This window comes from Metabacillus sp. KH_069, assembly GCF_057838075.1.
This window is the reverse complement of record NZ_CM174460.1, coordinates 4,180,468-4,238,138: the sequence shown is the minus strand read 5'-3', so window position 1 is coordinate 4,238,138 and position 57,671 is coordinate 4,180,468. Positions and strand designations below refer to the sequence as shown.

The following is a 57,671-nucleotide window of genomic DNA, read 5'->3' as shown; positions in this document are numbered from 1 at the left end:
AAAGCCATAAATGAGTTTGAAGCAATCGGCACAAAGGTATTAGTAAATAGAGATGCCAATCTATTAGAAACAATTGAAAACAAAGATGAATTTTATGATAGATGCAAAGAAAAAGGCATCTTTGAGATTCCTTCTTTTTATACGGCAAGCACAGCTGATGAATTTAAAGAAACCTATGAAAAATTGAAAAACGAAGGTCTTGGCGTTTGCTATAAGCCGGTAGTAGGAGAAGGAGGCTACGGTTTCCGGATTATTGATGATGAGCTTGATCCCCTGAAAGAAGTGATGGCGCCAAGCTACCGGATTCCATTTCAGAGAGCATATGATGGCCTGAGTGCTGTCCCGGAATTTCCTGAGCTTATGGTGATGGAGTTTTTGGAAGGAGAAGAATACAGCATTGACTGCCTCGCTTTTGACGGGGAATTGCTGGCTGCGGTACCGCGGAAAAAAGGCGGGGGCAGAATCCGGATCCTTGAGAATAACAAAGAGCTTATCCGTCTTGCGGAGGAGTTCACTAAGGAATTTAAATTGGACTATATCTTTAACATACAAGTGAAATTCAATCAAGGCCTGCCTAAGTTGCTTGAGATCAACCCGAGAATGTCAGGCGGACTCTATTTCAGCTGTTTATCAGGGGTGAACTTCCCTTATCTTGCCGTTAAATTGCTGCTTGGGGAAAAAGTAGAGAAGCAGGAAATGAAACTTGATATCAAAGCGACTTTCCTCGAAAAAGAAATCATTTTGTAAGCATTTATTTGAAACTTTTTTTCCTGCGAATCGTATGAAAGATTAACACCTTCTAAAAAGGTTTTTAGTTTAAATTTTGTTAAAATATTGGTAGTATTAAACTTGTGGTCACGTTATCGTGATGTCAGGCCAAAAGATCTATTTTTTTTAAAAAAAAATAATTCTGGCCGCGGTTTCAGACTTGCAAGTTTCCACATTACCCAAGAGGGAGAGTGAAGAAATGGCAATTACATTACAAAAGGGTCAGAAGATTGATTTGACTAAAGGCAATGCAGGCCTGAAGAATTTGATGGTCGGCCTTGGCTGGGACCCTGTTCAGCAAAAAAGCGGCGGGCTGCTTGGCAGTTTATTCGGCGGCGGAGGCGGAAGCAATGTAGATTGTGACGCATCTGTCATGATGCTTGATGAAAACGGCCGTCTGCTTGATAAGAAAAGTGTGATTTATTTCGGTAACCTTACAAGCAAATGCGGTTCTGTCAAACATACAGGCGACAACTTAACAGGTGAGGGCGATGGAGACGATGAGCAGGTTTTAATCGACTTGAGCAAAGTGCCGTCAAACGTCCATAAGCTTGTATTTGTTGTAAACATCTATCAAGCAGTTCAAAGAAAACAGCATTTCGGCATGATTCAGAATGCATTTATCCGTGTAGTTGATTCAGCAACGAAAACAGAGCTTGTTCATTATAACCTGTCTGATGACTATTCCGGCTTAACGTCTCTTATTCCGGGAGAAATTTACCGTCACGGCGGCGAGTGGAAATTCGCAGCAGTCGGATCAGGTACAACAGATGCATCAATTACTGAAATAGCAAATCGTCACGCGTAAATTTTAAAAATAAAACTTATACATAAAAGGAGTCGAATCGAAATGGCAATCAGTTTATCTAAAGGTCAAAAAATCGATTTAACAAAATCAAATCCTGGTTTATCTAAAGTATTAGTAGGTCTTGGCTGGGACACAAACAAATATGACGGCGGAAATGACTTTGACTTAGACACGTCTGTTTTCTTATTAGATGCTAATGGAAAAGCTTCAAGCGAAGCAGATTTCATTTTCTACAACAATCTTGTAGGCGGCAACGGTTCTGTTGAGCACACTGGCGACAACCGTACAGGCGAAGGCTCAGGCGATGATGAAGTCATCAAAGTAAACCTATCTCAAGTTCCATCAACAATCGATAAAATTGCGTTCACAATCACAATCCATGATGCTGAATCACGCAGCCAAAACTTCGGACAAGTTTCAAATGCATATGTACGCATTTTAAACGAAGAGAGCAACCAGGAATTAATCCGCTACGACTTAGGAGAAGATTTCTCTATCGAAACAGCGGTTGTAGTTGGAGAATTATACCGTCACGGCGCTGAATGGAAATTTAATGCAATCGGAAGCGGCTACCAAGGCGGCTTAGGTTCCCTAGTTAAAGACTACGGTTTAGACGTTTAAGAACCGGACTGAAAAATAAGGATGAGAGGTGCGTTGTTTTTTATAAACAACGCGCCTTTTTAAAAAATAAAAAGTGTGAAGGGACTGCCTGGGTTTTCCCGGGCGGTTCCGCTTTTCTAATGTCTAGCTGCGGCGCCTAGCTCCTCGGCCAGAACGGCTCCGAAAGTATTGGCAAAAAGCACCTTTTCTGCCCCTTATCTGTCTGTCGAAGCTGACCAAGGCGCCTCCGCTTTTCTATTTTTCTAGTAAGAAATTTACCATCTAGTACATCACGAAGAGGGTCTGAATGGAGGAACAAGCTTGAAGCATTTTCAATATTTATCTAAAGAAAAGCGCAATGAAATCTTTTTATACGAACCAATCCATTTTTCAAAAGAAACAGAACGGGAAACCCTGGCCTATACGTTAGGCGCGACTCTCTACATGCCTGGTAATCGGACAGTTATTTCAAACGATGTACTATCTGGTAAATTTCTTAATGGAAAACACGAAGGATTAACTTCAATGGTGATTTGTCTTGAAGATTCAATCGGTGATACAGAAGTAGAATCAGCAGAAGAGAATACAGTCAGACAAATCGAAGCCATCTCAAACAGCATTTTAAAAGGCAAGTTTGATCAGAGAAATCTGCCGCTTATTTTTGTGCGGATCCGAAATGAAGATCAAATGAAACGCCTTGCTTCAAAGCTAAAGCATCATATCCAGCTGTTAAGCGGGTTTGTCTTCCCTAAATTCACATCTGAAAATGGAAGAGGCTATTATGCAGCCTTGCAGGAAATCGCCGTTCTTTACTCTGTCACACTGTATGGAATGCCTATTTTAGAGACGAAAGAAATTATTTACAAAGAATCCAGGATGGCTGAATTGCTTGGCATTAAAGAGATTCTTGATGATTACTATGAACTCGTCCTCAATGTCCGCCTTGGAGGAACAGATTTATCAGGGCTGTTCGGTATCAGAAGAAGCAGGGATACAACGATTTATGATATTTCCGTTATTCGCGACTGCATTACAGACATCATTAATGTGTTCGGCAGATGTGAAAAAGAATACGTCATTTCAGGGCCGGTCTGGGAGTATTTTGGCGGCGGCCAGCGGATTTTAAAGCCTCAAATCAGACAAACGCCTTTTCAGCAGGCATATGGCACCGAGGGTCTTGAATTCAGAGCGAACCTGATTGACCGTTATGACGACGGCTTAATCCATGAAATCGTCCTTGATAATACAAATGGCCTTGTAGGCAAGACCATTATACATCCGTTGCATATTAAAATTGTAAATGCACTGAATGCGGTGACAAAAGAAGAATATTTAGATGCGTCGGCCATTCTTGATCAGGCGCAATCTTACAATGGCGTCATTCGAAGTGAGTTTTCAAATAAAATGAACGAAATCAAACCCCATTACAATTGGGCGCGGAAAATCATCTTGAAATCAAAAATATACGGGGTGTTCCATGAGCAGCAATCATTTATTGACCTTATCAGCGAAACAACAAACGAGCAATTATACATTTGATTTATTAGGGAAGCTTTCTGTAGAAATTGAACTGACAAGCAATCCGTATCTTCTTCCTTTGGAAAACCTGTTTTCTATGGCAGCGCGGATTAATAAAAAACGCGGCTTCTTATTTGTGAGCAAAGTCCTCGGCAAACATATTCCTGTTAATCCAACGCTTGCTCTTCTTACTGGACAAGCTCTTGCAGCAAGATATATGGAAGTTGTGCACGGTGAAACACATCCTGAAAGAGATCAGATTTTAGCTTGCTTAAACGGGGAACCGATTCAAAAGAGCGAGTACCGCCATGCTTTGAGCGAACCGGCTCTTTTCATAGGGTTTGCTGAAACGGCAACTGCCCTTGGACATGCAGTCTTTGAAAACTTTGAACATGCCTCTTTTTTTCATACAACAAGGGAAATGGTATCTGGAATGGATTCCATCATCAATTTTGAAGAAGAGCATTCTCATGCGACCTCTCACCGCTGTTATGTGAACGAGAGTCTATTTGATAATGCCAGCCCGATTGTTTTAGTAGATGACGAAGTAACCACAGGAAAAACAGCGCTGAATATCATAGAATCGATCCAGGCGAAATATCCGCGCCGGGAATATACAGTCGTGTCGATACTGGATTGGCGCTCTGAAGAAGACCAGCAGAGATTCAGAGAAACAGAAGAAAGACTTGGTGTTAAAATCCATACCGTTTCTTTAATAACAGGTCTTATTACAACAACAGGGAACCCGGTAGCAGAGAATCAGGGTGGAAAAGAAAGATCATCCGTGTCTGAATCAGAGATTAATGAAATCTATTTATCTAGTGAAAATGGCGTAACTCCGTATTCTTCTGAACTTCTATCTGCACCTTATTTATTACACACTGGCAGATTCGGTCTTTCAGATCAGGAACAGCTTAGTGTGGATGAGTATTGTCAACATGCAGCAGCCAGTCTCCTTAAATATCGCAAGGGAAAGAAAACTCTATGCCTTGGTACAGGAGAATTTATGTATGTGCCGATGAAGACGGCGTCCTTTATGGGAGAGGGAATTTTCTATCAATCAACAACCAGAAGTCCGATTCATCCGGTTGACCGTGAAGATTACGCGGTGAAAAGCGCATATCCCTTTATAAACCCGGAAGACGGAGAGACGGCTAATTACTTTTATAATGCAGAGCAGGATCAATACGACGAAGTTTTCGTCTTTTTTGAACGGTCTGTTTTAGGTGACCATATGCAATCTATGATGAAACAGCTGAAAAGCGTTTTTCCGATTATCAATCTCGTTTTTTTCAGTACAAACAAAAAAGGAAGTGCAGCAGATGAATAAGGTGAAGCAGCAATTGCCAAAGCCGGCAGCGATGGGAAGCTATTCGGAGCAGGACGTTATTTTCTTATTAAAGGACCTGAGTGACGTTACCCTTGAAAAATCAACATTAGAAAGAGAGCAGGCTGTACAAAGCGGAACTCATTATTCAGAAATGCTTCCGATTGAATACAAGCCGACAGATGAATATTTACAGCTTTTTCATCATTCTTTAGATATGTACAAACAAAAACTGGCGATTGCAGTAGGAACAGTGGCTGAGCGCATCCTGCAAGTGAAAGGACGCAGCATCGTTCTTGTATCCCTTGCAAGAGCAGGTACGCCAATTGGCATTTTAATGAAAAGATATCTTATGCAAACTTATCATCTCAATGTTCCTCATTACAGTGTTTCGATCGTCAGAGGACGCGGCATCGATGAAAATGCAATGAGGTATATTGCTCAAAATCATCCAGATGACCATGTTCAATTTGTGGACGGGTGGACTGGAAAAGGAGCCATTACAAGAGAATTGACAGAGGCGATGGCCGACTTCAACAGCAAATACGAAATGCACATGGATGATTCACTTGCTGTCTTGGCGGATCCAGGCTATTGCACTGAGATTTACGGAACTCGTGAAGACTTCTTAATTCCAAGTGCCTGCTTGAATTCCACCGTTTCAGGATTGGTGAGCAGAACCGTATTAAATGACCAGTTCATTGGGCCTGATGATTTTCATGGAGCAAAATATTATTCGGAACTGATTCCTGAAGATGTGTCGAACCATTTTATTGATGTTGTCGTCTCAGAATTTGCGCATGTTGCTGAAGAAATCAGCGAACAGCTGGTAAAGCTTGAGGCAGAAGACAAAGAGCCGACGTGGAAAGGCATCCAGGATATTAAACAAATTCAGGATGATTTCAGCATAGAAAATATTCACCATGTAAAACCGGGAGTAGGCGAAACAACGCGCGTTCTTTTACGCAGAATCCCTTGGAAAATTCTTGTTAAGGATTTAAACAATAAAGATCTCGAACACATTTTCCTGCTGGCAAAAGAACGAAATGTACCGGTGATTGAATACAAGAACATGTCATATTCATGCTGCGGCATAATAAAGCCCCTAAACTAGGAGGAACAATCTGTGATTTTTGCAAGTGATCTGGATCAAACACTCATTTATTCAAGAAGGTCCTTCCGTGAGCCGGTAAGCGAATCTGATATTCGCCTGATCGAAATGCTGGATGGTCAGGAAATCTCATTTATGACGAAAAAAGCGATTTCCATGCTGAAGGAAATTGCAGAGCAAATGACCTTTGTTCCTGTTACGACAAGAACACCCTCACAATACGGGCGCATCACTGTTTTCCAGGAGGAAATTATTCCTGGCTACGCTGTCACAAGCAATGGGGGACATGTGTTCAAGAACGGTAAGCTCGACGAAGAATGGAAACAGCATTTAGAAAACCTGATGAAAAATGAGTGCACAAGTTTAGAGGAAGTTTCCCGCAAGTTTCAGGAGATTGCAGCAGAAGATTGGGTGTTAAAACAAAAAAATGCTGAAAATCTCTTTCTCTATAATATTATCGACCGCGCTCTCATTCCTGAAGCGCGTCTGCAGGAATTTATCCTATGGCTCGACCGCCATGGCTGGAAGCACTCTCTGCAGGGCAGAAAGCTATACTTTGTACCGAAGCCAATCAACAAATGGGATGCCGTTGCTTATGTCAAAGAAGCGATTGGCGCAAAAACCGTGATTACTGCGGGAGATTCATTGCTTGATTTATGCATGCTTGAAGGGGCAGATCATGCTTTTTCACCGCTGCACGGAGAATTGGGCGAATCAAATACTCGACTAGCAGAAACGATTAAAAGAACGAACAAAAACGGGATTTTTGCATCCGAAGAAATTTTGGAGAACGTATTGGCAAAAGTAAGCCCGGCACCAGCTGAGTTATAAAATAGAAATATTTACCTTGTGCTGGTACAATAATAATAAGGTGTTTCTGATGTCAAATGGCTGAACGATTTGATTTTCTTTAGATATTATTGGAGTGAACGTATTGGTTACATTAGAAAAGAACCATACAAATTTATTGGATAAAAATATTATGAGTTCCTCACAGGCCTGCCGGGTATGGGGAATTGACGATTCAACCCTGCGGAAACGAATCGATCAGTTCCCTAGCGGCACCATTCGGAAATTCGGGAAAACATGGGTTGTAACGAGTGAAGGAATGCAGCACGTATTTGGCGAAAAGAGAACAGGCAGATAGCTCTCTTTTCAGGACTTAGTTCAATTTCTGTTCAAACGAATCATAAAAATAGATTGCTGGATGTGACTTTTTGGGGGAGGGAAGAGAGATGATTCGAACATATCAGCCAGTAGCAGCGGCTAATCTTGAAACGGATTGGCAAGCGCTTCTTTTTCAGCCGTTATCTGAGCGCTCGGGATTTGTGAATACTCCCTCTGAAATGAAAATCCCTCAAATAGCCATTCGCATGCTCGGAACACCTTTAGTGGAAGATGAGTATTTTCAAACGCTTTACGATCTCGTTCACAATGACGAGCTTGAGATTCACTTTATCAGTGAAAATCTCGACAAAACCATTCCTCAGGAGAAATTCCAGGCGGTTCAGAACTTATTGATTCTGCATGGAAAAGAAAAGCTGTCAGTGAACCGGTTTGTTGCTTTTATGGACCGTGACCAGCTGCTTCCAATGCTTAAAAATCCTGAATTGAACCGCCATTTGAGAGCTTGTTTCATCAAGGTGCTGACTCCCTTTTTCGAAGATCGCAAGGATGAAACAGGAGATTTCAGAAGAGTCATTGTGGATCTTGTTAAATGGACGTGGAATCACTTATATAAAGAACTTGAAAAAACAGCCAATCAAGAAGATAGAATACCGGCATTTTTCTGGTATGGAAATGCGACGCCAAGCGAGCAGCACTTCCTTAAGTTCCTCATCCTATTCGGCTGCGATGTCATCGTTGCGCATCCGGAAGGGACGGATATACTGGCGGATGCAGATCCGTTTGAAGCGATCAGCAAGATCGTTCGCTATCCGGGGACTCATCAACTGACAGCGTTTCCAAAAACAAGGCCGGAGCGGACTTCTACAATTGCCTATAAAGCATCGAAAGAAATCGACCAGGTTCTTCATTCCGATGATTCCATGCTTTATAAGCCGTGGCAATTCAGAAATTATTCTCCTAATGCCATTACGCTGAAAACAACCTATGATGAACTTTTTATTCTTATAAAAGAAAGAGCCTTTTTAAGGCCGAATTTTGAAGTCCGAAACAATACAGTAAATATCCCGGCCATCTTTTCAAAAATTTTCGGCATGACCAAAAACCGCCGGGCATACTGGGGCAAAATTCAGTACTTGACCGATTATGAATATGCAGAGGTTATTAAACAATTTCCTTTTACGTGGGAAGCGAAAGGAAACCCTCACTTTCATTATCAGAATGCGCTCGGGGAAAAGCAGGAGCTGCAGGCTGATAAAATGATGAACAGCCACTGGTGGAGATACAGTAACCTGCCGACTGGCCTGCAGAAGGGAATCGCTGAAGCGATCTCGAGGTATTGCGCGCATCCTAAATTAAAAAAACAAGATCAGGAAAGCTTATATGATCTCCAGCTGTATTTGTTTAATCAAGCTATGAATATTCCAAACAGCATGATCAAGCTGATGCAGAATTTTGATTACTCTCAATATGTGCCGCGGATTGTGCTTTACAATAATGAGAATAACGGCTTCATGACCCGTGCTGATGCAGCTATCCTGCTGTTAATGAATGAATTTGGACTGGATATCGTCCTATACAATCCGCCGGGCCATAACGACATTGAAAACTTTGTTGATGAACGATATTTTGACAGTCATTGGCTGGATGAGATGAGCTTTGGCGAAGAGTTCCAGGAGCCTTCGCGCCTGAAAAAATTCATCCGGAAAATGTTCTGATTTAATGATCAAGGGAGGATACCAATATGTCTCAAGTACCAGGACTCAGTAAAGTGGATCAAATGGAAGAGGTTCTGCAGGAAGGGCCGAACAGCATGAAGGTACAGCTGCAAAAAGAACCTGAAGTTCAAAAGCTTGCGCAAATGATTGACCACCGCAATCAAGTCGGAATGCTTGAATATGGAAAAGCGCCGGCGGATGAAATTTCCGCTTTTTCAGGAAAAATATTAAATACAATGCAATCAAGCAGCATGGAAGAGTCGAGCGCGCTTCTTAAACACCTCGGTAAAATCATGGACCGCTTTGATCCAAAGGATTTTGCCGAGCAAAAAGGGATTATGAAAAAAATCTTTAACCGCGGCCAGAAGATGGTAGAGAAAATTATGTCCAAGTATCAGACAATGGGCGGGGAAATTGATAAAGTGTACATGGAAATCGTTAAATATGAAGATGAAATGAAACGCTCAACCAATACACTTGAACAGCTATATGAACAAAATTTCCAATACTACATGGAGCTTGAAAAATATATAGTGGCCGGAGATATGAAAGCGGCTGAGCTGAAACAGCAGCTTCCTGCTTTAGAAGCAAAAGCGGCATCAGGAGATCAGCTTGCACAAATGGAGCTTGATACGATGCGTAATGCGGTAGAAGTGCTCGAACAAAGAGTGTATGACCTTGAGCTTGCTAAACAAGTGGCTTATCAGTCAGCGCCGCAAATTCGTCTCCTGCAGAGAGGAAATACAAAGCTGATTGGAAAAATCAACTCAGCTTTCGTCACAACCATTCCGATCTTTAAAACAGGTCTGATCAACGCCATCGCTGCAAAAAGACAGAAGCTTGTGGCAGATTCTATGAACGAGCTTGAAAAACGCACAAATGAAATGCTTGTCCGCAACGCTCAAAATATATCAAAGCAAAGTGTTGATATTGCGAGACTTTCAGGAAGTCCAAGCATTAAAATGGAAACAATCGAAGAAACCTGGAGCATTATCCTAAAAGGGATGCAGGAAACAAAAGCCATTGAAGATGAGAACAAACAGCTTCGTGAACAAGGCCGTGTCCGGCTTCAGGAGCTTCAAAATAATTTTAAACAAATCAAAAACAGCCGCTGAAACTCGGAATTTCTTCCGGGTTTTTCTATGAAGTTCTAATTATTAATAGAAATGTTAAAAATTATTCTGATTTATTACAAGGAAGAAGATTAAGGTAGCATAAAGTGTTAGAATTTGTTTATAATGAATGGTATGACTTGAATACATAGGATTCGGACGGTGCTATCAATCTCACTTCCGAATTTCTTATAGGGTGAAAAATCACCTTCAATAGATGAACGATTAGAAAGGGAGTGCCTCACTTTGAGTATTTCACAATATTCCAAGGACCAGCTTAAAGAATTATCAATGGTTGAAGTTGCATACGACCTGATGACAGACAAGAAACAGCCATATCTTTTCAAAGATTTAGTAAAAGAGATCAGCCAAATTATCGGCCTGACACAAAGCCAGGTTGAAGATAAAATTTCTCAATTCTACACAGATCTGAATATCGACGGACGTTATATTTGTGTTGGGGAAAATACTTGGGGACTCCGCAGCTGGTACCCATACGAGCAAATCGAAGAAGAGGTAGTGCCGGTCGCTAAGCCTAAGAAGAAAAAAGCGAAAAAAGCGGTTGCTGAAGACCTTGAACTTGAAGACTTCGATGAGGTTGATGAAGAAGAATTAGAATATGATGACATCGAAGAGTATGAAGACGATACAGACGATGATCTTGATGATGACGATGATGATCTGGAAGACGATGCAGAAGAAATCGATGAAGTCATTGAAGATGAAGAGTTCGATCTCGAAGAAGAAGAGTTAGAAGAAGACCTGGATGAGGACCTTGAAGAAGACGAGGAAGAAGATTTATAATCATCTTGACTTTCAGGTACCAACTAGGTAGAATCTTATTTGGGCTCTTTAAAAGCAATACCTATGGATTCTATATACCATGCTCCCTTTCGTAAAGCGGAAAGGGAGCTTTCTTATTTTTACGAAGCGCGGATGATTTAAGGCTGGCCTTAAATAGGCAGCAGGGAGCGGGCATTACTTGCGCTTTATTGATTTACAGGCGAGAGAAAGTTTGAGCATTTATGTCTAGCTCCAGCGCCTAGCTCCTCGGTCAGAACGGCTCAGTCAGTAAAGGCAAAAAGCGCCTTTTCTGCCGGATCCTTATCTGCCTGTCGGAGCTGAACAAGGCGCTTCCGCTTTTCTATATAACCCCCCGGACAAATCTTATAAAGTAAAACCGTTCCCATTGATTGGGAATGTTTTCTTTTGTGCACATTAATCTTATACATCACTTGAAGGGAGAAGAACACATGACAAAGTATATTTTTGTTACAGGAGGAGTTGTATCCTCATTAGGAAAAGGGATTACAGCTGCATCTCTTGGACGTTTGCTAAAAAACCGCGGATTAAAGGTGACAATCCAAAAGTTTGATCCATACATCAACGTGGACCCGGGAACGATGAGTCCTTATCAGCATGGAGAGGTCTTCGTAACGGACGATGGTGCTGAAACAGACTTGGACTTAGGACACTATGAGCGTTTCATTGACATCAATTTAAATAAATACAGCAACGTAACGACTGGTAAAATTTACTCTTCTGTATTAAAGAAAGAGCGCCGCGGCGACTATCTTGGCGGAACAGTACAGGTTATCCCTCACATTACAAATGAGATCAAAGACCGTGTATTCCGTGCAGGAAAAGAAACAAATGCGGATGTTGTTATTACAGAAATCGGAGGAACAGTAGGGGATATCGAATCTCTTCCATTCCTTGAGGCAATCCGTCAAATGAAGAGCGACATTGGCCGCGACAACGTGATGTACATTCACTGTACACTTGTTCCTTACATCAAAGCTGCAGGTGAAATGAAAACAAAGCCGACACAGCATAGTGTAAAAGAATTGAGAAGCTTGGGCATTCAGCCAAACGTAATCGTTCTTCGTACAGAAATGCCGATTTCACAGGACATGAAGGACAAAATTGCCTTATTCTGTGACATCGATACAAACGCAGTTATTGAATGCCGTGATGCAGATACTCTTTACTCGATCCCATTGGCACTTCAAGAACAGCATCTTGATCAGATCACTTGCGATCACTTAAAACTTGATTCACGCGAACCTGAAATGTCTGAGTGGATTGAGCTTGTTCAAAAAGTGACAAACCTTTCTAAATCTGTCCGCATCGGAATCGTCGGCAAATACGTAGAGCTTCAGGATGCTTACATCTCTGTTGTTGAAGCATTGCGTCATGCAGGCTATGCATTTGATGCAGACATCAGCATCAAATGGATCAACTCTGAAGAGGTAACAGCATTAAACACGGGAGAACTCCTTTCAGACGTGGATGGAATCCTCGTTCCAGGCGGATTCGGAGATCGCGGCGTAGAAGGCAAAATCCTTGCAACTCAATATGCTCGCGAAAACAAAGTTCCATTCTTCGGAATCTGTCTTGGCATGCAAGTAGCTTCAATTGAATATGCACGCAATGTGGTTGGACTGCAGGGTGCACATTCATCTGAGCTTGATTTTGCAACACCATACCCGGTTATCGACCTGCTTCCTGAGCAAAAAGATATCGAAGACCTTGGCGGCACACTTCGTCTTGGCCTTTACCCGGCTAAGCTTGATCCTGCGTCTCGTGCATTTGAAGCATATCAGGATGAAGTAATCTATGAACGTCACCGTCATCGCTATGAGTTCAACAATGAATACCGTCAAGCAATGGAAGACGCAGGATTTATCTTCTCAGGTACAAGCCCTGACGGCAGACTTGTTGAAATCATCGAACTTAAAGATCATCCTTGGTTTGTGGCTTCCCAGTTCCACCCGGAATTCACATCAAGACCAACAAGACCGCAGCCATTATTCCGAGAATTCGTGAATGCATCATTGATGGCTTCTGAAAAATAAACATGAGAAAACCCTGACAGCTTGAGTTGTCAGGGTTTTTTGTCTTAGCACAAGGTGGAATCCGCTTATTGTACCTGCAGGGTTTGGCTAGTACTTTTCTGCCGGATCCTTATCTGTCTGCCTGCGCTAAACAGTCGGCTCCGCTTTTCTATTCATACTCACTAATGATTTCTTTTAATGTAAAACTCAGAGCATAATAAACAAACAGTGATGTCATCAAAGCAGGGTAGCCGTAGCGGCTGCCATCTTCATCCGGAATCAGGCCCTTTTTAAGCTTTGAATCAATATGAACGTCAACAAATTCATCAAGTCCAGCTTCATCCTTCATAAAGCATGATACGCCAACTGTGCCTGCACCGATTTCACACAGCACCTCAGCAAGCTCGATCGCCTTCGGATCATTCGACCGATGGGTAAAGAGCAGCACACGGTCTGCATCTGTCAGCTTATTCATTGAGCCATCAGCCAGAAACAAAGGTTTTGCACTTGGCAGAGGCTCAGAACTTAAAACGGCTTCTCCAATCATGCCGCCAAGCTCATCAAACCCATGTATATAAATGGTGCCGCTTCCGACTGCAGCCTGAGCGAGCAGTCTTGCGCCGTCTTCAATGGCAGGCTCTTCCTGCTCGTGAATCCGGTTGAAGTGGCTATTCAATTGTGTCATGAAAATTTTCATCATAGTAAAAATACACTCCTTTACAACCATCATTATAACGAAAAATAAGGAGATCTCCTAACAGCACCGTTCAGAATTTGTCGATAAAGTTCTTCTGATTCAGGCAGGAATAAGAATGCGCCGAACCGAATAAATATCGTATGTTTCAGCGGACTGCCTTATACTAGAGAGGAAGCTTTCCGCGGCTTTCAGTAAACATAGCTTTTTTCGCACCGGTTGTTGTTTCGCAGTAAGATTGCCTTCCGTATATAATGGGTTTTCGTGTTCTAAAGCTATAGACCAGGGCACTTACTTGTCATTTAAAGCAGCATCGTTCCAGAAAAGAGCTTCAATAAAAATGATCGGCAGTTTTTGCTATATAATCCTAATATGAAGAGGTGCAGGCACATGAATGAAAAAATATTAATCGTGGACGATCAGTACGGAATCCGAATTTTGCTGAATGAGGTTTTTCAAAAAGCGGGATATCAGACGTTCCAGGCGGCAAATGGCTTTCAGGCGCTGGAGATTGTAGACAAGCATAAACCGGATTTAGTGCTTTTAGATATGAAAATTCCTGGAATGGATGGAATTGAAATCCTAAAACGCATGAGAGTCGTTGAGCCTGACATTCGCGTTATTATTATGACTGCATATGGCGAGCTGGATATGATTCAGGAAGCGAAAGACCTTGGCGCGCTTACGCATTTCGCAAAACCGTTTGATATAGATGAGATTCGCGACGCTGTAAGAAAGTATCTTCCAATCCGATCAAATTAAATAATAACAGAAAATTCAGATTTATGTCGAAAAGTTGCCGTTTTTCTCATAAGTTGGTATGCTAGTGAGTGAGAAAAGCCCGTATATCATTTCATCAGATTACATACATTGCAATCGTTCTGGTCATGCTAGATGTTACGTAAGCTTTTCGGTTTAGCAAATTAGCTGCATAGGGAGGATATTTCGACATGCCTTTAGTATCAATGACAGAAATGTTGAATAAAGCAAAAAGCGAAGGTTACGCTGTAGGTCAATTTAACCTGAACAACCTTGAGTTCACTCAAGCAATTCTTCAAGCTGCTGAAGAAGAAAAATCACCAGTAATCCTTGGTGTATCTGAGGGCGCTGCACGTTACATGAGCGGCTTCAAAACTGTTGTGAAAATGGTAGAAGGACTTATGGAAGACTTGAAAGTGACTGTTCCAGTTGCGATTCACCTTGACCATGGTTCAAGCTTTGAAAAATGTAAAGAAGCAATCGATGCTGGATTCACTTCAGTTATGATTGACGCTTCTCACCACCCGTTTGAAGAGAACATCGAAACAACTGCTAAAGTTGTGGACTATGCTCATTCAAAAGGCGTTTCTGTTGAAGCTGAGCTTGGAACAGTTGGCGGACAAGAAGACGACATCATTGCTGAAGGCGTTATTTACGCTGATCCTAAAGAGTGCGAAGAAATGGTAAAACGCACAGGTATTGACTGCATAGCACCTGCATTAGGTTCTGTACATGGTCCATACAAAGGCGAACCAAACTTAGGATTCAAAGAGATGGAAGAAATCGGAAATGCTACTGGCATGCCATTGGTTCTTCATGGCGGAACTGGTATCCCAACTCACGATATCAAAAAAGCGATCTCTTTCGGTACAGCTAAAATCAACGTTAACACTGAAAACCAAATCGCTTCTGCTAAAGCAGTGCGCGAAACATTGGCAGCTAAGCCTAACGAATACGATCCACGTAAATACTTAGGACCTGCTCGCGATGCAATTAAAGCTACAGTTGCAGGCAAAATGAAAGAATTCGGTTCTGCTGGCAGAGCTTAATTTTTCAAAAAAGAACAAACCGCCTTTGATACACATCAGAAACGACAAGGCGGTTTCTCTTTCAATATGAAGTAAGCGTAAACAAGTTCTATTTTTCTGATATCTTAGGAGGATGGCAGAATGTTATTTTTCATTGATACGGCAAATGTCGAAGAAATAAAAGAAGCACAGTCTCTCGGGATTTTATCAGGTGTTACAACCAATCCGAGTTTAGTAGCAAAAGAAAATGTATCCTTTCATGATCGCCTAAGAGAGATTACAGCTATCGTCCAAGGTTCCGTCAGTGCGGAAGTTATTTCCTTGAAGGCAGAGGAAATGATTGAAGAGGGCAAGGAGCTTGCTGAGATCGCACCCAATATCACAGTAAAAGTTCCAATGACGCCAGACGGCTTAAAGGCTGTGAAAGCATTAACAGATCTTGGCATTAAAACGAATGTTACCCTGATTTTTAATGCAAATCAGGCATTGCTTGCTGCTAGAGCAGGTGCTACATATGTTTCACCATTTGTAGGCCGCTTAGATGACATCGGACAAAATGGCATGGAGCTGATTTCTACAATTGCGCAAATGTTTGATATTCATGGAATTGAATCTCAAATCATTGCAGCATCCATCAGACATCCAATGCACGTGACAGAAGCAGCTCTTCACGGTGCACATATTGCCACAATTCCATTCAATGTCATTAATCAGCTTTGCAAGCATCCTTTAACAGACCAAGGAATCGAAAAGTTTTTAGCAGACTGGAATAATCGTAAACAATAAGATTGCAATGACTATAGATTAAATGAATGGCAAGCATAGCGCTTGCCATTTGTCTCTTAAATTAAGAACCTTCCATTCGCTTATGATTTGCCCCTGCCAAATGACCTCTTCATTAAATTAATGGGTATCTAAAAAAATTTCATATGTCATAATGAATAAAAGAAAAAAAACTTGAACTTGTATTCTTTGCCGCATTAATGGAAAATATTTGTTGAAAAGAGATCTTTTCCTGTTTCTCATTCATTTTCTGGTCGTGCAGGCTAGTTCTTTTTAAATTAAGAACCACCATTTTAATCTCATAACACGATGGCTTTTAGCACCATCAAAAAGTCAACTTCTCTGAGAAAGGAGACTATCATGGAAAAGTTAAAAATAGCAGGCGGATATCCCTTAAAAGGAACGGTTAATATAAGCGGTGCCAAAAACAGCGCGGTTGCGTTAATACCGGCAACAATCCTCGCTCAATCACCCGTGACGATTGAAGGTTTACCCGATATTTCAGATGTACATATTTTAAAAGGGCTTCTCGAAGAAATTGGAGGGACCGCTGAATTTAAGGATAATGAAATGTATGTGAATCCGGCAGAGATGATCTCCATGCCTCTTCCAAGCGGCAAAGTCAAAAAGCTGCGTGCTTCCTATTATCTGATGGGTGCCATGCTTGGACGTTTTAAAAAGGCAGTCATCGGCTTGCCTGGAGGATGCCATTTGGGTCCGCGTCCGATTGATCAGCATATTAAAGGATTCGAAGCATTAGGAGCACAAGTAACAAACGAACAGGGTGCCATCTATTTGCGCGCTGAGGAATTAAGGGGTGCGCGAATCTATCTGGACGTTGTAAGTGTAGGGGCAACCATTAATATTATGCTTGCTGCTGTGCTTGCTAAAGGACAGACGATTATTGAGAATGCGGCGAAAGAGCCGGAAATCATTGATGTTGCTACGCTTTTATCTAGCATGGGTGCAAGAATCAAAGGTGCTGGAACAGATGTTATCCGTATTGATGGTGTTGAAAGTCTTCATGGCTGCAGACACTCAATCATTCCGGACAGAATTGAAGCAGGAACGTATATGATTATCGGGGCAGCAATGGGTCAGGAAGTGCTGATCGATAATGTGATTCCGCTTCATCTTGAATCTCTCATTGCGAAATTCAGAGAGATGGGCATCCGCGTTGAAACAAATAATGATCAGATCTGGATTGTCGGCGGTCAGAAGGAACTAAAAGCAGTCGATATCAAAACGCTTGTTTATCCAGGTTTTCCGACAGATCTGCAGCAGCCGTTCACGTCCTTGCTGACAAAGTCCACAGGGACAAGCGTTGTAACAGATACCATTTATTCAGCGCGCTTTAAGCATATTGATGAATTGCGCCGCATGGGTGCAAAGATTAAGGTGGAAGGCAGATCGGCAATTGTGTCAGGCCCTACAAAGCTTCAGGGCGCCAAAGTAAAGGCGAGCGATCTTCGTGCAGGAGCCGCATTGGTGGCAGCCGGTTTGATTGCAGAAGGAGTAACAGAGGTAACAGGACTTGAGCACATCGACCGCGGCTACAGCCAGCTTGAAGAAAAGCTGACAAGCCTCGGAGCAACAATCTGGCGTGAAAAGCTGACAGAGCAGGAAATTGAACAGCTTCAAAGCTCATAATATATAAATAAAAATCACAACAGGGGATACATGGGGAGGAACGAACAATGGAAAGAAGTTTATCGATGGAACTAGTTCGCGTAACGGAGGCAGCAGCACTTGCTTCTGCACGCTGGATGGGAAGAGGCAAAAAGGATGAAGCGGATGATGCAGCAACATCGGCAATGAGAGACGTGTTTGATACCATTCCGATGAAAGGTACAGTCGTAATCGGAGAAGGCGAGATGGACGAAGCGCCAATGCTCTACATCGGCGAAAAGCTTGGGACAGGCTATGGCCAGCGTGTAGACGTCGCTGTTGATCCCCTTGAAGGCACAAACATCGTCGCATCAGGAGGATGGAATGCACTTGCTGTCATTGCCATTGCAGATCACGGCAATCTTCTGAATGCACCGGATATGTACATGGATAAAATTGCGGTTGGTCCAGAAGCAGTAGGCTGCATTGATATTAACGCGCCTATCATCGATAACTTAAAGGCGGTAGCAAAAGCCAAGAACAAAAACATTGAAGATGTCGTGGCAACCATTCTAAATCGCGAAAGACACGAGCATATTATTAAAGAGCTTCGCGAGGCGGGCGCACGCATTAAGCTGATCAATGATGGTGATGTTGCTGGTGCGATCAATACAGCATTTGACCATACAGGTGTCGATATCCTTTTTGGATCAGGCGGTGCACCTGAAGGCGTTCTCGCTGCTGTAGCGCTAAAATGCCTTGGAGGAGAGATTCAGGGCAAACTCCTTCCTCAAAATGATGAAGAACGCGAAAGATGCGAGAAGATGGGCCTCGACGTCAACAAGGTACTCCGCATGGAAGACTTAGTGAAAGGCGAAGACGCCATCTTCGCAGCAACAGGTGTAACAGACGGGGAACTCCTTAAAGGCGTCCAGTTCAAAGCCTCTATCGGAACAACTCAATCCCTTGTTATGCGTGCTAAATCAGGAACTGTGCGTTTCATCGACGGCACACACAGCTTAAGCAAAAAACCTAATCTTGTAATGAAATAAATACCAATAAAGAAAAAAGCAGAGCGGCTCCGGCTGCTCGCTTCTTTTTTGTAGAATAATTAAGCTGTTTCCGCTTTTCCATCTTTATTTCAATATCATTTCAAAATGTGAAATATATTGATTAAATTCATTAAATAAGGTAAAACTAAAGAGTGCTGCGTAAATGAAAGATTATCTTTCACACTGCTTTTCCTACTTCAAGCCTATCTTCTATTTCTTCTCTATATCTGATCCATTTTCTAGTTTTTTCACGAATATAGATGGAAGAACAACGTTTTTTATAATTTATAAAGTGTGGTGTTGACATGAGCGAGGTTTCAATTTCCAATCTCGAACATATGAAATTAAAAGAGTTATATGAACTTGCGCGTCATTATAAAATTTCATATTACAGTAAACTGACAAAAAAAGAATTGATCTTTGCCATTTTAAAAGCAAACGCTGAACAAGAGGACTTATTGTTCATGGAAGGCGTTCTTGAAATTATCCAATCTGAGGGATTTGGGTTCCTAAGACCTATCAACTACTCACCAAGTTCTGAAGATATTTATATTTCAGCTTCGCAAATCCGCCGTTTTGATTTAAGAAATGGGGACAAGGTTTCCGGTAAAGTACGTCCGCCAAAGGAAAACGAACGCTATTACGGATTGCTGCACGTTGAGGCAGTCAATGGGGATGACCCTGAATCTGCTAAAGAGCGTGTTCATTTCCCGGCATTGACACCGCTTTATCCGAATAGACAAATTATCCTTGAAACAAAACCAAACGATCTTTCCACTCGCATCATGGACGTGATTGCTCCTGTTGGATTCGGTCAGCGCGGACTTATCGTGGCACCGCCTAAAGCGGGGAAAACGATGCTTTTAAAAGAAATCGCCAACAGTGTGACAACGAATCATCCTGAAGCGGAACTGATTGTTCTTCTGATTGACGAGCGTCCTGAGGAAGTAACGGATATCGAGCGTTCTGTAGCAGGCGATGTTGTGAGTTCAACATTTGATGAAGTTCCTGAAAACCATATCAAAGTTGCAGAGCTTGTTCTTGAGCGTGCGATGCGGCTTGTTGAGCACAAGAAAGACGTTATTATCCTCATGGACAGCATTACGCGTCTTGCCCGTGCTTATAACCTTGTGATTCCGCCAAGCGGACGTACACTGTCCGGCGGTATTGATCCTGCAGCGTTTCATCGTCCGAAGCGATTTTTCGGCGCGGCAAGAAACATTGAAGAAGGCGGCAGCTTGACGATTCTTGCAACTGCTTTGGTAGATACAGGTTCACGCATGGATGATGTCATCTATGAGGAGTTCAAAGGAACGGGCAACATGGAGCTTCACCTTGACCGTTCACTTGCTGAAAAACGCATCTTCCCGGCAATCGATATCCGCCGTTCTGGAACGCGTAAAGAAGAACTGCTTATCCCTAGAGATCATCTTGAAAAGCTTTGGGCGATCCGCAAATCAATGTCAGATTCACCTGATTTTGCTGAAAAATTCCTTAAAAAATTGCGTAATTCAAAATCCAATGAAGAATTCTTCAGCATTTTAGATGTTGAATGGAAAGCGGCAGGCGTTTCGGGAAAACGATTGTAAATTTTATTCCGAACTAGTTGCAAATAAATTGGAAGCTTGTTATAATTTTTTTATGTGCTTTTCCGGAAGACAATCTTCTGGAATTGATAACTCTGTTTCGACAAACGATTCAGGGCGGAAGGAGATGAAACGGAATGAAAGCAGCTATACATCCTAACTACAAAAAAGTTACGGTTAAATGTGCTTGTGGAAATGAATTTGAAACTGGTTCTGTAAAAGACGAGGTGCGCATCGAGGTTTGTTCTGAGTGCCATCCATTCTACACAGGACGTCAAAAATTCGCTTCTGCTGACGGTCGTGTTGATCGCTTCAACAAAAAATACGGTCTTAAATAATCATAGATTGAAGGAAACAGGCAAGATTTCTGTCTTGCCTGTTTTTTTACGCCATTTCCCGTGAATTCTTACGGAAAACAGCCATAATAAGAGTGGAATCAGCACTTTTACATATGGATTACTTGAATCCTGATAAACCGGCAAGGTTTATTTTTATAATAGAAATCTGACGTCATAAAGGGCGCTCAACCATAGAAACAAGGGTTAATTAAGAAGGGAGAGGCCGTTTTCATGTATGTTATGAAACAAAGCGGATGGCTTGAGGTCATCTGCGGAAGCATGTTCTCGGGGAAATCTGAAGAGCTGATCAGAAGAGTCCGCCGGGCGCAATTTGCCAAACAGCAAGTTAAGGTGTTCAAGCCTGCCATCGATAATCGCTATAGTGATGAAGAGGTTGTTTCACATAATGGGACTGCGATGATCAGTCATGCCGTTGCCTCTTCAAGTGACCTATTTAAATATATTACACCTGAAACAGACGTCATCGCTGTTGATGAGGTTCAGTTTTTTGATGAGGATATCGTGGATGTTGTCACAACGCTTGCCAACCAGGGATACCGTGTCATTGCTGCCGGCCTTGATCAGGACTTCAGAGGAGAGCCATTCAGCACGGTTCCAGCATTGATGGCTGTCGCTGAACTCGTGACAAAGCTTCAGGCTGTCTGCTCTGTCTGCGGTTCTCCTGCAAGCCGGACACAAAGGCTGATCAATGGCAGTCCGGCATCGTACAACGATCCAATCATCCTGGTCGGTGCATCTGAATCGTACGAGCCAAGATGCCGCCATCATCATGAAGTGCCTGAAAAGCCTGCTAAAGCACTTCAAAGTGAGCAGGAAACTCAGAACTTATAATTCAAGAAAAGCGGAATCGCCCGTTTAGCGCAGGCATGACAGATAAGGATCCGCCAGTAAAGGCGCTTTTTGCCAATACTTTCGGATCCGTTCTGGACGAGGAGTTGGGCGATTCCGCTTGCCATCAAAGCGCAAAATATATAAATTCTGATACTATAACAAAGCTGCCGATAATTTTTATCAGGCAGCTTTTTTTATGGAGAATTTGGGCACCTTAAAAAATGGAGGTGTTCATAATGAGAGTTTTATGGATGTTAATTTTACTGCTTTTCCTGGGAGCGTGTGCAAATCCGAGCAAGCAATCCGAAATTCAGCCTGAGTCGCATAAGGGCAGTGAGCTGAAACAAACAGGTGAAGGTGTATCAAACGAACGCGGGTCGACTGAACAGAACCCCAACTTTTTAAATCTGTCAAAAAACCGTGAGCAAAACGAAGATGAAATGGATAAACTTCACGAAGCGGTCCGGAACGACAAGTCTCTTAAAATCGACAATGTCACGATGAATGGAAACACAATCTGGGTTGATGTCAATTCTGATCAAGAGCTCACAGACGATGAAAAACAAAAGAAGCAAGCAGAGCTTCAGTCGAAAATGCAGAATATCATTCCGCGGTATGACATTAAAGTAAACCTGGACACAAAATAAAAAACTCGTTTCTGAATAAACGAGTTTTTTTGTGCTAGAAACTGAAGATAGAGCTGATCAGATTTCTGCGCTTTTGCTTTTTGGGTGATTGAATATGGTCAAAAACAAGTGAATGCGGGGTAGGATGCTTGTCTTTTTGTTTTTCCAGACTTTCAATCTTAGCTTCCAGGTCAGCGATGCGGCCGTTTAATTCTTCAATCTCCCTGCGATGCTGGAGAAGCTGGTAAGACACCACGCTGTCTGCTTTGCTGTTCACTTTTTGATCAAGCGCTGCAATCTTCTGTAAAATCTCATCGAAATCGGGGTTTGCTTCAGCAGCTTCTGTTTTCACAATCCCTTTTCTTGGAGGTTTCTTTTCCGAAACTCTTACTTCATGAAAAAGGATTCCCTGATTTAATTGATCTTTAATATCTCTTAAGGTATTAATATCTTCATCTGTAAACAAATAATGCCCGAGCTCATTCCGTTCCATCTGCAAATTCAGCTGCTTTACCCACCGCTGAACGGTTTTTGGCGATACACCCAGAAGCTTCGCGACCTGGCTTGTATTCATTTGTTTTCCCCCTATCTTAATCGATCGATCCGAAACAATGCGAAACACGTTAATCAACAAGTTCGATAAGATGGAGGATCATCCCTTCTATACAGACAAAAGAAGAATGGATTCGTCAAAGAAAGTGCCGATTTTACGAATTGTGACTTTGTGATTCGACGGGATCCTCATACAATTCCAGGGGCAAATCATCCGGATCTTTAAAAAAGGTGAAGAGTCTGTTTGTAAAAGGATCGACCCGGATCGGCTCCGTTTCAATTCCCAGTTCATTTAAATGACTCACTGCCGCGTGGATATTTTCAATGGAAAAAGCCAGATGTCTAAGGCCTGCTGCTTCTGGGGCTGAGGGCCGATCAGGGGGAGACGGGAAAGAAAACAGCTCAATTTGTGTATGATCTCCTACGGCTAAATCCAGCTTATAAGAATCTCTTTCTGCACGGTAAAATTCATGGATCACTTCAAATCCGAGCTTATTAACATAAAAGTCCTTCGACACGTCATAATCAGTACAAATAACGGCAACATGATGCACTTTTCTTATTTTCATTATTATTCCCTTTCTTTCTGGTCGATTTCTTATCTGACTGCCAGGACTGAACAGTCGGCTCCGCTTTTCTTGGTGTCCAGCTCCATTGCCCAACTCCTCGGCCAGAACGGATCCGTCAGCAAAGGCAAAAAGCGCCTTTACTGCCGGATCCTTATCTGTCATGCCTGCGCTAAACGGGGCGATTCCGCTTTTCTTGTTGTCCAGCTCCATCAGCCAACTCCTCTGCCAGAACAAAATCGCCCAAAAAGGCAAACCCGGCCTTTTCGGTCGATTTCTTATCTGTCTATCGGAGCTAAACGGCTGATTCCGCTTTTCGAGGCCAATTTGCTTTTGACGCTTTGATTAACCTATACTATAATTATAACGTTATGGACGAAAATTGAGGTGAATAACGTGTTAGATCGCTTACAATCAGTAGAAGACCGATACGAAAAATTAAATGGGCTGCTGATGGATCCTGATATTATCAACGATTCTAAGAAGCTTCGTGAATATTCAAAAGAACAATCTGACTTGCAGGAAACTGTTGAAGTATACCGTGAATATAAATCTGTGAAAGAGCAGATCGATGACGCAAAAATGATGCTTGATGACAAGCTTGACTCAGAAATGCGCGAAATGGTGAAAGAAGAGCTTTCTGAGCTTCTTTCTCAGGAAAAAGGGCTCTCTGAACGTTTGAAAATCCTTCTTGTTCCAAAAGACCCGAACGATGATAAAAACGTAATCATGGAGATTCGCGGTGCAGCAGGCGGAGACGAGGCTGCATTATTTGCAGGCGATCTTTACCGCATGTACAGCCGTTTTGCTGAAGCACAAGGCTGGAAAACAGAAGTAATGGAAGCAAACACAACAGGAGTCGGCGGCTACAAAGAGATCATTTTCATGATCAACGGACGCGGCGCATTCTCAAAGCTGAAATATGAAAACGGTGCACACCGCGTGCAGCGTGTGCCTGAAACCGAATCAGGCGGAAGGATTCATACATCTACAGCGACTGTTGTCTGCTTGCCTGAAACAGAAGAAGTAGAAGTGGAGATTCATGACAAAGACATCCGCGTCGATACATTTGCATCAAGCGGACCAGGCGGACAGAGTGTTAACACGACGATGTCAGCCGTACGCTTAACGCATTTGCCGACAGGAACCGTTGTATCCTGCCAGGATGAAAAATCACAGATTAAAAACAAAGAAAAAGCCATGAAAGTACTCCGCGCGCGTGTTTATGATAAATTCCAGCGCGAAGCACAGGCTGAATACGATCAAAACCGAAAGCTTGCTGTCGGTACAGGTGACCGATCAGAGCGGATCCGCACGTACAACTTTCCGCAAAACCGTGTAACAGACCACCGCATTGGCCTGACGATCCAAAAGCTTGACCAGATTCTGCAAGGAAAACTTGATGAGTTTGTTAATGCTCTTATCGTTGAAGATCAATCGAGCAGACTCGATCAGGCAGACCAGTAAGCATGATTAAGGTATACGAAGCCCTGAAGTGGGCTTCTTCTTTTTTGGCAGAAGCAGAACGGGATCACAATGCGGGAGAACTCCTTTTGCGCCACCACTTAAATATGAGCCGTGCAGAAATGCTGGCTAACCTTAGAACCGATCTTCCCGAGGGAGTATGGGAAAGCTTTAAAGCAGATGTAAACCGTCATGCTGAAGGAATACCGGTTCAGCACATGATCGGATCAGAAGAATTCTACGGCCGATCGTTTATTGTCAACAAAGAAGTCCTCATCCCGCGTCCTGAAACAGAGGAGCTGGTTGAAGGAATCTTGCTTAAAGCAAAATACTTATTTAATGGATACTCTTCAGTGGAAGCAGCGGATATCGGAACAGGCAGCGGTGCCATCGCCATTTCCCTTGCTTTGGAAAATCCGCTCTTCAAGCTGAGTGCGGTCGATATTGCACAAGAATCACTTGAAGTTGCTCAGCTGAATGCAAAAACGCTGGGAGCAGAAGTCCAGTTTTTGCATGGAGACTTGTTATCTCCGATTTTAGAAAGCGGCAAGAAGCTTGATGTTGTCGTATCGAATCCTCCGTATATTCCGGATGCAGACATTCTGGAGCTGTCTCCAGTTGTGAAGGACCATGAACCTATCCGTGCACTTGCAGGCGGTACAGACGGACTCGATTTCTACCGCAGACTCGCCGCAGAAATTCCGCTTGTTATCAACGAACGCGCCTTGATTGCATTCGAAGTTGGAGCCGGACAAGGCGAAGATGTAAAAACGCTGCTGCTGGACAAACTGCCTCATGCAGAAGCAGAAGTAAAATACGACATAAACGGCAAAGATCGCATGGTATTTGCTGTAGTGAATGGAACGTCTCAGTGATGAGGCGTTTTTATTTTGGCTGGGGAGAGGGGAAAACCATAACTGTCGCAGATTAAGTTCCCGCAACCCGCACAAAAAATAGATTACTAGAAATCAAAAAACTAGTTTAAGAATCTAAAACCCTGTCCATACTGTTTCCTAGAAGGGGATGGTGATGGAAATGAAGAAGCAGCATATCGCATTTATCTATATTTTATTATTATTAATTGGTGCAATCATGAATGTATATAAAGAACCGCTTACGGCAGGAGCACAGCAGCAGGGCTCAGAACCGGTTGTGATTCCAAAAGAGGCGATTCGTCTCCGCATTTTGGCCAACAGCGATTCTGATGAGGATCAAGCTTTGAAACGCAAGATTCGCGACGAAGTAAACAAAGAGATTACGGTGTGGGTGGAAAAGCTCACTTCTATAGAGGCAGCTCGTGAATTAATTCAGTCAAGACTTCCTGAGATTGAGAAAATCGTACAGTCCGTTTTAGTGAAAGAGAACATGGAACAGGAATTCAGCGTTGATTTTGATAATGTCAGCTTTCCTACAAAGATGTACGGCAGCTACATTTACCCTGCAGGTGACTATGAGGCAATCTTGATTACGCTTGGCGAAGGAAAGGGTGCCAACTGGTGGTGTGTACTGTTCCCGCCGCTTTGCTTCCTTGATTTTTCTAACGGACAGGCAGTGCAGGCAGCAGAGTTAGAAGAAGAGGACAAAAGTGCAGAAGCTCAAAAAACAACTGACGAACTTAGTGCTCTAATTGTAGATGAAGAGGAAGAAAAAGAAGAAGCAGAGGTCAAATTCTTTCTAGTTGACTGGTTTTCGAACTTATTTTCATAACAGTAATAAAGCATGCGGGAAAAGCAAAGTTATTCCCTTCCTGCTTTTTCTGTAGGCTCTATTAGAAACTTTGTTGTTATTAGACTACATGTTAAGAATCTCTAGTGGAGCGCAAAGGAACGGACATTATTTATCATGAAAAACAACAATATATGCGAAAATAACCCTTTCTTTTAATGGTTTTCGCACTATTCAATGTTCATCTTTAATTCAGGAGATGGTCGTTACGTCCCAGCTCTTTTCTTTTTTCTACTAATACGTGCATAATAGCCATTCCCCGTCATAGATTTGTAGTAGAAAAGAAAAACGGGGTGATGGAATGTACTATCAATTGCGGATTGCAGAGAAAAAAGATGTACAAGCTATAAAATCATTTATTGAAAAAGCGGGCTTGAGCTCTGAAGGAATAGAAGAGATCGCCGACTACTTTGTCATAATGGAAAGTGATGAAAATACGATCGTTGCCAGCCTTGGAATCGAACCGGTAAATGGAGACGGTTTACTGCGTTCCCTTGTCGTTTCAGAAGCAATCAATCAGGCTCATCTACTATCCTTGTTTGAAAGCATCCATGCATTAGGGAGAGAAAAGGGGCTTCTCGGCAGCTATCTCGTCACCAATAAAAAAAATTCAATTGAATTTCTTAAACTCATTGGTTTTCAATCAGTTGAACAGAACGAGATTCCTGAGCATTTATTACATTCGGCCCATTTTAAAGAATCATTGGAAAAGGAACATGCGGTTGTAATGGTAAAAACCTCCTGATGTGGATATATCCACATAGTTATCCACTGATTCACAAGCTTTATCCACATTTTGTGGATAAAGCTTGTTTTATTTGGGGGCATCTTTTATACTTTCATGAGGAATGGAAGAAAAGGTCGGGAAATACAAAGTTATTCACATGTTAGACAGGAGAGTTATAAGAATGGAAACAAAAGTTTGGATTGTGGATAATTTGAAGAATTTATCCTTAAGTTATCCACAAATTGCACAGGCAGCAGCCAAATTAAGAGAGAATGAGGTTGTTGCGTTCCCAACAGAGACTGTATATGGCCTTGGCGCCAACGCCAGATCGGATCTTGCTGTGGGTAAGATTTATGAAGCGAAGGGCAGACCGAGCGATAATCCACTGATTGTCCACATAGCGACAAAAGAACAGCTGCATGAAATTGCAGCAGACGTACCTGATTATGTGGAAAAGTTAATCGATGTATTGTGGCCGGGTCCGATTACATTTGTCTTGCCGAAGAAATCAGGTCTGTCAGATCGTGTAACAGCCGGACTTGATACGGTAGCTGTAAGGATGCCTGATCACGCGCTAGCACTTGCGCTAATAAAAGAAGCCAACTTGCCGATTGCTGCGCCTAGTGCGAATCTTTCCGGAAAGCCAAGCCCTACACGCGCTGCTCATGTATTTGATGATTTAAATGGCAGAATCTCAGGCATTATGGACGGAGGCGCAACGGGTGTTGGTGTGGAATCAACTGTCCTGGATTGCACACAGCGGATTCCGGTTATTTTAAGACCGGGCGGAGTAACGCAGGAACAGCTGGAAAGTCTGATTGGAAAAGTGGAGATGGATCAGGCTTTAATAGAAGAAGGGCATACCCCAAAGTCGCCTGGAATGAAATATACCCACTATGCGCCTATTGCACCCTTAACCATTGTAGAAGGCTCTTTGTCTTTTTTTCAAAAAACAATTGATGCTGCAAGACGTGAAGGTAAAAAAGTAGGTGTGCTAGCAGCAAAAGAAAATGCAGACAGCTATCAGGCCGATGCTGTTTTCGTGTGCGGAAGCAGAGAGGACATGCAGACAGTTGCGGCAGGACTCTACGACGTGCTTCGTGAATTTGACGCGGCGGGAGTGGACTGCATTTACAGCGAAAGCTTTTCAAATAAAGGTGTCGGTCAAGCGGTGATGAACCGTCTGCTGAAGGCTGCCGGACACCGGATTGTGAAGGAATAAGATCGCTTTAGAAGATGTTCTAAGCAAACTCGGACGTGCATAAGTTTGAATGAGGCGTGTCCGAGGAGGCTTTAGAATGAATATAGAGGCATTAATTGGGGAACTCATTACCTTATTTATGATGGCATTTGCACTTGGAATGGATGCTTTTTCAGTCGGACTTGGGATGGGGCTGATCAAACTCCGGTTAAGACAGATTTTTTATATTGGCCTGACAATTGGACTGTTTCATATATGGATGCCGCTTGCCGGAATGTGGATCGGAAAAGTGCTCTCCAGTACGTTTGGGAATATCGCCTCGATTGCTGGCGGCGCCCTGCTGATCATTCTTGGAGTGCAGATGATTTTCGCTTCCTTTAAAAAAGACAATGAACCTATGATTACACCGGTTGGCTTTGGGCTCCTTTTTTTTGCGCTCAGCGTAAGCCTGGACAGCTTTTCAGTCGGTTTGAGTCTTGGCATTTATGGCGCGAGAACGTTCCTTACGATCGCGATGTTCGGCATAGTCAGCATGGTGCTGACATGGATCGGCCTCCTGATTGGCAGAAGAGTTCAAAACTGGCTTGGTACATACGGTGAAGCTCTCGGCGGAAGCATTCTTTTAGGGTTTGGCCTGAAACTGATTTTTCCTATATAGAAGAGGATAACAGGTCCGATTAAGGCCTGTTTTTTGTTTAGTTTTGGCTCTTTTCGTAAATATTGTTGCTTTTAGACTAGATGTTTAAAACCATAGTGGATTGTAGCGGAAGGAACTTGACTCCTGCGGGAAAATAGAGCGAAATGGAAGACCCCGCAGGCTCGCCGAGGAGGCTTCCACGCTCCCCGCGGAAAGCAAGTTCCTGCAGCGGAAAGGAACGGACAACATTTATAATCAAAAACAATCTATGCGAAAACAGCCTTAGTTTTAAAAAGTATTCTGAGCTTCGATCGCGAGCGGAATCCCTCAGGCTCCTCGGCCAGAACGTCTGCGCAAGTATTGGAAAAAAGCGCATTTACTTGCGCTTTTCTCATTCTCATAAAGCGCAATGACTACTTTCAGGACTCTATTTGGATTATAATAAAACAAAGGAGGTAGATGAATGATTAATGTCCTTTTTGTTTGTACCGGAAATACATGCAGAAGCCCCATGGCTGAAGCGTTATTGAATCATATGAAAGAAAATGATCTCCTGTCGGTCAAATCTGCAGGTGTGTATGCAAGCGACGGCGGTGATGCTTCTCTTCATGCAAAGCAAGCGCTTGATGAGAAAGGGATCATATGCAATCACCAGTCGGCGCTTTTGAATGAAGAGCACATCCGCTGGGCAACGTACATTTTAACAATGACTGAAAGCCATAAAGAACTGATTTTTGAACGATATCCGCAGGCGATTGAAAAAACCTTTACTCTTTCTGAATTTGTGATGGAGGATGGACAGGATCGGCGCGATGTCATGGATCCGTTCGGCGGTTCACTTGAGATATACAGATTGACCCGTGAAGATTTGGAAAAGATGATAAAGCTCTTAATTAAGAAGTTAGAAAAATAAGCGTTCTGGAGGGTTCAAAATGAAGATTGCGATTGCTTCTGACCATGGCGGGCTGAATCTCCGCGAGGAAATCAAGCAGCTGATGGATGAAATGAATATACAGTATGAAGATTTTGGCTGTGAGTGCGAAACATCGGTCGATTATCCTGATTATGCATTGCCGGTAGCAGAAAAAGTGGCAAGCGGAGAATTTGACCGCGGCATTCTGATTTGCGGCACGGGAATCGGCATGAGCATTTCTGCCAATAAAGTAAAAGGGATCCGCTGCGCTCTTGTACATGATACATTCAGTGCAAAAGCAACAAGAGAGCACAATAACAGCAATATGCTTGCAATGGGCGAGCGTGTGATCGGACCTGGTCTGGCCCGTGAAATCGCAAGAATCTGGCTCACAACAGAATTTGAAGGCGGCAGACATGAAAACCGCGTCAGTAAAATCACTGCTTTTGAAAATAAAGTCCAAGGGTGAGCGAGATGAACTTGATTGGAGAGTGGAAGAGTCAGCTTCGCACTATGCTTGCTGATTTAGAAGAGCAATCTTCTTTTCGCGCGGGGAACATATTTGTGGTTGGCTGCAGCACAAGTGAAGTGATTGGAGAAAAAATAGGGACGGCCGGTACGGTTGAAGCGGCCGAAATGATTTTTGAGGAATTTAAAGCATTTCAAGAAAGAACCGGCATGCATCTCGCTTTCCAATGCTGCGAGCATTTGAACAGAGCCCTTGTGGTCGAGAGTGATACAGCTGCTTCTTATAATCTTGAAGCAGTAACGGTTACACCGGTCCGTGCGGCTGGCGGAGCGATGGCTGCATATGCTTATTCAGCTTTCAAACAGCCTGTTGTAGTGGAATTCATCAAAGCTGATGGCGGTATTGATATAGGCGATACCTTTATTGGCATGCATCTTAAGCATGTAGCAGTTCCGGTCAGAAGCTCTGTGAAGCAGGTTGGACATGCCCATGTTACTATGGCAAAGACGCGTCCGAAACTGATCGGCGGCGAAAGGGCTGTGTATGCAGCCAAGGAAGAAAACAAAAAGTGTACGTGATAAATACGAACGATATAAAATAGAGGTTGATTATCATTCGTGATTTTAGGGCGTTTTTTTAAAATATCACCGTTCTTGATAAAAAATAAACAGAAATCTATTACAATCTTGATCATGAACGTGTACAATAAAATTGAATTGAATGTGAAAATTGTCTGCAAAATCAAGTGAATTTGGATAGGGGGATTTTAAAGCATGAAACATTTAAGCAAGCAGGATACTAGCGTATTTGAAGCAATTCAGGACGAATTACAGCGTCAGCGCACGAAAATCGAATTGATTGCTTCCGAAAACTTTGTAACAGAAGCCGTTATGGAAGCGCAAGGCTCAGTCCTTACGAACAAATATGCGGAAGGCTACCCTGGCCGCCGTTATTACGGAGGCTGTGAGCACGTGGATGTTGTGGAAAATATCGCAAGAGACCGTGCAAAAGAAATTTTTGGTGCAGAGCATGTTAACGTGCAGCCTCACTCAGGTGCACAGGCGAACATGGCTGTATACTTCACAATCCTTGAACACGGCGATACAGTACTTGGCATGAACTTATCTCATGGCGGTCACTTAACACACGGCAGCCCTGTTAACTTCAGCGGCGTGCAGTACAATTTCGTTGAATATGGCGTGGATCAGGATACACACCGCATCAACTATGAAGATGTATTAGAAAAAGCCCGTTTACATAAGCCAAAGCTGATTGTTGCAGGCGCAAGTGCATATCCTCGTGCAATTGATTTCAAGAAATTCCGTGAAATTGCGGATGAAGTCGGAGCATATTTCATGGTAGACATGGCTCATATCGCTGGACTTGTAGCGGCAGGCCTTCATGAAAATCCTGTTCCTTATGCTGATTTTGTTACAACAACAACACATAAAACATTGCGCGGACCTCGCGGTGGAATGATTCTTTGCAAAGAAGAATTTGCGAAAAAGATTGATAAGTCTATTTTCCCTGGAATCCAAGGCGGACCTCTTATGCACGTAATCGCTGCAAAAGCTGTTTCATTTGGAGAAGTTCTTCAAGACGACTTCAAGACATATGCATCTAACATCATTGCGAATGCAAACCGTCTTGCTGAAGGATTGAAAAACCAAGGATTAACACTTGTATCAGACGGAACAGACAACCACTTGATTTTAATTGATGTGCGTTCTCTTAACCTGACTGGTAAAGTGGCAGAAAAAGTATTGGATGATATCGGAATTACAGCGAACAAAAACACGATCCCATTTGACCCTGAAAGTCCATTCGTAACAAGCGGCGTCCGCATCGGTACAGCTGCTGTAACAAGCAGAGGCTTCGGTCTTGAAGATATGGATGAAATTGCTGCAATCATGGGCCTAGCACTCAGCAACCCTGAAGATGAAGCAAAATTACAAGAAGCGAAGAACAGAGTAGAAGCATTAACTTCTAAATTTTCTATGTATGAGCAACTATAAATAAGATGGGGCTGACTTGTTCAGCCTTTTTTTGATCAAAAAAAAGAGCAAATCCAGATGAATCGGATTTTGCTCTTTTCTCTTATAGAAAAACAAAATAAATCACTGCAGCTAAAATAATGCGGTAAATGGCAAATGGCACAAGTTTAATTTTGTTAATTAGGGCCAGGAAGAAGCGAATTGAAATTAAAGCAACAACGAATGCGCTGATAAATCCTGCAATAAAGAATGGCAGTGCGTCCATCGTGAAGTACTCCCAATTTTTAAGAAGAGAAAGTCCGCTTGCCCCGGCCATAATCGGAACAGCCATAATGAAGGTAAAATCAGATGCCGTTCTATGATTCATGCCAAGCATAACGCCTCCGGAAATCGTAGATCCAGAACGTGAAAATCCCGGCCATAACGCTAAACATTGAATCAGCCCAACAAGCAGAGCCTGTTTATATGTGATTTTATCCACAGTTTCTGTGGTAATGGTTCTTTTGCGCTGAACGAAATCAGCAGCTAACATTAAGAATGCCCCAATGACCAAACCGATTAAAACCGTATGAATAGAAAATAAGTGTTCATCGATATAATCTTCAAATAAAAGTCCAAGTACAGCAGCAGGCAGCAAGCCTACGATGACTTGTGTTAATTTTAACTTCGTCCGTTTTTCTTCAGCTGTTTCTTTTTTCAGACCGAGCAAGCTGATAAAACGCTCTCTGAAAATAATGACGACTGCAAGAATCGATCCAAGCTGAATCACAATCTTAAACGTATTTGCAACAGGTGCCCCAAAAAGTTCTTTAGATTGAAACAGCAAATCATCAAAAATAATCATATGTCCAGTAGAGGATACTGGAGCAAATTCCGTTAAACCTTCAACCGTTCCTAATACAACAGCAACAAAAATCTCCCATAAATTCAAGTTTATATCCACCTCTTTAACTAGTTCATTTAATAAACGCTCTTTGATGATTTTAAACGTTTCATAGATAGAAGTCTATGAATTTCATGGAATTGGTAATCTGTGTAAAGTGGATTTGGCAGGAAATAGGTCAAAATACATGCTATTAAAAAGTGGAAAATGAGTATTTAGAATATTGTGTAAACGATTGAATCTATTTAATATCATTCTTAGATAACTACAACCCGTACTAGCAACATAACCTGAGGGCTATGCATTGTCCTGATATGGACAACAACCCCGTTATTCTTTATGAATAACGGGGTTTTATTATGGGAAGGAGGAAGCAGTTAAAGGAAGCGGCAGGAAAACATGATCAAGGGAGAGATGGCTGTATGTTAAAAAAAGCAATGAGTTTAACAGTTGCATTTGTTCTTATTTTTAGTTTGTATGGACCGTTTACGGACAATTATGCAAACGCTTCCACTGATAATAAAGTAAACTATTCGAACGATGTTATCTATCAAATTATGACGGATCGATTCAGTGATGGAAACACTAATAACAACCCGGCAGGCAGCCTGTTCAGCGCAGACTGCTCGAATTTAAGAAAATACTGCGGCGGTGACTGGCAGGGGATTATTAATAAATTGAATGACGGATATTTCACGGATATGGGGATTACGGCCTTATGGATTTCCCAGCCTGTTGAAAATGTCTACTCTGTGTTAAATGATGCGGCAGGCACGACATCTTATCACGGGTATTGGGCAAGGGATTTTAAAAAGACAAATCCATTTTACGGCACAATGCAAGAGTTTCAGACTCTTATCAATACAGCACATCAGAAGGGAATAAAGGTTATTATCGATTTTGCGCCAAATCACACTTCTCCGGCATCTGAAGACACTCCGTCTTATATGGAAAACGGAAAGCTGTATGATAATGGAACCCTTGTGGGCGGCTATACAAACGATTCGAAAGGCTTATTTCATCATAATGGGGGAACGAATTTTTCTTCTATTGAAGATGGAATTTACAGAAACCTTTATGATCTGGCAGATTTCAATCATCAGAACCCGACAGTAGACAAATACTTAAAAGATTCTGTGAAGCTCTGGCTCGATATGGGAATTGACGGAATCAGGGTAGATGCAGTGAAGCATATGCCTTTCGGCTGGCAAAAGACGTTCATGGAAACGATCTACAGCCATAAGCCGGTGTTTACGTTCGGAGAATGGTTCCTTGGGGAAAATGAAGTGGACCAAAACTATTATAACTTCGCCAATTCCACAGGAATGTCCTTGCTTGACTTCCGGCTTGGCCAAAAATTGAGACAGGTATTAAGAAACGGTTCTGATAACTGGTATGGCTTCAACTCGATGATTGCTGAGTCGGAAGCGAAATACGAACAGGCTGCCGATCAGGTCACCTTCCTCGATAATCACGATATGGACCGCTTTCACTTTGACGGGGCGGATGTGAAAAATACGGATCTTGCTTTAGCTGTCATGCTCACTTCAAGAGGCGTTCCAAACGTTTATTATGGTACAGAGCAATATATGACAGGCAATGGAGACCCGAACAACCGGAAAAAACAAACTTCTTTCAATAAAACAACGAAGGCTTATCAGATCATCAGCAAGCTTGCAGCTCTGCGTAAATCGAACCAGGCTTTAGGCTACGGTAAAACAAAAGAGAGATGGATCAATAATGATGTCTATATCTATGAAAGAACATTTGGCAAAGATACCGTATTGGTAGCAGTAAATAAAAGCAAAACAGCAGCTTACAACATATCAAATCTCTCAACGGCTCTTCCTGCAGGGACTTATTCTGATCAGCTGACTTCCCTTCTGAATGGAAACAGCTTATCAGTTGGAAGCGGCGGTGCTGTCACTGCGTTTGACCTTTCACCGGGTGAAGCAGGTGTCTATTCCTCCAATGGAACCGCAGCTGCCCCTGCAATTGGGCAAATCGGGCCGGTTATGGCAGTGCCGGGAAGCACAATGACAATCAGCGGAGAATCCTTTGGCGCTACTGCAGGTACAGTTAAGTTCGGAACAGTAAATGCCTCCGTATTATCATGGTCGAATACAGAAATTAAAGCACAGGTTCCTGTTTTAACAGGAGGAGATTATCAAGTGTCTGTCGCAACATCAGGCGGGACTGCCAGCAATACGTACGGTCCTGTTGAGGTATTATCCGGAAAGCAGTCATCTGTCCGGTTTATTGCGAACAATGCGTCAACAAGTCCTGGCCAGTCCATTTATATAGTAGGAAATGTAAGTGAGCTTGGAAACTGGGATGCAGCGAAGGCAGCGGGACCGATGTATAATCAGGTGATCACGAAGTATCCGGGCTGGTATTATGACGTCAGTGTACCGGCTGGACGCAATCTTGAATTTAAGTTTATTAAAAAGGATGCAAGCGGAAATGTTGTTTGGGAAAGCGGAGCGAACCATGTTTACACGACTCCATCGAGCGGTCCTGGAACCTCTATTTCAAACTTCCAGAATTAAAAAAATCAGCTCACCTGTTGGAAGGGTGGGCTGTTTTCTGTTAAACGGATTAATTCATGATTTAGACTGATACAACTCTAAATTACACTGATAAAAGCCAAAATCACACTGATAGATGGCTGGAAAGATGCTCATCATTTTTAAATCCCGTCAAAAACTGCTGTCTATCCGGCCTAGAATAAAAATCCTGCAAATAAATCTCCCATCCTTCTTGAAACGGCTCTGCTTTTTCTGTAAAATCTATTGAAGTGTCATAGAAAAGGAGATGAGCCGATGGGCAAAGTATACGTTTTTGATCATCCACTTATTCAGCATAAGCTAACATATATCCGTGATGTAAAGACAGGTACGAAAGAGTTTCGTGAGCTTGTTGATGAAGTTGCGAGCCTGATGATGTTTGAAATTACAAGAGACATGCCGCTTGAAGAAGTGGAAGTTGAAACACCTGTGCAAGTAGCAAAATCAAAGGTTTTGGCTGGCAAAAAGCTTGCGATTGTCCCTATTCTCCGAGCTGGTCTTGGAATGGTTGACGGTATCATTAAATTGATCCCGGCTGCAAAAGTAGGACATGTTGGTTTATACCGCGATCCAGAGACGTTAAAGCCGATCGAGTATTATGTAAAACTCCCTTCTGACGTGGAAGAGCGCGAATTTATCGTCGTTGATCCAATGCTTGCAACTGGCGGATCTGCCGTTGAAGCCATCAACAGTGTGAAAAAACGCGGCGCTAAAAATATCAAATTCATGTGTTTAATCGCAGCTCCAGAAGGTGTGGAGATTGTGAAGGAAGCACATCCTGATGTTGATATTTACATTGCAGCACTTGATGAGAAATTAAATGATCATGGATATATTGTCCCTGGCCTAGGTGATGCCGGAGACCGCATGTTCGGAACGAAATAAATTGAAATGAAATCCTCCTTCATAAAAAGGGGGATTTTTTTCATGAAAAAACCTCCCTTAGAAAAGAATAAGAGAGAGGTGACAAAAAATGGTCCGAACATGCACGCTCTCTTTCTTATTTTTCACGCTGATTTCTTTTTCAGCTCAAGCAGAAACGTTTCCGGCGATCCCTCCTATTCCTGAAGAATCACCGGATAAGGCAGAAACGATCATGATTGTTGTTGAAAAAGAACATGCAGCTGCCTTCTCGCAAAAAATAAAGCAAACGTATCCAAACGTTCACATTCGACGCACTTTTAAAAAGGTATTCAGCGGATTCACACTTTCTGGCAGGCATAAAGATCTTGATGCTCTTCAAAAAGAACCTCATGTTGTGCACGCGAGCCCGGTTACGGCCTATCATGTGGATCTTGAAGAGAGTGTCCCGTTTATCGGCGGGGATGAAGTGCGCGGAAAATTCGATGCTCAACATGAACGGCTGAGGGGCAAAGGTGTAAAGGTCGGCATTATTGATACCGGCATTGATTATACACATCCTGATTTGTCCCGAAGCTATCACGGGGGAGCCGATCTCATAGACGGAGACAGCGATCCGATGGAAACAAAAGCGACAGATGGAACGGAAACGCTGCACGGGACACATGTGGCCGGGATCATTGCGGCGAATGGAAAACTTCAGGGCGTAGCACCGGAAGCGGAAATCATTGCTTACCGGGCGCTTGGTCCTGGAGGATACGGAACCAGCGAACAAGTGATAGCGGCTATCGAAAGAGCGATTGAAGATAAAGTGGATGTGTTAAATTTGTCGCTTGGGAATACAGTTAATGGACCTGACTGGCCCACAAGTCTCGCACTGGATCGTGCAGTTGAACACGGAATCGTGGCAGTGACATCAAGCGGGAACTCCGGTCCTGGAGTATGGACAATCGGCTCGCCGGGCACATCAAGCAAATCCATTTCCGTCGGGGCATCCACTCCTCCGCAAAAAATACCTTACCTAAAGCTGAGCGGAGCGGGGAAAATGGTTCCGATTACAGCCCTTGCCGGGTCAAAAGAATGGAAGCTGAGTCAAGGGGAAGAAATCGTGTTTGCAGGCATTGGTGAAGAGCACCAATATAAAGCAGATATGAAAGGGAAGATTGTACTCGTAGAGAGAGGCAAAATAACCTTTACTGAAAAAGCGCTGTTTGCCGAAAAAGTCGGAGCTAAGGCAATCATTATCTACAACAACATGAAAGGCAATTTCGCAGGTAACCTTGAATTAGAAGTAGGCATTCCTGTGGTTTCCATTTCAAAAGAGGATGGATTATGGCTTAAAAAGCAATTGAACAATAGCGCCCTCGTCCGAACAGCCTATCAGCATGAATCCGACCAGCTGGCAGATTTCAGTTCAAGAGGTCCTGTCACCTATTCGTGGGAAATCAAACCGGATGTGGTTGCACCTGGTGTTGCAATCGACAGCACCGTTCCGGAAGGGTATTTAAGCCTGCAGGGAACAAGTATGTCGGCGCCCCATGTAGCTGGAGCAAGCGCTCTTTTAAAACAGGCGCACCCTGATTGGAATCCCGAGCAAATCAAAGCGGCCTTAATGAATTCAGCAGAGCCTTTGAAAAACAAAAACGGAACCTACTATGAACCCATCGAGCAGGGAGCGGGAAGAATTGATTTGACCCGTGCGCTGGAAACGGACTTTCTCCTGTATCCCGGTTCATTGTCATTCGGACAAGTTCCTCTGCACGGAGACCGGATCCAGAAAAAAGTGAAGCTGACTCTTGATAACCAGTCGGATGAAAAAAAGACATACACTTTCATCTATCCTTCCTATACAAAAGGTCTTCAATGGAAGATTCCGCAAAAAGCGGAGGTAGAACCAAAACAGAAAAAGAATGTATTCATCACCTTGGATATTTATTCAAACGGGATGGAAGCTGGACTGCATCATGGCTGGATTGAGGTGGAAGCAGGCGGACGAATCGAAAAGATCCCTTATCTATATGTAGTGGATGAACCGGATTATCCCCGTGTCATGGGATTTGAATTTGGATTCGGTGATACCGCAGGAACGTATAAATACGAGTTTTATCTGCCGGGCGGTGCCGATGAAATGGGAATTGCCCTTTATGACCCGGATACACTCAGATTTGAGGGCTTTCTTGACTGGGGCAGGAATCTCCAAAGAGGGGTTATAAGGAAGACATTCAAAAAGGATGATCTTAAGCTGAAAGACGGCCTCTATAAAGCGGTCATCTTTGCGAAAAAAGGCAGCAGGGAGGATACGATTGAAACAGATCTTATCCTTGAAAATCCTGGGGAGAATAGGCACTAAAGTTCAATTGTGAACTTTTTGTGATAGGCTTTTGTGATTGTCAAGTTTTTGGTTTTAAAGCAATTGACATTGACTAGTGCCTATTGTATGCTAGACGAGGGTAAATGATAAGGTTTTCATAAGCCTTTCATTTCCAGTTTTTATCCCCAGAAAAACCCTTTATTAATCTATTAGCGAGGACTTGTGAATGCGCAAAAAAGAGCGTCATCCAATGCAGGCCATGGCACTAATGACAGGCATTCTGTCTCAGCTAGTCGGTTCAACACTAATTGGCATCTTTTCAGGAAGATGGCTCGACCGATATTTCCAGACTGAACCGCTTTTTATGATCATAGGACTGTTCATTGGGCTCGGAATCGGTATTTCCGCGATGATCAAGCTAGTCCACCACTTTTTTTCAGGAGACTGAATCATTCATGTTTGATTTGCACCAGATGTACCACAGATATCGCAAGTATATGTTCTACCTATTGTCCTTTTATGCCATAGGCTGGGGATTTACCGGGTATCAGTCTGTCTTTTTGGGACTGGCGCTTGGAACAGCACTCAGTTTGTTCAACTTATGGTCAATGGTGCGCAAGCAAGTTCAGTTCGGTGAAGCGATTCAGCAGAACAGGAAGGTCAGGTCACTCGGCACTGCATCACGATTGGCGTCAGCTGGTTTAGCTGCCCTGCTCGCGATCAAGTTTCCCGAATATCTGAATATGGTTAGTGTCATTATTGGATTAATGACAGTTTACATTGTCATTATGATAGATTATGTTTTTCAACACTCACGCGCTTAGCCGGAAGAGAGGTGAATCTATTGCATCACGGAGCTCCTATAGTAGAGTTTTTAGGCCTTACTTTTAACTTATCCAACGTTTTAATGATCACTGTTGCAAGTGTTATCGTTTTCTTAATAGCGGTACTGGCCACTCGCAAATTGGCAATGAAGCCGACAGGGATGCAGAATTTCTTTGAATGGATCATGGATTTCGTCAAAGGAATCATCAACAGCTCCATGGACTGGCATACAGGCGGGAAATTTCTTACGCTTGGCGTTACGCTCCTAATGTACATATTTGTATCAAATATGCTCGGGCTGCCATTTTCAATTGCTGTAAACCATGAACTATGGTGGAAATCACCGACAGCAGATCCAACGATTACTTTGACTCTTGCTGTTATGATCGTGGCATTGACACACTACTATGGTGTGAAAATGAAAGGCACATCTGAGTATGGGAAGGATTTCTTCCGACCTATGGCGTTCCTTTTCCCGATTAAGATCATAGAAGAGTTTGCTAACACATTGACTCTTGGCTTGCGTCTTTACGGTAACATCTATGCTGGTGAAATCCTTTTGGGACTTCTCGCAGGACTTGCAGTAACTGGTCCGATCGGCGCTTTATCTGCCGCAGTGCCAATGATGTTATGGCAGGCATTCAGTATTTTTGTAGGTTCCATCCAAGCATTTATCTTTGTAATGTTAACAATGGTTTATATGTCTCACAAAGTGAGCAGCGACCATTAATTAATATGTTTCAACCGTTTCATCAGAATCAAAAAACTTTTTAATATTTTGAGAGGGGATTTATATAATGAATTTAATCGCAGCTGCAATTGCAATCGGCTTAGCGGCACTTGGTGCCGGTATTGGTAATGGTCTTATCGTTTCACGTACAGTAGAAGGTGTTGCTCGTCAGCCTGAACTGCAAGGTAAGCTTCAAACAATCATGTTCATCGGTATCGCGTTAGTTGAGGCACTTCCGATCATCGGCGTAGTTATCGCGTTTATCGTATTAGGAAGTTAATAAAGAGACAGGTTCTCTACATAAATGGCGAAGATCGTTTTTTACCCTTCTTCGCCATTGCTTTATGTTTCTATTTAAAATATGCGGCCGAGAATCAAACAGAACAATCTCGTGCTTTTTTTGATAGTAACCCATCATGGAACTCTTGAAGGGAGTGAAACCGGGCAATGTTAACGTCAAATCTAGTAGTTGGTGCAGGTTTATCTTTAAATACTGGAGACATTGTATTCCAGCTGGTTATTTTCTTAATCCTACTTGCATTGCTGAGAAAATATGCTCTTGGACCTGTAATGGGCATCATGAAACAGCGTGAAGAGCACATTGCATCTGAAATCAACGCGTCTGAAGCGAAGCATGAAGAAGCGAAGAAGCTTGCAGAAGAACAGCGTGAACTATTAAAGCAGGCAAGAGTTGAAGCACAAGGTTTAGTGGAAAGTGCGAAGAAGCTTGGTGAAAAGCAAAAGGAAGAAATCGTCCTTGTAGCTCGTTCAGAAGCAGATCGCCTGAAGCAGTCTGCGCTTAAAGAAATTGCTCAGGAAAAAGAGCAAGCTGTTGCCGCTCTTCGTGAGCAGGTAGCTTCATTATCTATTTTAATTGCTACAAAGGTTATTGAAAAAGAATTAAACGAGAAAGAACAAGAAAAGCTTATCCAAGATTATATTAAAGAGGTAGGCGAAGGCCGATGAGTAAAGAAATAGTTGCAGCTCGCTATGCGTTGGCTCTTTTTCAAATCGCCAAGGAAAACCGCACGATTGACAAGTTCGAAGAGGAACTGCTAGTGATCGAAAAGGTCACAAAAGGTAATCCGGAATTATTAAACGTGCTTACACATCCAAAAGTGCTCTTAGAAAAGAAAAAATCCATGATGAGTGAAGCGTTTGCTTCTTTATCTCAACCTGTTTTAAGTACAATTCTCCTCTTGATTGAACGTCAGCGAATCAGTGTGATTCCTGAGCTTGCTGAGCATTTTGTGAAGCTTGCAAATGATGAGCGCGGCACAGAAGACGCGATTGTCTACTCTGTCAGATTATTAGATCAAGATGAATTAACAGCGCTGTCTGATACGTTTGCCAAAAAAATCGGCAAAACATCTCTTCGTTTGAGAAATGTTATCGATCAAAACCTGATCGGCGGAGTGAAGCTTCGTATCGGCAATCGCATTTATGATGGAAGTATAAGCGGAAAGCTTGAACGTATAGAGCGACAACTAGTTGCAAAAAGATCGTAGATAGGGGTGAAACTCATGAGCATCAAAGCAGAAGAAATTAGTGCACTGATTAAAAAGCAAATCGAAAGCTATCAGTCTGATATCAAAGTTAGTGATGTAGGTACAGTTATCCAGATTGGTGACGGTATCGCCCGTGCTCATGGCCTCGACAATGTCATGGCTGGAGAGCTTGTTGAATTTTCAAACGGCGTAATGGGTATGGCTCAAAACCTTGAGTCAAACAACGTAGGTATCATTATCCTCGGACCTTACTCTGATATCCGTGAAGGTGACGAAGTTCGCCGTACTGGACGCATCATGGAAGTACCGGTTGGTGAAGCGTTAATCGGACGCGTCGTAAACTCTCTAGGACAGCCTGTTGATGGCCTTGGTCCAATCGAAACAACACATACACGCCCAATTGAGAGCCCGGCTCCAGGCGTTATGGATCGTAAATCTGTTCATGAACCATTACAAACAGGAATCAAAGCGATTGACTCTCTGATTCCAATCGGACGCGGACAGCGTGAGTTAATCATCGGTGACCGTCAAACAGGTAAAACATCTGTTGCCATCGATACGATCCTAAACCAAAAGAACGAAGATATGATCTGTATCTACGTTGCAATCGGACAAAAAGAATCAACTGTCCGCGGCGTAGTTGAAACACTTCGTAAAAATGGCGCGTTAGAGTACACAATCGTTGTTACTGCATCTGCTTCACAGCCTGCACCGCTATTATTCTTAGCTCCTTATGCTGGTGTAACAATGGGTGAGCATTTCATGTACAACGGCAAGCACGTATTGGTTGTTTATGATGATTTAACAAAACAAGCATCTGCTTACCGTGAACTTTCATTATTATTACGCCGTCCTCCAGGTCGTGAGGCATATCCTGGTGACGTTTTCTACTTGCATTCACGCCTTCTTGAGCGTGCTGCAAAACTTAGTGATGCAAAGGGCGCTGGTTCATTAACAGCTCTTCCATTCATTGAGACACAAGCTGGAGATGTATCAGCATACATTCCAACAAACGTAATTTCCATCACTGATGGACAAATCTTCTTGCAGTCTGACTTATTCTTCTCAGGTGTACGTCCAGCAGTTAACGCCGGTCTGTCTGTATCACGTGTTGGAGGATCTGCACAGATCAAAGCAATGAAAAAAGTATCTGGTACACTGCGTCTTGACCTTGCTTCTTACCGTGAGCTAGAAGCATTCGCTCAATTCGGATCTGACCTTGATAAAGCAACTCAAGCGAAATTAAACCGCGGAGCGCGTACAGTTGAAGTCTTGAAGCAAGGCTTGAACAAACCTCTTGGCGTTGAAAAGCAAGTTGCGATTCTTTACGCTTTAACTAAAGGATTCCTAGATGATATCCCGGTTGAAGATATTAAACGCTTTGAAGAAGAGTACTATGTATTCTTGGAGCAAAACCATAAAGCATTGCTTGATCATATCCGCACAACTGGCGGACTTCCGGAAGACAACGACTTCCAGGCTGCTATTGCTGCATTCAAAAAAACATTCGCGATTACTGAATAATGAGGTGAAGTATGAAGGCCGGCCTTCATACTTTATCTTAAGATAATGAATCAGGTTGATTTTTATAAAAAGGTGGTGAGAACCTTTGGCATCATTACGCGACATTAAATCAAGAATCACCTCAACGAAGAAGACAAGCCAGATTACTAAGGCAATGGAGATGGTTTCAGCCGCAAAGCTGAACCGCGCCGAAAACAACGCAAAAGCGTTTGTGCCTTATATGGATAAGATACAAGAGGTGGTTGCAAACATAGCTTTAGGAAGCACGGGTGCGTCCCATCCAATGCTTGTCAGCCGTCCCGTTAAGAAAACAGCCTATCTTGTGATCACATCTGACCGCGGATTAGCTGGTGCCCTTAACAGTAACGTTTTGCGTGCTGTACACCAGGCAATCCAAAAGCGCCACACGTCGAAAGATGAGTACGCTGTAATTGCAATTGGTAAAATCGGACGTGAATTCTTCAAGAAACGCGGTGTTCAAATCGCTCTTGAAGTGACAGGTATTGCAGATGACACATCATTTGCTGAGATTAAAGATATTGCAACAAACACAGTTAATATGTTCAATGATGGAACGTTTGACGAAATCTATGTGTATTACAACCATTTCGTAAGTGTGATTCAGCAGGACGTGACAGAAACGAAGCTTCTTCCTCTTTCTGATCTAGCCGTTTCTACTAAGAAAACATCTTACGAATTTGAACCTTCTGAGGAAGAGATTTTAGAAGTGTTATTACCACAATATGCTGAAAGTCTCATCTACGGAGCACTTTTAGACAGTAAAGCTTCTGAGCATGCTGCGCGTATGTCAGCGATGAAAAATGCGACAGACAATGCGAAAGAACTTATTAACAGTCTTACACTTTCTTATAACCGTGCACGTCAGGCTGCGATTACACAGGAAATCACTGAAATCGTCGGCGGAGCTGCGGCACTCGAATAGACATACAGGCCCAATAGATGGGTTTCATAGACAGAAATGTTCTGCACTAGCAAGTTAGGAGGGAAAACGATGAATAAAGGACGCGTTACTCAAGTTATGGGTCCGGTTGTTGACGTAAAGTTCCAAAGCGGTCAGCTTCCTGAAATCTATAACGCCCTTAAAGTTACATTCAAAGGACGCAGCGAAAACGAAGCAGCGTCAGAATTAACATTGGAAGTTGCCCTTCACCTAGGTGACGACACAGTTCGTACCGTTGCGATGGCATCAACAGATGGCCTTGTTCGCGGAAGTGAAGTATTAGATACAGGTGCACCAATCTCTGTACCAGTTGGTGATGTTACACTTGGACGTGTATTTAACGTATTAGGTGATAATATCGATTTGGATGCAGCAATTCCTGCTGAATCCCGTCGTGACCCAATCCACAGATTAGCACCTAAATTCGATCAGCTTTCTACTGAGGTAGAAATTCTTGAAACTGGAATTAAAGTAGTAGACCTTCTTGCACCTTACATCAAAGGCGGAAAAATCGGTCTTTTCGGTGGTGCTGGAGTAGGTAAAACTGTACTTATCCAGGAGCTTATCAACAACATCGCTCAAGAGCATGGCGGTATCTCTGTATTCGCCGGTGTTGGAGAGCGTACTCGTGAAGGAAATGACCTTTACCATGAGATGACTGATTCTGGCGTTATCAAGAAAACAGCGATGGTATTCGGACAAATGAATGAGCCGCCTGGCGCACGTATGCGTGTTGCACTTACAGGTCTTACAATGGCTGAATACTTCCGTGATGACCAAGGACAGGACGTTCTTTTCTTCATGGATAACATCTTCCGTTTCACTCAAGCAGGTTCAGAGGTATCAGCCCTTCTTGGCCGTATGCCATCTGCCGTTGGTTACCAGCCGACACTTGCTACTGAAATGGGTCAATTGCAAGAGCGCATCACGTCTACAAACGTTGGTTCTGTTACATCGATCCAAGCGATCTATGTACCAGCCGATGACTATACGGATCCGGCTCCTGCAACAACTTTCGCTCACTTAGATGCAACAACTAACCTTGAGCGTAAGCTTTCTGAGATGGGTATTTACCCGGCTGTGGATCCACTTGCTTCTACATCTCGTGCATTATCTCCTGAAATTGTTGGAGAAGAGCATTACAATATTGCACGTCAAGTTCAGCAAACACTTCAGCGCTACAAAGAATTACAAGATATCATTGCGATCCTTGGTATGGATGAGCTTAATGACGAAGATAAATTAGTCGTGCACCGTGCACGTCGTATTCAATTCTTCTTATCCCAAAACTTCCACGTAGCTGAGCAGTTTACTGGTCAGGCAGGTTCTTACGTTCCTGTTAAAGAAACAGTTCGCGGCTTCAAGGAAATCCTTGAAGGCAAATACGATCATCTTCCAGAAGATGCTTTCCGTCTGGTTGGACGCATTGAAGATGTTATCGCAAGTGCGAAGAACATGGGTGTAGAAGTATAATTTTGGGACGCAGGAGGGTATAGAGTATGAAGACAGTACAAGTCAATGTCGTTACTCCCGATGGCCCAGTTTACGATGCAGACGTCGAAATGGTAAGCGTAAAGGCTCAAAGCGGTGAGCTCGGAATCTTGCCAGGTCATATTCCGTTGGTGGCTCCTCTTCAAATCGGAGCAGTTCGGTTAAAAACAGGAAAATCCACGGAACTCGTGGCTGTTAGCGGCGGCTTTTTAGAAGTACGGCCTGACAAAGTCACAATCTTGGCACAAGCTGCTGAGACTGTAGAAGATATTGATTTAACTCGTGCACAATCCGCAAAAGAACGCGCTGAACAGCGTCTGAACAAAAGTACAGACGATATCGATTTCAAGCGTGCTGAACTTGCCTTGCGCCGAGCAATGAATCGAATTAACGTATCACAGAATAAAATCTAAACTATGAAATCCCCGGGATATTGGTTCCTGGGGATTTTTTGGTTTTGTATCGGACTAAGGGGGAATATGATGCAACAAACAGTGACCGTTCACATAACAAAGTGCATTAAATTGAGTTATGCAACAACTAAGATGGGCCGTGCACGTAAGTAAGTGCAGCAAACCAGCCATATTAAAACCATAATACCTCTTTTTCTAGTAAATATTTCCTCTCCATCACAATGAACCACAATAAGATACCTTCGATACAAACCACACAAAATATAAGCGTTTACAAACCTCCGCAAACCCTTATAATTAATTAAAAAGTCCTATGAAATGGTGATTCTATGAAGCGGCGACTAAAGCTGGCTCTGTTTGTTTTTTTGCTGATCTCTATTTTTCCTCTCTATCAGCTTTTTCAAATCTATCAATCCAGTCAATCCTTTTCAGCTCAGGCAGATGCAGAGGAGTACCGGTACCGGCTTGTTTTAATTTCTCCTTACCTGGGTGATGCGTATTGGAATCAGGTGATTAAAGGGGTGGAGGCAGCGGCACGGAAACTCCAAGTAAGCCTTGATATTAAAGGGACCAATCTTCCTGATAATGAAGAGCTGCAAAAAGCAATGAATATGGCGATTTCCTCACAGGTGGATGGAATTATGCTCCTAGGTATTGACGATCCTTCGTTTTCAGAAATGATTCAGAAGTCAACGATGAAGGGAATTCCAGTTGTTACGATTATGGCGGATCTGCCAGGAAGTCTCCGGAAATCTTTTATCGGATCCAATCATTATGAAACAGGTCTAGAACTGGGGAACTATATAAAAAAGGCAGTAAAAAAGAATGAAACCATTGGAATTATCAAGGGGAACAATATCACTTCAATTGAAACACAGAGAATAAAAGGGTTAAAGGACAGTTTGAAGGCATCCTCTATTAAACTAGTTGAAACAGACAGGCAGCATGCAGAGGAACAGACAAATGACCTTCTAAATCTGTATCCATCAATGAAGATGCTGATTGGAACGGGAATAGATGATGGCGATTTAATTGTAAGAACGATTGAATCAAGATCTGCCCTGTCGGGATATGAAATTTATACGTTTGATGATACCCAGGAAACGATGAATCTTTTAAGAAGCGGCAAGATTGCCGGGACCATCCATCACAGTCATTCTTTAATGGGAGTGAAAAGTGTTGAAACGATTGTGAAATGGCTAGAAAAGGAAGATTTGCCGCTGCCTGTCTCCACGTATACGGAAACAAACGTGATAACGGAGGGGAGCAGGCCGTGACACGGATTCAGAGAAAAATCCTGACCATGTCGCTAATGATTATTCTGATTATGGGGGCATTTTGGACAGCGATCAGCTATATCAACCAAAAATCTATTTATGAGTATAACAATATCCTTGAACGCTACTTGCTTTTAAATCATGTTTCTACAACAAGCGGGACAGCACTGGCAAAGCTAAGCGCGTATATCAGCACGCCGTCGCCTGAAAATCAGACTAGCTATGAAACCTACAGGGATCAGCTGAACGCCTCAAAGAAGAAACTGGATCAGCTGAAAAATCAGGCCAATGCCATTGCTTTAACCGACTACATTTACATGCTGGACAGCCAGGTTGAAGCGATGGATTTAACCGTCATGATGCACAAGCTGGACAAGCGGCAAAATTCACAGGCTGCATACGATGAAGCCCTGCAAATATCTAAATTTATTGACGAAACAACTCTTCTTTTATTCAAAAAAGAGCTGACCAATCAAAAGCAGTTTTATGAATCCATGATTGAAGTAACGAACCATCTTCGCTCCCTCGGTTTATGGATACTCGGCATTGTCCTGATCATATCGATTGCCTTTTCCTATTGGTTTTCAAAAGGCATTACCCGTTCCATCTACCTTTTAACTCAAGGAGCGAAAGAGGTGGCAGCCGGTAATTTTGACCATCCGATCAAGGTCAGCAGCAATGATGAAATTTCGTTTCTTGCCAAAACCTTTGACCGGATGCGGGAAAATATTAAAGAGCTTGTTGCAGAAATAAAGGAGAAAGCGAAGCTCGAAAAAGAGATTAAAGAATATCAGCTCCTTTTGAAAGAGAGTGAATTAAAGAGGCTCCATAATCAAATCAATCCGCATTTCCTCTTTAACACCTTAAACACCCTCTCAAAAAAAGCATACTTAGAGGATGCATTTGAGACGAGCGACCTGATATCGACCGTTGCCAATCTGCTGAGATACAATCTCAGAAGTGTAGATGAAAACGTGACGATCCGTGATGAACTTGATTTAGTAAAGGAATACCTGACGATTTTAAAAGCGAGGTTTTCATCTCGAATTTCTTATCGTTTTGAAATTGAGGAAGCGTGTCTGGAGACTCAGGTTCCTGCCTTTTTTCTTCAGCCGATTGTGGAAAATGCGTTTAAATATGGGGTAGAGCCCTATGAACAGGGCGGGTCCATTGTGGTTCGTGTACTCAGGAAGGATAATGAGATTCATGTCACTGTGCAGGATGAAGGCTGCGGGATGTCTGATGAGATAAAAGAACAAGTCCTCTCAGATATACAGGCGGATTCGATCAAAAGCAAGTCGACAGGCATTGGCCTGCGAAATGTTGTTCAGCGCTTGCGTTTATTTACCAATAAGCATGATGTGATGGAAATTCATGCGGATGGAAACAAAGGGACAGTTGTTTCAATAAAATTTCCTGCAATAGAAAGGAGCGAAGATCATGAAGCTGCTCATTACGGAAGATGAAGAAATTGAAAGACTGGCGCTGAAAAAAATGATTGAAATCGACTTTAAAAACATTTCAATTGTAGGCTTGGCTGAGAATGGGAGAAAGGCGATTGAGCTAGCCTCGGTGCATAAGCCGGATATTATTTTGATGGATATCAAGATGCCTGGCATTAATGGACTTGAAGCCATTAAAGAAATTAAAAAAATCGTCCCGAATGCCAAGATCTTAATTGTCTCCTCTTATGATACATTCGATTATGCCCAGCAAGCGCTAAGGCTCGGTGTGAAGGATTATTTATTAAAGCCGAGCAAGCGGGAAGTCATTCTATCAACCATTCAAAAGGTGATTAACGATATTGAAATGGATCGACTAGAATCAGAAAAAAAGCAAAAAACAGAGGAACGCATTCAAAAAATGATTCCGATTGTGGAAGCCGATCTTGTCACCCAGCTTCTTTTTGATCACGTTCATGATGTTCATCTTCATGAATGCATGAATCTGCTCGATGTCGACCAAACACAGCCATCCTTTGTCCTCTTAGTTCACTTTTCACAGGATTCACTGACAGGTCCAATTGAGCAAATGTACGGAGAGCTAAAAAGAACCATTCAGCTTCAATCAAAAGGGTGGGTCGGACCGATGTCAGGACTGCAGGTTCCGATTATTGTTTTCTCAGAAGGAGAGCTGCACCATTACCGCAGAAACGCCATAGCCCTCGTTCAAAAAATCTTAAATAATCTCAAAGGCTTATTCTCGGCATCTGCAGCGATCGGAATCGGCAAGGCATACCCGGCGCTCGAGCAAGTCAGACAATCGTATTACGAAGCGCTCCGTGCCTCTATAACAGCTGGTTCTGGAGCCAGGTACAGCTTTTACAGCGATATGGTCTCCAATGAAGAAATGAAAGACAGAGAAATGCACCACATTGAAGAGCTCATCCTGGAGGAATTGCGGATCGGCAAATGGGAAGGGGTCCGCAGTCATTTTCAGACGATGACCGGGTACTTTGAAAAATTTCAGCACCCGCTTGCTGAAGCAGAGCAAAAAGTCTATGACACGATGACATTGATGATCCGCTACTTGGATGAAATGGGCTTTGTGATCAGAAAACCAGTCTTTTCTTTCAGTGCAAAATCATATTTGCAAATGAAAACAGAAGTGAATTTTATTTTGGAAGATGTGATCAGCCAATACAAACAGGCGACTGAAAATCTTCAGGACGATATTCCGAACCGGATGAAGCAGCACATCAAGAAAAACTGCCACACCGATCTGTCGCTTGAGGCAATGGCAAAGGAGTTCAACCTCTCCCCGCAGTACGTCAGCAAAATTTTCAAAGAAGAGCTAGGCATCAGCTACATCGATTATTTAACAAAATGCCGAATCGAAAAAGCCAAAAAGATGATGGAAAAAGGCTCCCACAGCTTAAAAGAAATTGCGTTTGAAGTCGGCTACAACGATCCGAACTACTTCAGCCGTGTGTTTAAAAAAGTGTGCAAGAAGTCTCCTAGTCAGTATAAGGATTCCCTTTTGACTAATAAAATTGGTCAGAGCTAGGGTTTGAGTCTGTTGTAATTAAATGAAAAACAGTGAATTCTATTGTAGAATCCACTGTTTTTTGTTCTTTTAATTCTTATGCTAGTACCCTCAATTGAGATAATTGCCTTTGTCGGCCCCGACCATTTTTTGATTTTGCCATTTTGAAATTACGACAACTGCTGCGATCATGATCAGAATAGCCGCTCCAAGGGAAAGAACGCTTGAAGTTAAACCTGCAATCAAGTAAGCAGCAAGTGCAGCCGCGCCATTTAATAAGGCATAGGGAAGCTGTGTCTTTACGTGATCAATATGGTCCGAGCCTGCTCCTGTAGAAGATAGGATTGTCGTATCAGATATCGGCGAACAGTGGTCCCCGAAAATCCCTCCTGACAACACGGCTCCAATACAGACATAGATTGAAGCATCAAGATGTACAGCCATCGGAATAGCAAGCGGCATCATGATGGCGAAAGTGCCCCATGACGTTCCCGTGGCAAATGACATACATGCGCCACCCGCGAATAGAATAATCGGGATCAAATAGACAGGGATGTTTCCATCCATGATTTCTACTACATAGTTTGCCGTTCCTAAGTTTTTCATGACTGTACCAAGGGACCAGGCTAATACAAGAATGGCTGCGACAGTCATCATTCTTTGCATGCCTGACAAATAGATATCGAAAACTTCATTGAATTTTTTTACTTTATAGAAAACCATCAGCCCAATCAATACGATCGCTGCGAATAAGTAGGCAGTTGTTAAAGCGACACGGAATGCGCTGCCATCAATTTTTTCAAATGGAAACCCGAGAGGAATCAGCATTCCAAATAAAGTGACAAGTAATACGAGGAGAGGAACAAAGATTAAGCTTGCCTTGCTCTTTGTATTCTGAAGTTCTGTCATATTGTCGGGCTTTCTCATTGGTTTTGAGTTCGGCCAGAATAAAGCGCCGGTTTCCTGTACTCGCTTTTCAGCTTTTGCCATTGCGCCAAACTCCAGCTTCGTTAAGGCAACAAGCGGAACCATCAATACTGCTAAGATAGGATAGAATTGAAAAGGGATTGCTTGTATGAATGCATCCCAATCTGTTTCGGTAATGTTCAAGCTGTCATACTCTTTTTGAATCAATCCCATGATATAAACGCCCCACCCGATAAAGGGGATAAGGACGGCGACTGGGGAAGCGGTAGAATCAATAATCCACGCTAACTTTTCTCTTGAGATCTTTGCTTTATCAAATATTTTTTCAAATATTGGGCCTACCAGGAGCGGTGTACCGAGATCTGAGAAAAAGATAATAATACCGCCAAACCACGCAGCTAATTGTGTTTTCGCCTTTGAATTTAAAAATCGGATGACCTTTTCTGCAAAGGCAGCGGCTCCCCCTGACTTTTCCATCAGTGCCACAAATCCTCCGATAAAAACAAGCAGTACAAGTACTCCCGCATTATATCCGTCTGTTAATTGGAAAAACAAATAATCGCTGATGATGGTTTTAGTTGCACTAAGCGGCATACCCCCAGTTAAAATTAAAACTCCTGAAAAAGTCCCTATAAATAATGAAATAATAACGTTTTTGGTCACAAGTGCTGCCACAATCGCTAATAGTGGCGGAATGATTGAAACCCATCCAAGATGTTCCATCCGGCTGTCCTCCTTAAGTGATAATGAAAAATAACATATACATAATCTTGCATTAATTTGCATTTATATGCAATAGTTTTTTGATAGATTCGTGGAAATATAGTTGGAAACGCAACCAAAATATAAGGTTTGAGAGTTTGTTTTCAATGATATCAATTGTATTAAAATACACACGCATACAAATGATGCTTGTAAAAAGATAAGGAGTTAGTAATCCCATTAAAGAATCAGAGATTTATTTCTTGCCGAAACTTCCTTCTTTTTTGTTAAACTGAGAGAAGGCAGTTCCCGAAATTCAACCCGAGTAGGAGTTAACAAAGATGAAAAATTTTTTAACGGCCGCTTTAGGTCTTTTGATCATAGGAAGTATTGTATTTGTTTTTGCCATGAGTATGCAGCCGGAAAAAGTAGAGAAAGAGCCGGAAAAACAAGAAGCTTCTCAGAAAAAAGAAGAACCGTTGGCAAATGCTAAAGAGTATTTAGAAGATCCTGATGGCTATATGGAAAAGCTGGATGAAAAATATAAACCTGAGCTTGAAGATGATCATCATGGGGAAGAGAAGCCTGATGAATATTATGAAGATCAAAAGAATGATTTATTGAAGAGGGATACAATCATTCTTTCAAATGAAAATTACATTTCTATTTTGGATGTTCTAGACCGTTTTCCAAAGGAGTTTGCGGGAAAACAGGTTGAACTGACTGGATTTGTCCACCGCGAAAAGGATTTTTCGGATACGCAATTTGTGGTTGCAAGAAGCGGTGATCCGTGCTGTGCGGATGAGCATGACGGATTGTATGGACTGCTTTCCACGATGGAAAAGGCAAAAGATCTTCAAGATAATCAGTGGGTCAGTGTTTCAGGGGAGTTAAGTACAACGGCTTATTCATCCACTGAGGTACCTTATCTGCAAATTAAGAAAATCTCAAAAATAAAACCTCCTGCACAGCCCTATGTCCATGAGGAAAAAGAAGAAGACACTCATTCTCATTGATAGGCGGAATAAAAAGGCTGTATCGCTGATGAACAATTAGCGGTACAGCCTTTTTTTGAAGAATGAAAGCGGTTGCTATTATTCTGAAAATAATGCTATATATCTTAAAAAAGTACAGGAATCACTTTAAATAAAACGCTTACACAGATGATAAAGTTAGTCTTGTAAGATGGAATGTCCAAAGGGGGATGGGGAAATGAAAAAGTTTTTTATGCTGTTTATGCTGATGGTTTTTGTGTTTGGTCTAGCTGCATGCAATAACTCAGGATCTGAGCCGACTAAAGGGGATGGCGGCGGTTCTAAAGATGATGATGAATTAGTGATTGGATTCTCGATGGATACGCTGGAGGAAGAACGCTGGCAGCGCGACCGTGATTTGTTCGTAGAAAAAGCGGAATCACTTGGCGCGAAGGTAAATGTACAGGCAGCAAATGGCGATGATGCAAAGCAAATTGCACAGGCTGAAAACTTAATCAGCCAGGGCGTTGATATTTTAGTAGTAGTTCCTCATAACGCAGAGGTAGCGGCTTCGATTGTAGAAATGGCTCATCAAGAGGATGTAAAGGTTATTTCATACGACCGCTTAATCAAAAACTCAGATGTGGATTTATACGTTTCTTTCGATAATGAGCGCGTAGGGGAAATGCAGGCAACAGCTATCACAGAGCTTGTTCCTAAAGGAAACTATGTCTTAATTGAAGGGGCAGACACAGATAACAATGCCCACCTTTTCAAAAAAGGACAAATGAACGTGCTTCAGCCGTTAATTGACAGCGGCGATATCAAAGTCGTTTACGATCAGTGGACAGAAGAATGGGATCCTGCGAACGCACTTGCGAACATGGAAAATGCTTTAACTGCAAACAACAATAAAGTCGATGCTGTAGTGGCAGCGAACGATGGGACGGCTGGCGGCGTTATTCAGGCGCTTGCTGCACAAGGATTGGACGGGAAGGTTCCAGTATCAGGCCAGGATGCTGAGCTTGCAGCTGCACAGCGCATCGTAGAAGGCACACAGACAATGACCGTCTACAAACCAATCACATTGATTGCTGAAACGGTAGCGGACTTAGCTGTGAAAATGGCGAACGGCGAAAAAGTGGAAACGAACGGTAAAGTGAACAACGGCAAAATTGACGTGCCATCTTTATTGCTCGATCCGGTTGCGGTGAACAAAGATAACATCGATGACACCATCATTAAAGACGGCTTCCATAAAAAAGAGGACGTTTATAAATAAAAGGAAATGAAAATGCGGAATGCACAGTATTCCGCATTTTTTTCTAGAAAGAACCCGAAAAAATGGAATTTGCTAAAGGAGGACCTGCGGTGTCATCAGTATTAGAAATGATCGGAATTACAAAAGAATTTCCCGGCGTCAAAGCCCTTGATAACGTAACATTTAACGTGAAAAAAGGCGAAATCCATGCACTCTGCGGTGAAAATGGTGCAGGCAAATCAACCTTAATGAAGGTGCTCAGCGGTCTTTATCCTGCAGGCACTTATACAGGTTCCATCTCTGTTGAAGGAGTGGAGCAGTCCTTTAAAACGATCAAGGATGCAGAAAAAGCCGGCATCTCGATTATTTATCAGGAACTTGCACTGGTCAGACAAATGACGGTAGCTGAAAATTTAATTCTCGGGAATGAACCTGCCGCGTTTGGCATCATTGATCAAAATAGGATGATCCAGGTGTGTGAAAAATGGCTGGCGGAGGTTGGCTTAAAGGGTGTCAGCCCAGATACGATTACCGGGACACTCGGCATCGGCCAGCAGCAGCTGGTCGAAATCGCCAAGGCTCTCTCCAAAAATGCAAAAATACTCATTCTGGATGAACCGACTGCCGCACTTACGGAGCAGGAGGTTAAGATCCTGCTCGCTATTTTAAAAGAATTTAAAGAGCGGGGCGTCACGTGCATCTATATTTCTCACAAACTGGGAGAGGTGTTTGAAATCGCAGACACCATCACGGTTTTGCGGGACGGAAAAACCGTAACTTCTCAAAGAGCGGAAGACATGACTGAGGATAAAGTGATTGCGTACATGGTTGGTCGTGAGATTAAAGACCGGTATCCCCGCATGATCGCGAATCCTAAAGAAACGATGCTGAAGGTGGATGATTACAGTGTCTATCATCCGGAATTGCCAGGAAAAAAAGTAATCGATTCTGTTTCCTTCCAGGTCAGAAAAGGAGAAATTCTCGGCATTGCCGGTTTGATGGGATCTGGCAGAACAGAGCTTGTAATGAGTTTATTCGGGGCATATGCAGGCTTATCTCAAGGGACGATAGAGATAGACGGCAAAGCTGCAAAAAATAAATCAGTCAAGCATGCAATCGAAAACGGCCTGGCGCTCGTCTCGGAGGACCGCAAGAAATTTGGGCTCGTATTAAACATGGATATTCAAAATAACGTGACTCTGCCAAGCCTGAGGCGCATCTCATCGTATGGCATGATCAATCAGAATGAAGAGATTCACAGTGGGAATCAGTATCTGAAGCAGTTAAGGATAAAAGCTCCTTCGGTTGAAACCGTTGTGGGCACACTGAGCGGAGGGAATCAGCAGAAGGTGGTTATCGGAAAGTGGCTGATGACAAAGCCAAAGGTGCTGATTCTGGATGAACCGACAAGGGGAATTGATGTAGGAGCCAAGCTTGAAATCTACAATATTATGAACGAGCTTGTGAAAGAGGGCGTGGCCATCATTATGATTTCGTCAGAACTGCCTGAGGTACTGGGCATGAGTCACCGGATTTTGGTTATGTCCGAAGGAAGGTTCACAGGGGAATTTCAGGCGGAAGAGGCGACACAGGAAAAGATCATGAGAGCAGCGACAGGAGGACTTGCAGGATGAATACGAACTTGAATATCAATAAACAGCAAACACCGATTAAAGAAAAAAAGATTAGTCTTTTTACAATTGATATCCGCGCATATTCCATGATTGGGGCATTAATCGTTATCTGGATCTTATTTTCTGTATTAAATGATACCTTTTTAACACCAAGGAACTTATCCAATCTCTTTTTGCAAATGTCTGTTACCTCCATTTTAGCAATCGGCATGGTCCTGATCATCGTATCGGGCCAAATTGACCTCTCTGTAGGCTCGCTTGTCGGATTGACAGGGGGAGTTGCAGCGATCATGAATGTGTGGCTTGGCTGGGATACAGTGCCGGTCATCATCGCAACGGTTTTATTAGGAGCACTGATTGGCTTATGGCAGGGCTGGTGGATTGCCTACAGGGCGGTGCCTGCTTTTATCGTCACTCTTGGAGGCATGCTGATCTTCCGCGGGATTTTAACGGGGATTACGGGCAGTATGACAGTCGCACCTCTTTCTCCTGAGCTGAAATTTATCGGTCAGGGATATGTGCCTCCTGCAGTTGGTCTTGTGATTGGCGCGATCGCCTTTATTCTTGCCGTCTTCTTTTTAATCAGACAGCGCAATGCGAGAATTAAGTACGGATTTGAAGTTCTCTCCATGAATTGGACACTTATTACATCTGTTGGATTTGGATTGCTGATCTTTACGTTCGTTTACTTGATGAACCAATATCAAGGCATTCCCATTCCGTTTATCACCGTGATTTTATTGGCAGTCGTGTTTCACTTTATTGCAAAAAAGACCGTGTTTGGCAGACAGGTCTATGCGATTGGGGGAAATCCGGAAGCAGCCGTCCTGTCGGGGATTAACATGAAACGGAGAATTCTGCTTGTCTTCGTTCTCGGGAATACACTTGCCGCCATTGCAGGTCTTGTTCTTACAGCTCGCGTAAATGCGGCAACAGTTGGGGCAGGGAACATGTATGAGCTAGATGCGATAGCAGCCTGTGTCATCGGCGGAACGAGCTTAATGGGGGGAATCGGCACCATTCCAGGCGCAATCATCGGAGCACTGGTAATGGCAAGTCTAGATAACGGCATGAGCATCATGAACATCGATGCGTACTGGCAGCTGATTGTAAAAGGAAGCATTCTGGTCCTTGCCGTATGGTTTGATATTTACAGCCGGAATAAGAAGAAAAGGTAAAATCTGAACGCTTGCATCTTTGGTGCAGCGTTTATTTTTTTATGGATATAAATAAAGTGGAAGCGCTGTCGATATAAAAAATAAAAGATATTGATAACAGGGGAGAAATTATGACAGCTTTAGAGAAAGTAAAATACGAAGATTTGAAGAGCAAGAATAAG

At 42.8% G+C, this 57,671-nt stretch carries 57 protein-coding genes (2 of these 57 only partly in view); 52 read left to right on the top strand and 5 right to left on the bottom strand.

The genetic code is table 11. The annotated features are described in order from the left end of the window. From AC3ISE_RS21300 to pyrG, 12 genes are all read left to right on the top strand, one after another. On the top strand, positions 1–747 hold the 3' portion of the coding sequence (locus AC3ISE_RS21300) for an ATP-grasp domain-containing protein (protein WP_489222514.1). The gene continues 267 nt to the left of window position 1, outside the view; 747 of the gene's 1,014 nt are visible here — the last part of the coding sequence; its start codon lies beyond the left edge, outside the window; the stop codon is at positions 745–747. Between the two features lie 220 nt (positions 748–967). After that, positions 968–1,576, top strand: coding sequence for a TerD family protein (locus AC3ISE_RS21295; protein ID WP_489222513.1), 609 nt, complete (start codon positions 968–970; stop codon positions 1,574–1,576). A 42-nt stretch (positions 1,577–1,618) separates the two neighbouring features. Next, entirely contained in the window at positions 1,619–2,197 is a 579-nt protein-coding gene (locus tag AC3ISE_RS21290; protein WP_070877965.1) for a TerD family protein, read from the top strand. Positions 2,198–2,497: 300 nt separating this feature from the next. Then, positions 2,498–3,715 (top strand): HpcH/HpaI aldolase/citrate lyase family protein, encoded by a 1,218-nt coding sequence (locus AC3ISE_RS21285; protein WP_489222512.1) that lies wholly within the window; start codon positions 2,498–2,500, stop codon positions 3,713–3,715. After that, on the top strand, positions 3,654–5,024 hold the full coding sequence (locus tag AC3ISE_RS21280) for a phosphoribosyltransferase family protein (protein WP_489222511.1): 1,371 nt from the start codon (positions 3,654–3,656) through the stop codon (positions 5,022–5,024). Before AC3ISE_RS21285 ends, AC3ISE_RS21280 begins: the two co-directional genes overlap by 62 nt. Continuing rightward, positions 5,017–6,135, top strand: a complete 1,119-nt coding sequence (locus AC3ISE_RS21275) for a cysteine protease StiP family protein (protein ID WP_489222510.1) — start codon at positions 5,017–5,019, stop codon at positions 6,133–6,135. The genes AC3ISE_RS21280 and AC3ISE_RS21275 overlap by 8 nt, the downstream gene beginning before the upstream one ends. A 12-nt stretch (positions 6,136–6,147) precedes the next feature. After that, complete coding sequence (locus tag AC3ISE_RS21270; RefSeq protein ID WP_489222509.1) at positions 6,148–6,963, top strand: HAD family hydrolase; 816 nt, start codon at positions 6,148–6,150, stop codon at positions 6,961–6,963. A gap of 103 nt (positions 6,964–7,066) precedes the next feature. Next, positions 7,067–7,279 (top strand): helix-turn-helix domain-containing protein, encoded by a 213-nt coding sequence (locus tag AC3ISE_RS21265; protein WP_489222508.1) that lies wholly within the window; start codon positions 7,067–7,069, stop codon positions 7,277–7,279. Positions 7,280–7,367: 88 nt separating this feature from the next. Next, positions 7,368–8,975: a YceG family protein gene (locus AC3ISE_RS21260; protein ID WP_489222507.1), complete on the top strand. Its 1,608-nt coding sequence runs from the start codon at positions 7,368–7,370 to the stop codon at positions 8,973–8,975. A 62-nt stretch (positions 8,976–9,037) separates the two neighbouring features. Next, entirely contained in the window at positions 9,038–10,090 is a 1,053-nt protein-coding gene (locus AC3ISE_RS21255) for a toxic anion resistance protein (RefSeq protein ID WP_489224404.1), read from the top strand. 243 nt (positions 10,091–10,333) lie between these two features. Next, on the top strand, positions 10,334–10,891 hold the full coding sequence (gene rpoE / locus AC3ISE_RS21250; RefSeq protein ID WP_489222506.1) for a DNA-directed RNA polymerase subunit delta: 558 nt from the start codon (positions 10,334–10,336) through the stop codon (positions 10,889–10,891). Positions 10,892–11,340: 449 nt separating this feature from the next. Continuing rightward, on the top strand, positions 11,341–12,945 hold the full coding sequence (gene pyrG / locus AC3ISE_RS21245) for a CTP synthase (RefSeq protein ID WP_070877983.1): 1,605 nt from the start codon (positions 11,341–11,343) through the stop codon (positions 12,943–12,945). A 148-nt stretch (positions 12,946–13,093) separates the two neighbouring features. On the opposite strand, the gene AC3ISE_RS21240 is transcribed toward pyrG, so the two are convergent. Next, the gene (locus tag AC3ISE_RS21240) at positions 13,094–13,624 is read right to left on the bottom strand and encodes a DUF2529 domain-containing protein (RefSeq protein WP_489222505.1); all 531 of its coding nucleotides are present in this window, start codon (positions 13,622–13,624) and stop codon (positions 13,094–13,096) included. Positions 13,625–14,008: 384 nt separating this feature from the next. Here AC3ISE_RS21240 and AC3ISE_RS21235 point away from each other — a divergent pair, with 384 nt between their 5' ends. The 9 genes from AC3ISE_RS21235 (at position 14,009) to AC3ISE_RS21195 (ending at position 22,271) form a co-directional block, all read left to right on the top strand. After that, a complete protein-coding gene (locus tag AC3ISE_RS21235; RefSeq protein WP_029283300.1) occupies positions 14,009–14,380 on the top strand; it encodes a response regulator in 372 nt (123 codons plus the stop codon). A gap of 188 nt (positions 14,381–14,568) precedes the next feature. Continuing rightward, on the top strand, positions 14,569–15,426 hold the full coding sequence (locus tag AC3ISE_RS21230; RefSeq protein ID WP_070877989.1) for a class II fructose-bisphosphate aldolase: 858 nt from the start codon (positions 14,569–14,571) through the stop codon (positions 15,424–15,426). A gap of 120 nt (positions 15,427–15,546) precedes the next feature. Further along, positions 15,547–16,191 (top strand): fructose-6-phosphate aldolase, encoded by a 645-nt coding sequence (gene fsa, locus AC3ISE_RS21225; protein ID WP_489222504.1) that lies wholly within the window; start codon positions 15,547–15,549, stop codon positions 16,189–16,191. A gap of 357 nt (positions 16,192–16,548) precedes the next feature. Further along, positions 16,549–17,838, top strand: a complete 1,290-nt coding sequence (gene murA / locus AC3ISE_RS21220) for a UDP-N-acetylglucosamine 1-carboxyvinyltransferase (protein WP_070877993.1) — start codon at positions 16,549–16,551, stop codon at positions 17,836–17,838. 47 nt (positions 17,839–17,885) lie between these two features. Next, positions 17,886–18,848, top strand: coding sequence for a class II fructose-bisphosphatase (glpX, locus tag AC3ISE_RS21215; protein WP_070877995.1), 963 nt, complete (start codon positions 17,886–17,888; stop codon positions 18,846–18,848). Between the two features lie 305 nt (positions 18,849–19,153). Beyond that, a complete protein-coding gene (rho, locus tag AC3ISE_RS21210) occupies positions 19,154–20,437 on the top strand; it encodes a transcription termination factor Rho (RefSeq protein ID WP_070877997.1) in 1,284 nt (427 codons plus the stop codon). A gap of 134 nt (positions 20,438–20,571) precedes the next feature. Beyond that, the gene (gene rpmE, locus AC3ISE_RS21205) at positions 20,572–20,772 is read left to right on the top strand and encodes a 50S ribosomal protein L31 (protein ID WP_070877999.1); all 201 of its coding nucleotides are present in this window, start codon (positions 20,572–20,574) and stop codon (positions 20,770–20,772) included. 231 nt (positions 20,773–21,003) lie between these two features. Beyond that, positions 21,004–21,624 (top strand): thymidine kinase, encoded by a 621-nt coding sequence (locus AC3ISE_RS21200; protein WP_489222503.1) that lies wholly within the window; start codon positions 21,004–21,006, stop codon positions 21,622–21,624. A 236-nt stretch (positions 21,625–21,860) separates the two neighbouring features. Then, positions 21,861–22,271, top strand: a complete 411-nt coding sequence (locus tag AC3ISE_RS21195; protein ID WP_489222502.1) for a hypothetical protein — start codon at positions 21,861–21,863, stop codon at positions 22,269–22,271. 34 nt (positions 22,272–22,305) lie between these two features. On the opposite strand, the gene AC3ISE_RS21190 is transcribed toward AC3ISE_RS21195, so the two are convergent. Together AC3ISE_RS21190 and gloA2 are read right to left on the bottom strand one after the other, a co-directional pair. After that, positions 22,306–22,824 (bottom strand): MerR family transcriptional regulator, encoded by a 519-nt coding sequence (locus AC3ISE_RS21190; RefSeq protein ID WP_489222501.1) that lies wholly within the window; start codon positions 22,822–22,824, stop codon positions 22,306–22,308. A 133-nt stretch (positions 22,825–22,957) separates the two neighbouring features. Further along, complete coding sequence (gloA2, locus tag AC3ISE_RS21185) at positions 22,958–23,371, bottom strand: SMU1112c/YaeR family gloxylase I-like metalloprotein (RefSeq protein WP_489224403.1); 414 nt, start codon at positions 23,369–23,371, stop codon at positions 22,958–22,960. Positions 23,372–23,764: 393 nt separating this feature from the next. On the opposite strand from gloA2, the gene prfA reads away from it, so the two are divergent. The 10 genes from prfA (at position 23,765) to glyA (ending at position 32,519) form a co-directional block, all read left to right on the top strand. Beyond that, positions 23,765–24,835, top strand: coding sequence for a peptide chain release factor 1 (gene prfA, locus AC3ISE_RS21180; RefSeq protein WP_070877069.1), 1,071 nt, complete (start codon positions 23,765–23,767; stop codon positions 24,833–24,835). Positions 24,836–24,840: 5 nt separating this feature from the next. Then, positions 24,841–25,707 (top strand): peptide chain release factor N(5)-glutamine methyltransferase, encoded by an 867-nt coding sequence (prmC, locus tag AC3ISE_RS21175; RefSeq protein WP_489224402.1) that lies wholly within the window; start codon positions 24,841–24,843, stop codon positions 25,705–25,707. Positions 25,708–25,867: 160 nt separating this feature from the next. Beyond that, positions 25,868–26,539 (top strand): stage II sporulation protein R, encoded by a 672-nt coding sequence (gene spoIIR / locus AC3ISE_RS21170; protein ID WP_489224401.1) that lies wholly within the window; start codon positions 25,868–25,870, stop codon positions 26,537–26,539. Between the two features lie 319 nt (positions 26,540–26,858). Then, positions 26,859–27,302, top strand: coding sequence for a hypothetical protein (locus AC3ISE_RS21165; protein WP_154318425.1), 444 nt, complete (start codon positions 26,859–26,861; stop codon positions 27,300–27,302). 163 nt (positions 27,303–27,465) lie between these two features. Further along, complete coding sequence (locus AC3ISE_RS21160) at positions 27,466–28,506, top strand: L-threonylcarbamoyladenylate synthase (protein ID WP_489222500.1); 1,041 nt, start codon at positions 27,466–27,468, stop codon at positions 28,504–28,506. Positions 28,507–28,582: 76 nt separating this feature from the next. After that, positions 28,583–29,143 carry a manganese efflux pump MntP gene (locus tag AC3ISE_RS21155; RefSeq protein ID WP_489222499.1) on the top strand — a complete coding sequence of 187 codons (561 nt, stop codon included), beginning with the start codon at positions 28,583–28,585 and terminating at the stop codon, positions 29,141–29,143. Positions 29,144–29,585: 442 nt separating this feature from the next. Next, positions 29,586–30,035 (top strand): low molecular weight protein arginine phosphatase, encoded by a 450-nt coding sequence (locus AC3ISE_RS21150; RefSeq protein WP_489222498.1) that lies wholly within the window; start codon positions 29,586–29,588, stop codon positions 30,033–30,035. Between the two features lie 19 nt (positions 30,036–30,054). Next, positions 30,055–30,504 carry a ribose 5-phosphate isomerase B gene (gene rpiB / locus AC3ISE_RS21145; RefSeq protein ID WP_430006330.1) on the top strand — a complete coding sequence of 150 codons (450 nt, stop codon included), beginning with the start codon at positions 30,055–30,057 and terminating at the stop codon, positions 30,502–30,504. 5 nt (positions 30,505–30,509) lie between these two features. After that, positions 30,510–31,082 (top strand): TIGR01440 family protein, encoded by a 573-nt coding sequence (locus AC3ISE_RS21140; protein ID WP_489222497.1) that lies wholly within the window; start codon positions 30,510–30,512, stop codon positions 31,080–31,082. A gap of 195 nt (positions 31,083–31,277) precedes the next feature. Continuing rightward, positions 31,278–32,519: a serine hydroxymethyltransferase gene (glyA, locus tag AC3ISE_RS21135; protein ID WP_489222496.1), complete on the top strand. Its 1,242-nt coding sequence runs from the start codon at positions 31,278–31,280 to the stop codon at positions 32,517–32,519. Between the two features lie 82 nt (positions 32,520–32,601). On the opposite strand, the gene AC3ISE_RS21130 is transcribed toward glyA, so the two are convergent. Further along, on the bottom strand, positions 32,602–33,429 hold the full coding sequence (locus AC3ISE_RS21130; RefSeq protein WP_070877077.1) for an undecaprenyl-diphosphate phosphatase: 828 nt from the start codon (positions 33,427–33,429) through the stop codon (positions 32,602–32,604). 374 nt (positions 33,430–33,803) lie between these two features. Here AC3ISE_RS21130 and AC3ISE_RS21125 point away from each other — a divergent pair, with 374 nt between their 5' ends. The 16 genes from AC3ISE_RS21125 to AC3ISE_RS21050 all read left to right on the top strand — a co-directional run bounded on the left by AC3ISE_RS21125 (position 33,804) and on the right by AC3ISE_RS21050 (position 50,855). After that, on the top strand, positions 33,804–35,930 hold the full coding sequence (locus tag AC3ISE_RS21125) for an alpha-amylase family glycosyl hydrolase (RefSeq protein WP_489222495.1): 2,127 nt from the start codon (positions 33,804–33,806) through the stop codon (positions 35,928–35,930). A gap of 273 nt (positions 35,931–36,203) precedes the next feature. Then, positions 36,204–36,833: a uracil phosphoribosyltransferase gene (upp, locus tag AC3ISE_RS21120; RefSeq protein WP_070877078.1), complete on the top strand. Its 630-nt coding sequence runs from the start codon at positions 36,204–36,206 to the stop codon at positions 36,831–36,833. Between the two features lie 88 nt (positions 36,834–36,921). Beyond that, positions 36,922–39,159 (top strand): S8 family serine peptidase, encoded by a 2,238-nt coding sequence (locus AC3ISE_RS21115; protein ID WP_489222494.1) that lies wholly within the window; start codon positions 36,922–36,924, stop codon positions 39,157–39,159. A 187-nt stretch (positions 39,160–39,346) separates the two neighbouring features. Then, positions 39,347–39,568, top strand: coding sequence for an AtpZ/AtpI family protein (locus tag AC3ISE_RS21110; RefSeq protein WP_070877080.1), 222 nt, complete (start codon positions 39,347–39,349; stop codon positions 39,566–39,568). Positions 39,569–39,575: 7 nt separating this feature from the next. Further along, complete coding sequence (locus tag AC3ISE_RS21105; protein WP_070877081.1) at positions 39,576–39,944, top strand: ATP synthase subunit I; 369 nt, start codon at positions 39,576–39,578, stop codon at positions 39,942–39,944. A gap of 20 nt (positions 39,945–39,964) precedes the next feature. After that, entirely contained in the window at positions 39,965–40,675 is a 711-nt protein-coding gene (atpB, locus tag AC3ISE_RS21100) for a F0F1 ATP synthase subunit A (protein WP_489224400.1), read from the top strand. Between the two features lie 67 nt (positions 40,676–40,742). Next, positions 40,743–40,955, top strand: a complete 213-nt coding sequence (gene atpE, locus AC3ISE_RS21095; RefSeq protein ID WP_029283354.1) for a F0F1 ATP synthase subunit C — start codon at positions 40,743–40,745, stop codon at positions 40,953–40,955. Between the two features lie 167 nt (positions 40,956–41,122). Next, positions 41,123–41,641 (top strand): F0F1 ATP synthase subunit B, encoded by a 519-nt coding sequence (atpF, locus tag AC3ISE_RS21090; protein WP_489222493.1) that lies wholly within the window; start codon positions 41,123–41,125, stop codon positions 41,639–41,641. After that, positions 41,638–42,183, top strand: coding sequence for a F0F1 ATP synthase subunit delta (locus AC3ISE_RS21085; RefSeq protein ID WP_489222492.1), 546 nt, complete (start codon positions 41,638–41,640; stop codon positions 42,181–42,183). The genes atpF and AC3ISE_RS21085 overlap by 4 nt, the downstream gene beginning before the upstream one ends. Positions 42,184–42,198: 15 nt before the next feature. Then, the gene (gene atpA / locus AC3ISE_RS21080) at positions 42,199–43,707 is read left to right on the top strand and encodes a F0F1 ATP synthase subunit alpha (protein WP_070877085.1); all 1,509 of its coding nucleotides are present in this window, start codon (positions 42,199–42,201) and stop codon (positions 43,705–43,707) included. An 85-nt stretch (positions 43,708–43,792) separates the two neighbouring features. After that, a complete protein-coding gene (gene atpG, locus AC3ISE_RS21075) occupies positions 43,793–44,650 on the top strand; it encodes an ATP synthase F1 subunit gamma (protein WP_309193286.1) in 858 nt (285 codons plus the stop codon). A gap of 69 nt (positions 44,651–44,719) precedes the next feature. Continuing rightward, positions 44,720–46,141, top strand: coding sequence for a F0F1 ATP synthase subunit beta (atpD, locus tag AC3ISE_RS21070; RefSeq protein ID WP_070877087.1), 1,422 nt, complete (start codon positions 44,720–44,722; stop codon positions 46,139–46,141). Positions 46,142–46,167: 26 nt separating this feature from the next. Then, entirely contained in the window at positions 46,168–46,572 is a 405-nt protein-coding gene (locus AC3ISE_RS21065; protein WP_070877088.1) for a F0F1 ATP synthase subunit epsilon, read from the top strand. Between the two features lie 329 nt (positions 46,573–46,901). After that, the gene (locus tag AC3ISE_RS21060; protein ID WP_489222491.1) at positions 46,902–47,849 is read left to right on the top strand and encodes a sugar ABC transporter substrate-binding protein; all 948 of its coding nucleotides are present in this window, start codon (positions 46,902–46,904) and stop codon (positions 47,847–47,849) included. Continuing rightward, on the top strand, positions 47,846–49,315 hold the full coding sequence (locus tag AC3ISE_RS21055) for a sensor histidine kinase (protein WP_489222490.1): 1,470 nt from the start codon (positions 47,846–47,848) through the stop codon (positions 49,313–49,315). Before AC3ISE_RS21060 ends, AC3ISE_RS21055 begins: the two co-directional genes overlap by 4 nt. Next, a complete protein-coding gene (locus AC3ISE_RS21050) occupies positions 49,290–50,855 on the top strand; it encodes a response regulator transcription factor (protein ID WP_489222489.1) in 1,566 nt (521 codons plus the stop codon). Before AC3ISE_RS21055 ends, AC3ISE_RS21050 begins: the two co-directional genes overlap by 26 nt. A 90-nt stretch (positions 50,856–50,945) precedes the next feature. Here AC3ISE_RS21050 and AC3ISE_RS21045 read toward each other — a convergent pair whose 3' ends face one another. Continuing rightward, positions 50,946–52,484: a Na+/H+ antiporter NhaC family protein gene (locus AC3ISE_RS21045; RefSeq protein ID WP_489222488.1), complete on the bottom strand. Its 1,539-nt coding sequence runs from the start codon at positions 52,482–52,484 to the stop codon at positions 50,946–50,948. Positions 52,485–52,804: 320 nt separating this feature from the next. Here AC3ISE_RS21045 and AC3ISE_RS21040 point away from each other — a divergent pair, with 320 nt between their 5' ends. From AC3ISE_RS21040 to AC3ISE_RS21020, 5 genes are all read left to right on the top strand, one after another. Next, a complete protein-coding gene (locus AC3ISE_RS21040; RefSeq protein ID WP_489222487.1) occupies positions 52,805–53,479 on the top strand; it encodes a TIGR03943 family putative permease subunit in 675 nt (224 codons plus the stop codon). 196 nt (positions 53,480–53,675) lie between these two features. Then, positions 53,676–54,719 carry a D-xylose ABC transporter substrate-binding protein gene (gene xylF, locus AC3ISE_RS21035; RefSeq protein ID WP_309193275.1) on the top strand — a complete coding sequence of 348 codons (1,044 nt, stop codon included), beginning with the start codon at positions 53,676–53,678 and terminating at the stop codon, positions 54,717–54,719. Between the two features lie 107 nt (positions 54,720–54,826). Next, complete coding sequence (locus tag AC3ISE_RS21030; protein WP_489224399.1) at positions 54,827–56,332, top strand: xylose ABC transporter ATP-binding protein; 1,506 nt, start codon at positions 54,827–54,829, stop codon at positions 56,330–56,332. After that, complete coding sequence (locus AC3ISE_RS21025) at positions 56,329–57,510, top strand: sugar ABC transporter permease (protein ID WP_489222486.1); 1,182 nt, start codon at positions 56,329–56,331, stop codon at positions 57,508–57,510. Before AC3ISE_RS21030 ends, AC3ISE_RS21025 begins: the two co-directional genes overlap by 4 nt. Before the next feature lie 110 nt (positions 57,511–57,620). Next, a protein-coding gene (locus AC3ISE_RS21020) for a methyl-accepting chemotaxis protein (RefSeq protein WP_489222485.1) crosses the window boundary here: on the top strand, positions 57,621–57,671 show its beginning. The gene runs 1,431 nt beyond the window's last position; only the first 51 of its 1,482 coding nucleotides appear in the window; its start codon is at positions 57,621–57,623; its stop codon lies off the right edge, out of view.

Excerpts from the sequence above, each read along its gene's own strand:
- AC3ISE_RS21065 (WP_070877088.1), top strand. The coding sequence starts at position 46,168 with ATGAAGACAGTACAAGTCAATGTCGTTACTCCCGATGGCCCAGTTTAC.
- rho (WP_070877997.1), top strand. The coding sequence starts at position 19,154 with ATGAGCGAGGTTTCAATTTCCAATCTCGAACATATGAAATTAAAAGAG.
- atpA (WP_070877085.1), top strand. The coding sequence starts at position 42,199 with ATGAGCATCAAAGCAGAAGAAATTAGTGCACTGATTAAAAAGCAAATC.
- AC3ISE_RS21275 (WP_489222510.1), top strand. The coding sequence starts at position 5,017 with ATGAATAAGGTGAAGCAGCAATTGCCAAAGCCGGCAGCGATGGGAAGC.
- AC3ISE_RS21200 (WP_489222503.1), top strand. The coding sequence starts at position 21,004 with ATGTATGTTATGAAACAAAGCGGATGGCTTGAGGTCATCTGCGGAAGC.
- rpiB (WP_430006330.1), top strand. The coding sequence starts at position 30,055 with ATGAAGATTGCGATTGCTTCTGACCATGGCGGGCTGAATCTCCGCGAG.
- AC3ISE_RS21110 (WP_070877080.1), top strand. The coding sequence starts at position 39,347 with ATGCGCAAAAAAGAGCGTCATCCAATGCAGGCCATGGCACTAATGACA.
- glpX (WP_070877995.1), top strand. The coding sequence starts at position 17,886 with ATGGAAAGAAGTTTATCGATGGAACTAGTTCGCGTAACGGAGGCAGCA.
- murA (WP_070877993.1), top strand. The coding sequence starts at position 16,549 with ATGGAAAAGTTAAAAATAGCAGGCGGATATCCCTTAAAAGGAACGGTT.
- gloA2 (WP_489224403.1), bottom strand. The coding sequence starts at position 23,371 with ATGAAAATAAGAAAAGTGCATCATGTTGCCGTTATTTGTACTGATTAT.
- AC3ISE_RS21115 (WP_489222494.1), top strand. The coding sequence starts at position 36,922 with ATGGTCCGAACATGCACGCTCTCTTTCTTATTTTTCACGCTGATTTCT.
- AC3ISE_RS21260 (WP_489222507.1), top strand. The coding sequence starts at position 7,368 with ATGATTCGAACATATCAGCCAGTAGCAGCGGCTAATCTTGAAACGGAT.
- AC3ISE_RS21030 (WP_489224399.1), top strand. The coding sequence starts at position 54,827 with ATGATCGGAATTACAAAAGAATTTCCCGGCGTCAAAGCCCTTGATAAC.
- AC3ISE_RS21280 (WP_489222511.1), top strand. The coding sequence starts at position 3,654 with ATGAGCAGCAATCATTTATTGACCTTATCAGCGAAACAACAAACGAGC.
- AC3ISE_RS21240 (WP_489222505.1), bottom strand. The coding sequence starts at position 13,624 with ATGATGAAAATTTTCATGACACAATTGAATAGCCACTTCAACCGGATT.
- AC3ISE_RS21165 (WP_154318425.1), top strand. The coding sequence starts at position 26,859 with ATGTACTATCAATTGCGGATTGCAGAGAAAAAAGATGTACAAGCTATA.
- AC3ISE_RS21190 (WP_489222501.1), bottom strand. The coding sequence starts at position 22,824 with ATGAATACAAGCCAGGTCGCGAAGCTTCTGGGTGTATCGCCAAAAACC.
- AC3ISE_RS21050 (WP_489222489.1), top strand. The coding sequence starts at position 49,290 with ATGAAGCTGCTCATTACGGAAGATGAAGAAATTGAAAGACTGGCGCTG.
- AC3ISE_RS21235 (WP_029283300.1), top strand. The coding sequence starts at position 14,009 with ATGAATGAAAAAATATTAATCGTGGACGATCAGTACGGAATCCGAATT.
- AC3ISE_RS21150 (WP_489222498.1), top strand. The coding sequence starts at position 29,586 with ATGATTAATGTCCTTTTTGTTTGTACCGGAAATACATGCAGAAGCCCC.
- glyA (WP_489222496.1), top strand. The coding sequence starts at position 31,278 with ATGAAACATTTAAGCAAGCAGGATACTAGCGTATTTGAAGCAATTCAG.
- AC3ISE_RS21045 (WP_489222488.1), bottom strand. The coding sequence starts at position 52,484 with ATGGAACATCTTGGATGGGTTTCAATCATTCCGCCACTATTAGCGATT.
- atpE (WP_029283354.1), top strand. The coding sequence starts at position 40,743 with ATGAATTTAATCGCAGCTGCAATTGCAATCGGCTTAGCGGCACTTGGT.
- AC3ISE_RS21140 (WP_489222497.1), top strand. The coding sequence starts at position 30,510 with ATGAACTTGATTGGAGAGTGGAAGAGTCAGCTTCGCACTATGCTTGCT.
- spoIIR (WP_489224401.1), top strand. The coding sequence starts at position 25,868 with ATGAAGAAGCAGCATATCGCATTTATCTATATTTTATTATTATTAATT.
- AC3ISE_RS21085 (WP_489222492.1), top strand. The coding sequence starts at position 41,638 with ATGAGTAAAGAAATAGTTGCAGCTCGCTATGCGTTGGCTCTTTTTCAA.
- AC3ISE_RS21025 (WP_489222486.1), top strand. The coding sequence starts at position 56,329 with ATGAATACGAACTTGAATATCAATAAACAGCAAACACCGATTAAAGAA.
- AC3ISE_RS21230 (WP_070877989.1), top strand. The coding sequence starts at position 14,569 with ATGCCTTTAGTATCAATGACAGAAATGTTGAATAAAGCAAAAAGCGAA.
- pyrG (WP_070877983.1), top strand. The coding sequence starts at position 11,341 with ATGACAAAGTATATTTTTGTTACAGGAGGAGTTGTATCCTCATTAGGA.
- AC3ISE_RS21040 (WP_489222487.1), top strand. The coding sequence starts at position 52,805 with ATGAAAAATTTTTTAACGGCCGCTTTAGGTCTTTTGATCATAGGAAGT.
- AC3ISE_RS21155 (WP_489222499.1), top strand. The coding sequence starts at position 28,583 with ATGAATATAGAGGCATTAATTGGGGAACTCATTACCTTATTTATGATG.
- atpF (WP_489222493.1), top strand. The coding sequence starts at position 41,123 with ATGTTAACGTCAAATCTAGTAGTTGGTGCAGGTTTATCTTTAAATACT.
- rpmE (WP_070877999.1), top strand. The coding sequence starts at position 20,572 with ATGAAAGCAGCTATACATCCTAACTACAAAAAAGTTACGGTTAAATGT.
- AC3ISE_RS21160 (WP_489222500.1), top strand. The coding sequence starts at position 27,466 with ATGGAAACAAAAGTTTGGATTGTGGATAATTTGAAGAATTTATCCTTA.
- AC3ISE_RS21105 (WP_070877081.1), top strand. The coding sequence starts at position 39,576 with ATGTTTGATTTGCACCAGATGTACCACAGATATCGCAAGTATATGTTC.
- AC3ISE_RS21060 (WP_489222491.1), top strand. The coding sequence starts at position 46,902 with ATGAAGCGGCGACTAAAGCTGGCTCTGTTTGTTTTTTTGCTGATCTCT.
- upp (WP_070877078.1), top strand. The coding sequence starts at position 36,204 with ATGGGCAAAGTATACGTTTTTGATCATCCACTTATTCAGCATAAGCTA.
- atpD (WP_070877087.1), top strand. The coding sequence starts at position 44,720 with ATGAATAAAGGACGCGTTACTCAAGTTATGGGTCCGGTTGTTGACGTA.
- AC3ISE_RS21125 (WP_489222495.1), top strand. The coding sequence starts at position 33,804 with ATGTTAAAAAAAGCAATGAGTTTAACAGTTGCATTTGTTCTTATTTTT.
- xylF (WP_309193275.1), top strand. The coding sequence starts at position 53,676 with ATGAAAAAGTTTTTTATGCTGTTTATGCTGATGGTTTTTGTGTTTGGT.
- AC3ISE_RS21290 (WP_070877965.1), top strand. The coding sequence starts at position 1,619 with ATGGCAATCAGTTTATCTAAAGGTCAAAAAATCGATTTAACAAAATCA.
- AC3ISE_RS21295 (WP_489222513.1), top strand. The coding sequence starts at position 968 with ATGGCAATTACATTACAAAAGGGTCAGAAGATTGATTTGACTAAAGGC.
- AC3ISE_RS21195 (WP_489222502.1), top strand. The coding sequence starts at position 21,861 with ATGAGAGTTTTATGGATGTTAATTTTACTGCTTTTCCTGGGAGCGTGT.
- fsa (WP_489222504.1), top strand. The coding sequence starts at position 15,547 with ATGTTATTTTTCATTGATACGGCAAATGTCGAAGAAATAAAAGAAGCA.
- AC3ISE_RS21255 (WP_489224404.1), top strand. The coding sequence starts at position 9,038 with ATGGAAGAGGTTCTGCAGGAAGGGCCGAACAGCATGAAGGTACAGCTG.